We start from the raw sequence: 57,671 nt of genomic DNA, 5'->3' as shown, positions 1-57,671 counted from the left end.
GGCCGCCGAGATGGCGGCTCGAGCGGACGGCCCCTTCGCGGCCGTCCTCGACGCCGGGGCCGGCACGGGCGTGAGCACGCGCGTCTTCGCCGACCGGACCCAGCGGACGGTCGCGCTGGACATCAGTCGCGAGATGTTGCGCGAACTCGAGTCCGCGCCGCGCGTGGCGGCGGATTTCGACCACTTGCCGTTCGTCGACGACACGTTCGACGGGGTCGCGTTTACCGCGTCGCTCTTTCTCGTTCCCGATCCAGCGGTCGCGGCGCGGGAGGCCGCCCGCGTCCTTCGGCCAGAGGGGGTCGTCGGTGCCGTCGCGCCGCTCGGCTGGGTCGATGCCGACGGGGAGGACGTCTTCGCCACCCTCGAGCGGGAGTCGCGGTCGCCGGTGGGGGCCGACGAGGTCGAGGCGGCGCTCGACGACGCGTTCACCGTCACCGCGGGCACCTGGCGCTTCGCGACGACGGCTGCGGACGTCCGGCGCTTCCACGCCATCCCGGCGATGGCGGCGCGCCTCTACCCGAACCTCGCCGCCGAGGAGCGCGTCGCGAAGGCGGAGGAGTTGCTTGCGGATCTCGAGGGGACCGTCGAACAGCGGTGGCGATGGATCGTCGGCGTCGCCGAATGATGTCGCCCCGGCGTTCACGCCGTGGGGATGTCAGTCGTCGTGCTCGCGTTTCAGCGAGAGCGCCGTCCGGTCGAACTCACAGACCAGCGGTTCCTCGGGATGGTTCACTTTGAACACTTCGACGTGCATGGTGACGACCCCGCGCTCGCCGTCGCTGGTCTCGCGCTTGTCGGTGACCGTCGACTGGACCCGGATCGTGTCCCCGTGATAGACGGGATTCGGATGCTCGACGTTGTCGTAGGAGAGGTTCGCGACGATGGTTCCGTCGGTGGTGTCGGGGATCGCGATCCCGACGGCCAGGCTCATCGTATAGAGGCCATTGACGAGTCGCTCGCCGAACTCCGTGTCGCCGGCGAACGCGGCGTCGAGGTGCAACGGCTGCTGGTTCATCGTCATATCACAGAACTGTTGGTTGTCGCGCTCGCTGATCGTCCGTCGCTTCTCGTGTTCGATGGTCTCGCCGACCTCGAACTCCTCGTAGTAGCGGCCGGTCATCTGTGGAATGTAGGTAATTGTCGCGGGCGATCAGAGGATCGTCCCGTGTTTCTTGTCGGGCAGGTCCTTCTCGACGCTCTCGTAGAACGCGAAACGGTTGGTGAGCTCCGCCCGCAGACTGCTCGGCGGGACGATCTCGTCGATGACGACCTCGCTGGCCATTCGATGAACGTCGATGTCCTCGCGGTACTCCTCGCGGAGTTCCTGTTCCATCCGTTCGCGTTCGTCTGGATCGTTGATCTCGGAGAGCTTGCGCGCGTAGACGGCGTTGATCGCCGCTTCGGGCCCCATGATGGCGATCTCGCCGGAGGGGAGGCCGATGACGCTCTCCGGATCGTAGGCCGGGCCGGACATCGCGTAGATGCCCGCGCCGTAGGCCTTCCGAACGACGACCGACTGTTTGGGGACCGTCGCCGAGGAGGTGGCGTAGATCAGCTTCTTGCCCTGCTCGAGAATACCCTCTTGCTCGACCTGCGAGCCGGCCATGAAGCCGGGCGTATCACAGAGGTAGAGCAAGGGGACGTCGTAAGCGTCACAGGTCCAGACGAACTGGGCCGCCTTCTCGGCGGCGTCGGGGAAGATCGCCCCCGCGCGGTGAGCGGGCTGGTTGGCGACGATCCCGACCGGGCGGCCGTCGATCCGGGCGAAGGCGGTGATGATCTCCTTCCCGAACTGCGGCCGCAACTCGAGCGTCGACCCCGCGTCGACGACCCGGTCGATGACGTCAAACATGTCGTACCCCTTGTTGGGCGCTTGCGGGACGATCGCGTCTATCTCCGACGGGGAACCCGCGGGCTCCTGACCGTCCGTCCGCGGCGGCGTCTCGTCGCTGTTGTTGGGCAGGTAGCCGATGAGTTGCGCGACCAGTTCTCGGGCGTGCTCCTCGTCCTCGGCGATGAGGTCCGCGCTGCCGGAGTACTTGGCGTGCACGTCCGGACCGCCGAGTTCCTGCAGGTCGATCTGCTCGCCGGTGACCATCTCGACCATGCGCGGACTGGCGATGGCCATCGCGCTCACGTCCCGGACCATGACCGTGAAGTCCGCGAAGACAGGTGTGTAGGCCGCCCCGGCGATACAGGGCCCATAGAGGACGCAGATCTGGGGTACCCGTCCGGAGAGCATCGAGTGGTTGTAGTAGTACTTCCCGATGCCTTCGCGGTTCGCGAAGAAGCCGGTCTGTTGGTCGATCCGGCCGCCCGAGGAGTCCATCAGGTACAGCACCGGTTTCCCCGTCTTCAGGGCGCGTTGCTGCATCCGGAGGAACTTCTCGACGCCCTTCGCAGCCATGCTGCCGCGCTTGACCGTGTAATCGTTGGCCATGAAGTGGACGTCTCGGCCCTCGAACTCGGCGGCGCCCGTAAGCAGGCCGTCGGCCGGGAGCCGGTCGTCAGTGTCTCCGTCGGCGTTCGCGCCGTTCGGATGCCAGTCGTCGAACGCCGCGAACTTCCCGTCCTCGAAGAGGAAGTCGTCGCCGAACCAGAGGTCGAGCCGATCGCGGACGAACAGCTTCCCCTGCTCGGGGAGCTGGTCGCGGTACTTCTCCGGGCCGCCCTCGAGGATCTCGTCGATCTCCTCGAGGAGCGCCTCCTCGCGGGCCGTCGGTCCGAGGTCCGCGTCCGGTTCGGTCCCTGTCGCCGCGTCGGACCCACCGTCGTAGGACGCGCTCCCGAGTTCGTCGCCGCCGTCGGTGACGACGGTCACGTCGTCCCGGTACTGCGACGCCATCGCCTCGGCGATCGCCCGTGCCTGTGCGTCGGTCGCGTCGTCGGAAATTCTGACTCGCATCGTATCTACTCCAGCGTAACGAGGGTATCCCCCATGTCGACGGAGTCGCCGTCAGAGACCGGGACCGATTCGACCGTCCCGCCGCTGGCGGCGACCACGTCGTTCTCCATCTTCATCGCCTCGAGCACGCAGACGACGTCGCCCGCCGCGACCTCGTCGCCCGGTTCGACGGCGACCGAGAGGATGGTTCCCTGCATCTCGGCGGTGATGGCGTCGGCGGTGGTGGCTTCGGGAGTTGCGTCCGCGCCGGCCCCGCCGCCGGAACCGGTTTCAGCGTCGCCGCCGCCGGCTGCCGCCCGCGGGACGCCGTCCTCGATGACGACATCGAATCGACGGCCGTCGACTTCGACGGTGACTGCTGCGGTCTCCGCCTGCGTGCCGTCGCCGGCGGTCGCCTCCGTTGGCCCCCAGCGATCGACGGCCGCCTCGAGCACGTCGTCGTCCAGTTCTCGATCGAGATACGTCGTGGTGTGCTCCCCGGCGACGAAGGTCTCGTCGTCGAGCAGCAGCCGGTGGAACGGGATCGTCGTGTGGACGCCCTCGACGGCGAAGTGCTCGAGCGCGCGCTTCGAGCGCTCGAGGCAGTGGTCGCGGTCGTCGCCGCTGACGATTAGCTTCGCGATCATCGAGTCGTAGTCGCCGCCGATTTCGTCACCCTGCGCGACTGCGTGGTCGAGACGAACGCCGATGCTCGCTGGCGGCCTGTACGTCGTCAGCTGACCGGGTGTGGGTGCGAAGTCCGCGGCTGGGTTCTCGGCGTTGATGCGGTACTCGATCGCGTGGCCGTCGATTTCGACATCGTCTTGGTCGAATGCGAGCTTCTCGCCGGCGGCGACCCGCAGCTGCCACCGGACGATGTCGATGCCGGTCACTTCCTCGCTGACGGTGTGTTCGACCTGGATGCGCGTGTTCACCTCCATGAAGTAGAACTCGCCGTCGACGGCTTCGCCGTCTGCTCGTTGCGTCTTCGACGCAACGGTGTCTTCCACGAGGAACTCGACCGTCCCGGCGTTCGTGTAGCCGGCCTCGCTGACGCCCCGGCGGGCCGCTTCGCCGATCTCCGCGCGCAGGTCGTCGTCGAGCGCCGGGCTCGGGGCCTCCTCGATGACCTTCTGGTGTCGCCGCTGGAGCGAACAGTCGCGCTCGCCGAGGTGCCGGACGTTGCCGTGCCGATCGGCGAGGACCTGTACCTCGATGTGTTTGGGCGACTCGAGGTACTTCTCGACGTAGACCGAGTCGTTGCCGAAGTACGCCTCGCCCTCGCGTTTGGCGCTCTCGAGAGCGTCCGCTACTTCGGCCTCGCTGCGGACGATTTTCATGCCCCGGCCGCCGCCACCGCCTTCGGCTTTGATCGCGATGGGGTAGCCGTACTCCTCGCCCAGCGCCCGCACCTCGTCGGCGTCGGCGACCGGCTCGGTCGTCCCGGGGACGACCGGAACGCCGGCCGCCTGCATGACGGTTCGGGCGTTCGTCTTCTCGCCGAGCGTCTCCATGGCGTCGCTTGGCGGGCCGACCCACGCGACCCCGTCCGTCGATTCGACGTGACGAGCGAACTCGGCGTTCTCCGCGAGGAAGCCGTAGCCGGGGTGGATCGCGTCCGCGCCGGCTCGCTCGGCGACGTCGACGATCGCCTCCTGATCGAGGTACGACTCGCTGGCCGGTGCCGGGCCGACGTTGTACGCCTCGTCGGCGTACTCGACGTGGCCGGCGTCGCGGTCGGCGTCGCTGTAGACGGCGACCGTCCCGATACCGAGTTCTTCGCACGCTGCCATCACGCGGACCGCGATCTCGCCGCGATTGGCGACGAGGACTTTCTCGAACATGATCAGTAGGACTTGGGGAAGCCGAGCTGCTGGCTGATGTGGTTGTACGCCATCTGCTGGGAGACGGGGGCCAACCGCGTGAGGTTGATCTCGCGCCACCAGCGCTCGACGTCGTACTCCGTGGCGTACCCCCAGCCGCCGAAGGCCTGCATCGACTGTTTGACCGCTTCGATGCCGGCGCTGACGGCCGTCGCCTTCGCGACGTTGGTCTCGTAGCCACACTCCTCGTCGTGGTCGTAGAGCCAGGCGGCCTTCTCGCGCATCAGCGCGGCCGTCTCCATCCGCGCGTAGGCCTTCGTGATGGGGAACGAGACGGCCTGGTGGCTCCCGATCGGGGCACCGAAGACGTCGCGGTCGTTGGCGTACTCGATTGCGGTGTCGGCGGCCAGTTTCCCGATCCCCGTCCCGGCGGCGGCGAAGCCGATTCGCTCGGGGTTCAGCATGTCGACGAGCACCCACCAGCCCTCGTCTTCCGCGCCCAGCAGGTTCTCCTCGGGGACCCGAACGTCCTCGAGGAACACCTCGCAGGACTTCGAGTAGTTGATGCCGTGTTTGGGGATCGGCGAGACGTCGATCCCGGGATCGTCCATGTCGACGATGAAGAGACTGATGCCGTCGGTGCCGCGGTCGACCGCCTCCAGCGGGGTCGTGCGCGTGACGATGATCATGTTGTCCGCCCGGTCCGAGAACGTGATCCACGCCTTCTGGCCGTTGAGGACGTACTCCGCTCCATCCTTCTCGGCGCGCGTCGCGACGTTCAGCGTGTTCGTTCCCGCTTCGGGCTCGGTGATACCGATCGAGAAGTTCCGCTCGCCGGTCGCGATGTCGGGAAGGTAAGTTTCCTTCTGGGCCTCGGTCCCGTTCTCGCGAATGCCGACGGCGGCCATCCCCGCCGTGAGCACGAGATACCAGGTCCCGGCCATGCCACAGCCCTCGGCACAGAGCGTCTCCATCGCCAGCCCCATCTCCTGCATCCCCATGCCGGCGCCGTCGTACTCCTCGGGGACCAGCAGGCCGTGGAAACCGGCCTCCGCGAGCTCGTCCCAGAACCCCTGGGCGAACTCGCCGTTCTCCTCTTTCTCTCGCCAGTACTCCGGTCCGTATTCGGCCGCGACCGACTCCGCGGTCGACCGGATCATCGCACGTTCGTCCGTAGACTCGAAATTCATCGTGTGGTGTGTCGAATCGGTGTTCGTAGACGGTTCGTCTCGAGCGGCGGTCGCTTACGGCGACGCCCCGGTCTCCGCTTCCGCCTCGTCCTGGAGCTCCGTCCGGCGGATTTTCCCGGTGACCGTCTTCGGCAACTCGTCGCGGAACTCGATCTCGCGGGGGTACTCGTGGGCCGACAACTCGTCCCGGACGTGGTTCTTGACTTCTTCCGCGAGCTCCTCGGAGGGCGTCGCGCCCTCGCTGGGGACGATGTAGGCCTTCACGATGTTCCCCCGCTCCGAGTGGGGTTTGGGGACGACGGCGGCCTCGGCGACGGCCTCGTGCTCGCCCAGCGAACTCTCGACCTCGAACGGGCCGATCCGGTACCCCGACGAGAGGATGACGTCGTCGGCCCGACCCTCGAACCAGACGTAGCCGTCCTCGTCCTTGTGGGCGAGGTCGCCCGAGAGGTACCACTCGCCGTCGGGACCGTCGACGAAACAGGACGCGGTCTTCTCGGGCTTGTTCCAGTACTCGGCGAAGAAGCAGGGGTAGTCCCCTCGTTGGGCGATCTCGCCGGTCTCGCCGGGCTCGAGCACGTCGCCCGTTTCGGGGTCGACGATGTCGGCCTCGATGCCGGGGAGGGGCTTCCCCATCGAGCCGGGCCGGACCGCCATCGTCGGGTAGTTGTTGATGATCATGTTGCCCGTCTCCGTCTGTCCGTACGTGTCGAGGATCGTGACGCCGAGTTCGTCCTCGCCCCACTCCACGACGCCGGCGCTGAGCGGCTCGCCGATCGAGAGCGCGTGGCGAAGGTCGAGGTCGACGTCCGCCAGGACGTCCGCTTTCTCACGGAGCATCCGGTAGGCCGTCGGGACCGAGAACAGGACGTTGATCGGGTACTCGTCGAGCAGGTCGGCCCACTCCTCCGGATCGAACTCGCCCTCGTAGGTGAACAGCGAGGCACCCCAGAACCAGGCTCCGAGCGTGTTGATCGCGCCCGTCAACCAGCCCAGATCGCCGGTGCTCCAGTAGAGGTCGCCGGGCTGGAGGTCGACGGCGTACTTCTGGGTCGCGGCGACCCCGGCCACCCAGCGGTGTTTGTGCAAGACGCCTTTCGCCAGCCCCGTCGTCCCCGACGTGTAGTACAGCAAGGCGTCGTCTTCGCCGCCGGTTTCGGCGGCGTCGTACGACGTGCTCGCACCGTCGAGCGCCGGATCGAACACGACGTCGTCGGCCGGTGCGCCGCCGCCACGGTCGACGGTGATGACGTGTTCGACCGACGGCGCATCGTCGAGCGCGTCTTCGACGGTGTCACGGTTGTCGGTCGTGGTCACGACGACCGTCGCGTCGCAGTCGTCGAGTCGGTAGGAGATCCCGTCCGGTCCGAACCGCTCGTTGACGCTACCCCAGACGGCGCCCCGTTTGAGCGTCCCGATCAGGGCCACGTAGTGTTCCGGGATCCGCGGCATGTACGAGAACACCCGATCGCCCCGCTCGACGCCGAGGTCCTCGAGAACGTTCGCGAACTGGCTCGAGCGGTCGGCCAGTTCCCAGAAGGTCAGCTTCGTGAGTTCGCCGTCGGTGTCGACCTGATAGAGTGCGACCGACTCGCGCTCGGTCGCGTGTCGGTCGGCGACCTCGTGTGCGATGTTCAGGTCCGCCGGTGCGTCCCAGTCGGCTTCCGCGTAGATGTCGTCCCACGAGAACTGCTCCCGTTCGGTCTCGTAGTCGGACAGGTTGTGGCTGGACACCATACACGGCTCCGGATTCCGTTCCTCCATATAACGGTGCCGGTAAATTCTGCGCTGGAAAAAGACACATACTGAATACAACTATAGATAGATTGAGTATTGATCCTTTGCAGTCGTGCGTAAACGGAGACGTTTACGACCAGTAAGAGAGCAAATGTGTTCGAAACGAATGTGACGCCTCGGTCTCCACCCCTCAATTCCCGTCTCGGTCGTCGTCGCCAGCCACTGCGTCGTATCGTGCGTTCCACGTCTGCCGGGCGCTATCGCGGACGGACTTCGGGAACGACTGGTCGAACGAGACCCGCGGGGCGATGTAGGAGTCCTCCCAGCGAGGGTCCCAGGCCGCGTTCACGTACAGCCGAGCGCCGGTCGTCCCGTCCTGGCGATACCGGGGTCGTTTCGCGGCCGGCGCGGACGGTTCGCTGAAGACCCAGTCTCGAGACGGATGCGCCTTCACCCAGATATCGCCGAGGACGCGTCCGAGATCGCGCGGCGAGACGTCCTCGTCGACGATGACGACGGTATCGAACAGCGACGAGAACGTAAAGAGGAGGTTGGCGAGTTGCCACTCGAAGCCGGCGTAGAGGACGTCCGTGGCGACGAAGCAGATCCCGAGTTCGGCCTCCGCCGGCAACAGGACCCACTCGACGGGCGAGATCCCCCAGTAATCGTTGACGCGACGGTACAACGTCGCCGCCGTCGCCAGTCCCGCGAGTTGCAAATCGTCCGCGAGCGGCCGTCCGACGGGCGAGAACGGGATCACCGGATCGTCGGTTGCGATTATCCGCTCGACGGACAGGGCCAACGGCGTACTCGCGACGCCGTGTTCCCACGCCTCGCGCCGGTCGGACTGGAAGTCGGGGTGTCGGTCCTCGACCGTCGTCTCGACGACCAGTTCCGTCGCGCTCGGGACGAGGCCGCCGTTCGTCGGGACGAACGGGACATCGTCCGCGACGCCGCAGGCCTGTACGGGCACGTCGACACACCCCGTCACGGCGAGCAGGTAGGCGGTCGCGACGGCCGCCGGTGGCACACCGAGGGCAATGGAGAGCGTCCCGTCGTCGTCCAGCAGCGACGACAGTGCGTCGGGCGTCCGCACTCTGAGGGTATCGTCGCTGACGACGGAGCCGTGGATCGGTGCCCAGTGTGACCCCTCCGACGTCGATACCGACGCGACGCCCAGCGTCACCGAGGGCCAGACGTCGTCGGTTCCCCGCGGCAGGCTCAGGTCTCGGACGCTGTCGACCGTGCGCGACGCCGCCTGGCCGGCGTACGTCGGGTCAGCGTCGCCGCTGGACGGGCCGAGCCCCGTAATCGTCTCGAGTACGGCGACGAACGATGCGTCGGGATTCAGGCCGACACCCAGCGCCAGCCGCGACCACGGCTTCGATTCCCGACGTTGCATCTGATCCGGGCCGCTGAACGTCCCGCTTGCGAGATCGACGCCGTCGGCTCGTCGGTATCGGAGCGCCGGCCCGTTCGCGCGAAGCGCTTCCGCCGCGACGACGTCCGGAGGGACGCCGGCGGAGCCGTCGATGGGGACCAACTCACCGTCGCTCGCCAACCCTCGCAGGTACTGTGCGAACGGGATCATCGCGACCGATCACCTCCCCGCTCGAGGAGATCGAACGCCGCCGACGAGACGCCCGCATCGACGAGGAGTTCCTGCGCTCGCTGTCGTAGCTCTTCGTCTTCGGGTTCGTCTCCCGTCGAACGGTCGGTGGTCGCGTCGATATACGCTTTCGCGGTCTTGGCCTTCGAAGTGCCGACGTCGGCGCTGCCCTTCTCGTCGGGGGTCTGATAGATATTGAGCGGTACCTTCGGCATGCGCTCGACGCCGAACTGGTGGAAGTCGGCGTCCGGGTCGGCCTCGAGCGCGATCGCCGTCAGTACGGCCCGCGGATCGAGCGGGTCGACATCGGCGTCGACGAACACGAAGAAATCGATGTGGAGCATCCCCCAGGTCGTGAAGATGAAGTTCGCCAACTCGTGGAGGGAGCCGGGATAGGGGCGATCCGTCGCGATGACCCAGACGGTCCGGGAGGTAAACCGCCACGGGACGGCCAGCGCGACGTCGAAGCCGGCCGCCTGCAACCCGAGGGTCGCGTCGGGACCGGCCGCGGCCGTCTGGAGCGTGCTGCTCGAGTTCTGGCCGTAGCCGACGCCGGTGCCCTCGACGCAAAACGGTACCCGCGGTTCACTCCGGTGGGTTATCGCGTCGACCGCGAACACTGGCATGGACCGTCGCGGGCCGTTCATATAGCCGAAGTAATCGCCGAACGGCCCCTCGTCGAGGCGCTCGTCGGGAAGCACGCGGCCCTCGAGCACCAGCTCAGCCGTCGCCGGGACGTAAAGGTCGTTCGTCTCGCACGGGACGAGCTCGACCGGCCCGTCTTTCAGTCCGCCCGCGAAGGCAGCCTCGCTTCGGCCGGTCGGAATCCACATCTCCGTACTGCACTGGACGGCCGGTTCGGCACCGAGGACGACCGCGACCGGCATCGGCTCCTCGCGCGGTTCGTACTCGTAATAGTACAGGTTCGGCGCCTGCTCGCCCGCCAGAAAGAGGAGGCTCGCGAGGTCGTCGTCGTGGATCATCATTCGGTGGCTCGACCAGTGTCCCCACCGCGTCTCCGGGTCCGGTCCGACGACGGTATGGAGGTTCGAGTACCGCCCGCCGTCGCCCCGGTGGATGTACGGCCAGGGAATCGACAGGAGGTCGACGTCCGTCCCGGTATGGACGACGTCCTTGCAGGGGGCCCCGTCGCGGTCGACGATCCGGGGCTCGCGGGGCGACCGGAGCCGGTCGATGACCGCTTCGTAGTACGCCGCTCCGGACAGACCGGCCGGCAGTTCGAACGCCCGGGCGAGGCGTTCCCACGGTCGACGCCGCGGACCGCGGTACGGGTCGCCAACGAGCGCCGCGTCGATCGGAGTTTCCTCGACCGACTCGAAGATCGGGATCTCACCGTCGGTCCGGTTGGCGAGGGTCGTGATCGCGCTCGCCTCGAGGTCCCACGACACCGACTCGGCGAACGAAACGAGGGCGTCCTCGCCCTCGAGACGCCGGAGATACGCCCGAAACGAATCGGCCGACATGACTATTCCCCGTCCGTGAGGACACGACGGAGCGGGTCGGCCTCGAACTCGGTTCGGACGTCCGCGTACGCTTCCAGCAGTGCGGGTCGATTCTCAGCGAGGTGCTGAAACGAGAGCTCTCGGAGCGCCTCGGCCGTCGATTCGTACTGGCCCGATTCGACGAGATAGCGGAGCACCACTTTGAGGTCGTCCGATCGGGTGTTGACGATGTTCGAGGTCGTTTCCTGCTCGCGCGCGAGTCGACGGAGGCGGTCCTCGTTGATTCCCTCCGAGTCGATCTCGTCGATGAGTTCGACGTACCGTTCCTCGCTGACGTCCTCGTGCGGTCCGGTGACGACCCGTAACGGCCGCGGATCGGTGAGTTCGTCGGGGTCGCGGGCGATTCGAACCCGCGCCTCGAAGATCCGCTTCGTCTCGGCGTCGGTGATCTGGAGCGTCGTCTCCGTCTGGACCTCGTCGGGCAGATGTTCCTCTGCTGTGATGTAGTGGTTCGACATGGACTCCACCGGTTACGTAGCCTGTGTCTGGTGATCGCACACGCCGGTTGGACGGTTCTACTCTCCACCCGTCCTAAAGAGTAGGGTTCTCGAGGGGGTGTTCCGACCGCGACACGTCTCGACTCACCGGCACCGTTTCGACGAGACCCCTCGCGTATTCGGGCCCGGGAGGACGCACTCACCTCCCGACCGTGTCCGTCCCTCGAAAACACACGGGTGGCGATGACTCGGCTGCGGATAGGAGACGTTTGACCGTCCCACGGGACAGCCACGCCGTCCGAAACTCGCCCGACAATTTTCGGACCAATCAGAACTCCTCGAGGTCTGATGACGACGCTGCCACCCACCAAGAGGAACGACGCCGACGGATTTCCGAGCGATCTCTCATCGGCTCACGCTGTAAACCGATTCTCATCAGCGAGGGGTACTGTCGAATCTCGTGTGTCACGCTATGGGACCTTCGTAACTCTCTCCCCGACGCCGTCTTGCGTTCAACGAGGCGAGCGCACGTCTTCAGCAAGCAGACGCTCTCACTGAGCGGTTTTGTGAGGTATCGGTCTCCGTAACGGTCCCGTTGTGGATGCGAAGGTCAACCCGAACGGTGTTATCGCCAGTGCAAGCCTCGTCGACCGTGCCTTCCGCGTTCGTCGTGGCCCGAAGCGTGTACTTGCCGTCGGAGAGCGAGTCAATAACCAGATACTGACCCGGGAGAGACGAGTCATATATGTCTGCCCACCCGGCACTAATCCCTTGATAGTCACAATCGAACTGGGGACTACTGCTGGCGTTTGAGCGGGACGATATTCGGAAATTGTCCCGGAGACAGAACGTCTGTTTCTTCCCCACGTCCATCTTCTTTCCTGATTCATCGAATAGGGTATATTTATTGAATCCTTTCAAATGTGCGTGGCCATGGGAGTCCGAATATTCATACAGGTCATGACGGTCCAGCGGATTGCCCAATTCGGCATCCGTGTCCCCTACATTGTAGATGATCATGTCAAATCGAAGGAGTCGGTGCTCGCCTGGGGTTACGAAACCGTCTTCAACGTCAGGGCTGGACTCATCAAACGATTCTATTGAAATGTTGAAGTTCCTGACGCCCGGAACGAAGTTGACCCCAGGCTTGGCCGCGACGTGGTCGTCCGCGGGTTCGGGGCCTGGCTCTAGCGTGGGTGGCGATGTCGCCGAGTTCCCCTCGTCCGTTGGGGTGTCCCCCTCATTCACGGTGCCATCGCTTCCGGAGGGCGCGGGGGCTTCCGTGCTACTGTCGGACACGCTCACTGCAAACGGATTGTCAACCACAATGCCCGCGAGCGATATCATCCCTATCCCAGCCACTGCGACGAGGAGAACCCCTCCCAGTAGTGCCACACGCTTCCTTCCGTTTGTCCATTGTATCTTCATACTTTCTTAGCAGACTGTGCTGGACCTAAACGAGAAGAAATGTAGTAAGAAACCTACTAACTGATCGTAGACAACATATACTCGTTCTAAACCGTTGTTAACCAGGGAACCACCCCTCTGGGCACTGTCTAGTTGCGTCAGTTCGAGACGTGAGTGGGTCGTTGCGTCTCTTGGTTCAAATGTTCGCAGACCTGCTCAGCGAGAGATATGCGCCGGATGTGGAAGAATCGTTGGTGAATGAGTAGACACGACCCGCTGGTGACATCCCCGTTGCGTGTCGCAGTTGACGAAACCGCTGTCAAGGTCAACGGCGGACGGTCTTGGTTGTATGCTGCGATAGACACCGAGGCAGGATTTTCGTTGCCCAATTCAGCTATCGGATCGCCCTTGCTCGAGTAGGATTGTGTGGTCGGGTCAACTAGACCGATCGAAACCCCATCGGAAAATGGTCTCACACGCTCAACGTGCGGATCGACCGCTTCCACAACCCGTGGGTGGGCAGGCAGTCGAACGGCCGTGAGTAGCTTGAATGATTTATGTATTACTGTAACCACCGTATCAAACTCTCGATAGAAAAGTACCAGTGGGGGTATTCAAAATTAGCTGGTGCCGCAGTAGTGGATATCCATAAGAAACCTCATGAATTTTCCAACATTGATTGGAAATCTCCAACTAAATTTATTAATAAATATATTGGAGATATATAAACTATAGCTATAGAGATTATGGCAATCATGTCAGGAGTATGCTGATCACCAACCACCTGTATTATTGATGCTAATAGAAAGATTATTACTACAAGATGATATTCTTTTCGATCCATATATATATATATATATATATTTAAAATCCCTGTATTATGTTAAATACATTGGTTCTAACGGCACTGTCTAGTTCTACACCTCCTCGATTGGTGTCTTTCCACCGAGGGCTTGGTGCGGTCTCTGACGGTTATGGTGAGTGCTCTTGACAGCAGTATTAGGAGTGAGCGATCAACTCGAGTACCTTGATCGAACCGGATCGAACAGTGTTTTCACACGCTCAAAATGATCGTTTCGCGTTCATGATTCATGGGTGGGCAGTCGGGCAAGCGTCAGAGAGTTACTTGAACAGTTTGTACACTACTCGGTTAGACGTGACGGCTACGTTCTGCTGGTGTCCCACCTCGTATTCCTCGAACACGGACTCGAATCACTCATCGACGACCTGCTGGACGAGCGCTGCGGACGAGTTACGATTTCTCGGATCCCAACCGAGCGACCGAAACGAGCCCGTAAAGGGCAAGATATGTCGACCAGAACGAAGCACTTGGTTCCGAACCTTCTCGTTCGGTGAAGTCATCACGCGAGTTAGGAGTCTTGCTGGGAAGTGGCGCAGATTTCCCCTCACGAGATCGACTGCCCCTCCCTCCGTGATGAACCGGCCGAGAAGAGGTCCGTGAATCAAACGACGTGATAGGATAACAAGAACTGTTTTTGAACTCTACGAAGAATGCACGGACGTGCCCTCCACCGACCAACGTCGTCTGCTGTCTCGCCGCCAACTGCTGGTGGCCGGTGGCTCCTGCGTGGGAGTCGGTGCACTCAGTGGATTCGCGTACGGGTCGAATTTCTGGCGCGATGACGACTGCAATCCCACACCGTTGGACGTCTCGCCAACCGACTGGCCCCTCCCCAATTACGACGGAGCGAACACTCGTACAGTGCCGTCCGAAAGCGCACCGCTGTCCGGCCTGACCGAACGATGGAGCGTCGACGTCCAACACCCTGGCCAACCCATCGTACTCAACGGGTCCGTTCTCGTCGGGGGAATACGATCGCCGGATTTCATCAGGTCGTACGGTCTGTACACTGGCGAAGAGCAATGGATGAAACGGATCACCTCGGGATACCGACTCTCGCTCGTGGCGGGTGGCGATTCCCTCTTTCTGAGGGACGCTCGCGAAGACGGAGAGCGCGTGTCGAGAGCAGTGGCCACGGCTGACGGGAGCGACCGGTGGACTAGTTCGGTAAGCGGAGACCACGTCGTACCGCTACTCGAGGCTGGACTGCTCGCGTTCTACGATTCGCCGGACCTGATCGGTGTCGACGCTCACACCGGCGAAACGGACTGGGTGACGCCGGAGACTCACCCGGAGATTGTCGGAAATACCGCCCCGCCGGAGCTCGAGCCGATCGCCGTCTCGAACGACTCGTTGTTGGTCATCGAATCCGATGGAACGGATCGCTCGGATAGCCTGCGCGCGGTCGATCCGACGACGGGAAGCGAGCAGTGGGTGTTCGACCCCGAAGAGGCAGTCGACTTCCGCATCCACTCGGCGGCAGTAGCCGGAGAAACGGTGTTCCTTCCCGTCGTGGACGAACTCATCCTCATTGACCTCGCGAGTGGGGCCGTCCTCGAACGTCACGACTGTGACGACCGTGTCCAATCAGTAACCCTCGCTGGTGGCATCTGTCTCGTCGCCACCGCCGAGGGAATCGTCGCTTTCGAAGCGGCATAACCAATTATCTATCGTATCTCTCACCAGTAACTGGGAGCACGGTTTCAATACGATCCCCCGAGACCAGCGAGATGATGCCGTAGTCGACGGGTTGCCGACGATGCGGAGCGAACGACGGACACGATCGTTGTTGATACCGAATCGCTTTGGCTCGACGTCTATAGTAGCAACTGAAAGTCATTGCACACCTGATCGCACGGCAGCGTTGCGATCAGTGTGTAAATCGTTTCAGTTGCTACTATAGTGCAGTATGTACCGACAACCACCCACCGTTGGTCTCGACGGATTGTCTGATCATCTAACACGCTCTGCATCGCGTCTCGACTTCGAGAGCGCCTGATAGCCAGCTACTCACGTCCCACGTCGATGGCAGCGTCGATGTGGGCTTGGAGCTCCGTACTGGTACGCTGGACTACGCCGGGGTGGGACAGCTTGATCGACTGTAATCCCTCGGCGATCGACGACCGTACGGACAGATATTCGTCGTCACGCTCGAGACGGGATCGAAGCGCGTCGGTGGCGAGCGGAGCCCGCTCACGATGAGCGGCTCCGACCACTCCGAGCGCGTTGGCTGCTGACGAACGCACTTTCGGATCGACATCGTGGAGGCCGGCCTGCAGATCGTCGAAGACGAGCGACGCCGTATCCGGATCCGAGACCCCGGTCTTCCCGAGCGCTTCGAGCGCTGCCGACCGGACGTCGTGATGGTCGTCGTTCGCGAGCGGCTGAATGTCGTCGCTGACGCGTGACGCCACGTCCGAATCCGCCGTAGCGATCGTTCCGAGTGCCTCGGCAGCCGCCGCTCGCCCATAGTGCCGATCGTCGTCGAGAAGCGTCTGCAGGTCGTCGACGACGAGTGACGCCACGTCGGGATCGACGGCCCCGATCTTCCCGAGTGCGACGGCGGCCGATTTCCGATTTGTGCAGTTATCGTCGGCAAGCAACGCATGGAGGTCCGCGACGGCGGAGCGTACGGCGTCGGGACGGACGGCACCGATCTCACCGAGCGCCTCGGCGGCGTTCGAAGCGAGTCCGTCCTCGGCGAGAAAGCCCCGCAGATCGTCCACGACCGGCTCGAGTACGTCGGGATGGCTCGCACCGATTCGTCCGAACGCGTCGATGATCGACCACCGCATAGTGTACTCGAAATCGTCGCGGTATCTGTTCACCACCTCGACGCGGTCAAACCACTCGTCCAACGCCTCGACGACGAGCGGCGCGACCTCGGAGTCTGCAGCTGCGATCTTCCCGAGTGCCCGTACGAGCGAGAACTGTACGGTTTCGGCTTTGTCTTCGAGCATCGCCACCAGGTTCTCGACACAGGGTCGGACTGCAGCGGGCCGAACGGTGGCGATGTGCCCGAGCGCGTCTACGGCGGACGAGCGGACTTGTTCGTTCTCGTCGTCGAGTTTCGCTACGAGACGGTCCAGTTCTGGAACGACTGCGTCGGGATGCTCGGTCCCGATGCGTCCGAGCGACCGGACCGCTGTGCTTCGCGCGAGATCGAGATGCCGAGTTTCGGGGTCCTCCTCGGCAAGCGTAAGCAAGTCCTCGACCACGTGCGGGAGTTCGTCGGGATACGCGATAGCGATAGTGGCGAGTGAGGTCGCAGCGGCGATCCGAAGATGGACCACCTCGTCGGTGAGCATGTCCCGCACGTCCTCGACGACGGGACGGACGATATCGGGGCGGACCAACGCGATCCGGTTGAGTGGCCCGGGAAGAGCGCTCACGTCCTCACTCTCGTCCCGAGAAATCGTTAGCAGTTCGTCGCTGGCCGGAGCGATCGCTTCCGGGTAGACGTCCGAGATGGCCGCCAGCAGTCCGATGGCCTCGCGACGCAGCCAGACATCGTCGTGGTCGAGATAGCCGATGATCTCGTCCACGTGCGAGTGAACCAATACGGGCTTGACCTCGGCGAGTTCGACGAGGACGGACCAGGCGGTTTCGCGCCGGTGGTCGTCGTCGGCGTCGAGGGTTTCCACGAGGAAGTCGATAGTGGCCTCCAGCGCGTCTGGATCGTCCAGTGCGAGCCCTACGAGGATCTCGGTCGCGTTCTCCCACACTCGTTTGTTTTCGTGAACGACGTAGGGTTGGATGGCCGCTGCGACCCGCCGTCCATCCCGATGGACGGCGGAGATTTCACGGAGCGCATCGAAAGCCGGCGAGCGTGCATCGCGTTCGGCGAGCAGTTCACACCACGCGTCGATGTCGTCGTCGGTCGCCGTGGCGGGATCAACTGTTTCTCGAAGGTATTCGACTCGTCGTTCTGGATCGTCTGGTGCGTCTGCGTGATCGGTCATGCTGTCTCCCGAATCCGGACTCGTATCGGTTGTCTATCGTTCGGTTCCGACGACCGTCGAGCGGTCGTTTACACGATACATCGAACCAGCGTGCTCACCGATCCTCCCGTTGTGGTGGGTTGCTGCCGAGCCCTCCGTCGGGATTCGAGCCCGTCTCGCCGCCGGGACCATCGGGTTCGTCGCCCCCCTCGAGTTCGAAGAGGTCGTTTGCGAGGGCCTCGTGTCCTGTTCTCCGAAGACCGTGGTCGATGCGGATCACGTAATCGCCGGGGTTTTCGACGTTAGCCGACGACAGCGTGTCGTCGGCTCGCGAAACCGTTCGTTCCAGGGCACCATCGGAGCGGAGCAGATCCGCGTCGCTCGCGGCCTGGAGCGACTCGCTGACGGCGTCGATGCACGCTTCGATTCGTATTCTGGGGCCGTGGTTCGTTACGCCCATCACGACCACGTCGGCGTAGAGGCCTTCGAGGAACGCCGCCGGATCGTCAACGTACGGCCCCGTCGCGTACTCCCGGAGCTCCGCACTGAGTCGTCGACGCCACTCGTCGGCACCGTGCTGAGCCGCGTCGAAGATCGCTCGAACGTACACGGCGGCGACGAACTCGGCCGGGCGCTCCGGCGCTTCCCTCGTGGCGGTCGCTTCGATTCTGCTGGTGACAATCTCGAGCCACTCCGCCGTCTCCGAGACGTCGGTGTGGGTTCGGCCGGCCTTCGCGAGCGCCTCGGCGTATATCCGCTCGAAGACGTCTGCTCGCTCGAGTTCGATCCAGTCGAGCGGGAACGATTCCTCGAGGACTGTCAGGACCTCGGTCACTCCGAATCGGCGTTCCGCAGGCTCGGTGTCGGCAATGAGTGCGAGTGCACCACCGAACACGGAGGCCACGTACGTGACCGGGTGCGGTGGATTGTCCGGAGCCGTCGCAGCCGCCTGGATCTGGGACAGCACCGCCTCGACCAACCGTTCGTGTGTCCGTTCACCGACGTCCGTCCGAGTCACCACTGCCGCCAGGATCTCGGCGTCAGTCGACGCGAACGCCTCGAACCAGTCCATCTCGTCAGGCCCGTCGATAGACTCGCGACTGGTCCGTAGCGACTGGACGAGTACCGTGATCCACTCCTGCGTCCGACTCGAGTCCCCGTCAGCAGCCCACCTGACGGCTGCACCGCCGTACACGTCTGCGAGGAACTGCATCGGATCGTCGACGGAATCAGTCGCCGTCGCCCGTGCCTGGATTCGCTCCGTGAGGCCGGCGTACCAGGTATGTTCCTCGCGTGGCGTCACTCCATCGTCCGAATCGGCGTCGAAGCCCTGGACGTGTGTCGAGAGCGCCTCGCGGTAGATCTCAGTCAGATATTGCGTTCTCTCCTCGGTGGGTGCGTCCACCGTGATTCCCCGCGTCACTGCGGCATCGTATAGCTCCATCCAATCCTCGAAGCCGAGGGAGTCGTCGAACGGAATCGTCCCTATCCCGTACGGGTAACTGCTGACCGCATCGGGATCGTCCTGCTCGACGTCGCCAAAGGAGGCGAGCGCTTTCGCGTGCAGGGCTGCTTGGAGTTGCTGTTCTGTCTCGAACTGTCCGGACTCCGCGATCGCATCGACGAGCCGGTGACACGTCGAAAACATCAGTTCCGCTCGGTCGAGCTCGCCCATTTGGACGATCGTCCGAACGGCGTGCCCGTACCCGTCGAGGACGAACGTTTCAGGATCGTGGTCGAGGTCGACCGCTGTCGCTGTGTGGCACATGCTCCGGCCGACGGCGTCGAGGAAGGGGCCGAGGTCCTCGTCCGGACAGTCGTGCTCGAACAGCCACAGACCGATCCCTTCGACGTAGAACTCCGTGAGCATCAGACGTTGAGTCTCCCGATCGAGGATGATCTGGACTGCCTCCCTGGCACGGGACTCGATATCGGCTACCCAGGCCGACAGTTCCTCGGGTGAACACTCGACACCTGCGACTGCCCCGAGCATAGACGCGAAACTGCTCCCGAGGACGCCCATCGTGTAGCGATCGTTGGGGCTCATTGCATGCTGGCGAACACGGGAGACGATGGTGGTGATGCCGCCGTTCGCCGCCATCGGATCGTCAGCCCGTCGGACGATTCGGCCGACCGCGCCCCCGTAAACGACGTGGAGCGGAAACTGCCACCCGTCATCCGAGACCATATCGTGGAGTGCCTGGTCGACACACTCGATCGCACCGTGGTTCATCCTCGAGCCGTCCGGCGGCTGTGCGAGCCGCGCCAGTGCGCCCGTGAAAGCGGTAGCAAACGGTTCCACGTCGCCACCGACCGACTCCCGTCCGTGCGGGGTGGCGGTTTCGTTCGTGACCTCGAGCACGCCGCGTGCGACCGCGTGGACCCATTCGTCGGTCCTCGGGTTCGCTCGGGCGACGGCTGCGATTGCCGTCTCGTAGACCTCTCCCCGGTACAGGAGGGACTCGTCGGAGTCGGCGGTTCGATTTCGCCCGACATCCGCCACGAGGTCGTCGATGAACGAGAGCCACTGCTCGGCCGCGGCTGGCCCGTGCGTCGTCGAAATGATGTCGACGGCCTCGGCAACGACCGTCCCGACGAACTCGCCATCGAGGGCGTGATCCGAAACACCTGCAATCACTGCCAGTGTGCTCTGGTCCGTGACGGACTCGACGTCGACTAACCGGCGAGACGGCGACTGGATCTCGTTCCAGCCGATCGCATCGAGCAGGTCGCGAGCGACGGTCGCCGGCTCTCGATCGATATTGGTGGTCGGATCGTCGAGCGAGAACTCGACGCGGTCGGCCCAGGCGTCGAGTTCGTCACAGCCAGTCCGTTCGGCGACGTCCTCGAGCCGCTCACGGTTGCTGTCGTCACAGATGAGCAGTGCGCCCGCACAGCTCCCGTCGTCGACCCACTCGGGGACTGCTCGAACGCCGTCGTCGCTGTCGACACTCGCAGGCTCGGCACCGTACGTTGCGACGACGACCGCGTTCGGCGTTGCCTCGATCCCCGTCCGAACGTGGTCGGGGTGTGTGAGAGCGGGCAGTCGAACGGTCGTTCCCCAGTCGGAGAGTTCCGATGCGAGGGACGCGGCCAGCCGTCGCTTCCCGCTCCCTTTGGGACCGGAGAGAACCACTAGGCCCCCGTCGAGCGCGTCGAGAAATTCCGCTTCGTCGACGAACGTCCGCCAGTCCGAGTCCGTCTCGTCGTCGGTTCCGTCCGACTTCCGGATCAGTTCGGGAATCTCACGCTCGGCTGCGGAATCGCACAACGCTTGCGGTCCGTCCCAGTGCCAGGCACCGACGAGTGGCGACGAGCCGTACGTCTCAGGCCCCATCGACATCGTTTCGAGCGCTGGGGCCACCGCTTGGAGCGCGTCCACCGCTTCTCCGATCACGTCACGTGCCACGTCGACGACTGAGTCCTCGTCGGCGTCGTCAGCGAGACGATCGCGGATCAGTGCTCGCGCGGGATCGGCGGCGAACACGTGGAGGTGCTCGATCGTTCCGGGCGGAAGATCCAGGGCGATTTCCAGTGCCTCGGCGGTTGTGGGGAGTGCTCGAGACCGAGCGAGGGTTCCGAACCAGTCTGCATCCTCGGCGAGTCCGACGGCGACCAGCGCTACCGCAGCGAGGGCCGCTGGCGAACGTTCGTTAGGGGTTCGACTGGGGAGGCCACCAGTCGGGACGAGTCGCGAAACAACGTCCGCGACCTCCCCGCTGAACGCTCCGACCGAGACGTCACGGTCCCCGAACGCTCGCCTGGCGTCGCCAGGCAGGAGTAGCTCCGCAGCGTCGTATTTCGAGCGGGAGAGAAACGCTGCGGGCGTAACTGTCGCATCGTACCATCCCAGTCTCTCCTGCAGTTCGGGGGTGTCGAAGTAGTATGGCGGATACCTGGCCCACTCCAGCACTGCCCCTCGCGTGTCGTCTCGCAGTCCGCCCAGGCTCCGTTTGTTGAGACGCTGCCGAACATCGTCGATCGCGGCTGTGGCACCAGTCGGCGGTGTTCGGACCAGCAGAACGGTGTCGACCGTCTCGATGAATCTTCCGGAGACGCCACGATCGCTCCGGCAAAGCCAGTCGAAGCCCCGTGGACGGGTGACGAGCACTGCACCACCCGATCTGGAAAACAGCGATTTCTCGCCGTACTCGGCACTGTAGGTCCCCACAGCTTCGTCGTCGAGGTCGAACACCGCGGACACGAAGTCCTCGACGATCACGCGTTCCTGGTCATCGACGGCGGTAGTTTCGGACAGTTGGGTGACCATCTCGCCGAGTGACCGCAGGTGCTGTGACTGTCCGACGCCGGGAGCACCGAGAACGAGGGCCACATCACCCGGCTCGAGGACATCTATCAGTTCGTCGGGTTTGACTTCCTGTATCGAAGATACCATGCGTTCACTACAACCGACCCGGGTGACGACCCATCTGGGAGAACGACAACGCCAGGCGGATATATTTACGTTTCGAGAGCGTCAATATAACTTCTTCCATTACGTGCTATTAACTGGTTCACACCCCGAATCTTGCTGATCACGGACGCAGCCACAAACGGACCGCCCAATCTAAGACCAGGGAACTGAGACACAATTAATGGAGTGCAGGACGTGTCCCATAGTACGCTGACCACCCCCAATACTGCTCACACTGACAGTCATCACAGCGTTCGACAGGCAGGTACCGGAAGCGACAGCAACGGCGACGTTCGGGCTCGGCTGTTTCTGAGCCCCGATGCTACGTTCGGTGCGTTAGACGGCGTCGTGCGGACGCGGGTCGGGTACGCCGGTGGGAGGAAACCCGACCCATCGTACGAGGTCATCGGGGATCACACGGAAGTCGTCCAGTTCGAGTACGACCCCGAACAACTCTCGTTCGACGAGTTGCTCGATCGGACGTTCGACGAACACAACCCCTCCCAGCAATCCGGGAAACGCCAGTACCAGAACATACTTTTCACCGAGACGGCTGAGCAACACGAACAGCTGCGATCGTATCTAGATGCGAGTGAGTGCAGTCGAGAGCAACTCAATACGCGCCTCGAGGACCTCGACCGATTTCACGTCGCAGAAGACTCCCACCAGACGTTCCACCTTCGCGGAAAACGGTGGATCACCGATGCGTTCGCGAAGGCAGATTACGATGACGGAGCGATCAGAGAGCCTCCAGCAGCGGCGAAACTGAACGCCAACGCCGCAGGCCACGATGTGAACGTTCCGTTCGTCGAATCGACGTCCGAGCCGCGGTCAGAGTAGTACATCCTCGAGATGCGTTTCGGTAATTGTGCCGAATCGAGGACGTGTGTGCAGCACGGACACTCCCCTCGCAGACATCGACCCGACTCGCTCGATACAGGCGGTAACCCTCGGTCTACGGTAGATTTATCACGTCCACCGTAATAGTTAGCCACACGTCATGTTTGCGTTCTATCTCGAGGGTCTGGTCGGGAGACGAGTAGTCGAACCCGTCCTCGCCGTCCTCGCACTCCTCTTGGCAGACGGGGTAGTCAACGACTCCACGATTCTTTTCGAGACCGTCCCTGGACCGCTTTGGGTCCCAGTAATCATACTCGTTCCTGGTCTCCTCGCCCTTTCCGTTCTGGTCGGTGTACTGGCACACGGAATCCGACTTGGGTCGGCAGTGCTCGGTTCCGGCGGTCGACTCCAGCCCAGTGACACGTCGGTGACTCGGATCCTCGCCTCGCTCGTGCTCGGACCCTTCGCCGTGTTCACCCTGTGGTGGGCCCTTGCAACCCTGATCGTCCATTATCTGGCGGAAACGGGCGGTGTTTCCCCATCGATCTGGGCGCTGTTGTTTGGAGGGGGACTCGGTGCCCTCGTCTCGTCACGGGCCGTGTTCTTCCAGTTGTTCCCGGCGGGGCCACTGTCCCGACTGCGTGACCGTTCCGTCGAGTAATCCGGCTTCCGGCACGCGATTCGATGACCGGCAGCAGTGTTTCAAACGGTTCTGGCGTTCAGGTCGTGACTGTCGCCGACATTGGAGAGACAGACGATCTGGTACTCGAGTTCGCGGTCGCGCGTGAATTCCATATCAGTGGTTGCTGGGTCGGCGTTTCTAGAACAATTTTCAGACTGTCAGATACGACTTTTTATCTTTTGGAATAGACGTCCGACAGCGTTCCGGCTTTCCACGCGTGTCGGCTCGAAATCGGAGCCCGAGATGACGGAGTGCAGCGGTAGCCCGCGGCTGAATCGGTGAGAAGTACGGCGTTTTCGAGCGTTTCTCGAGAAGTTCGCGTGAAAACTCGGTAAGTGGGGTTGTACGTGTCGAATAGAGCTTGTCATGGAGAAATTCGTTCGTCACAGGATCGACAGCAGCGTACAGCCAGTCGCGTTGCTCGTCGAGTTGGATCACGGTTCTCGAGCGAACGGGAGCCGGCTGATTTCCGCTGTCACCCGCAGGTTGGCTTTCTACACCCACTTATGAACTATCGATCTCGCCTGTTCGATACCGAACGTCTCCAATGTTAATACAGTAAATAAAAGTGATATTTCGAGCAGACCGATCCGGATACTCAATCGTATCGGCTCGCGCGGTATCGTCTCACGCTCCGTGAAATGGATAGTCACCACTGCAAATCAATACACACCAGACTGCGGTGCGGTCAGTGTGTCATTCGTTTTGGTGGCTACGGGAGAATTCTGACCGCCTCGCTTTGCACAGCTTCACCGAACGGGCCAGTTTGTCATATACAAACCTATATGGCGCGATGGAAACCATGAATAACATGGCCGCCGACGATTCGACCGGTTCACCCCGCCGCATCAAATCCATTCAGACAGCGAGTGCCATCTTGGAAGCGATACAGTATCTCGATACGCCGACGTTTACCGATCTCTGTGACGAAGTAGAGATTTCGAAGGGGACAGTCCATACCTATCTCGAGACGCTGGAGAACGAGGGGTTCATCACGAAATCAGGGAAAGACTATCAGCTCGGCGTACGGCTGGTAACGATGGGTGAGAGCGTCCGAAATCAGACCGACATCTACCGTGCAGGGCAGGACGAGGTGGAAAAACTCGCGGAGAAGACGGGCGAGTGGGTCCATCTCACGGTCGAGTGTCAAGGGCAGGAAGTAACGCTCTACGAAAGGTGCGGCGACAGGGCGGTCGCGATGGATTACCACCTTCGAATGCGGGAGTCACCGCAGTACCTGTACCACACGGCGGCTGGAAAGGCGATACTGGCGTGTTTCGATCGAGAACGGGTTCGGGAGATCGTCAATCGACAGGGATTCGTCCAACGAACCGAAAAGACGATCACTGATCTCGAAACGCTGTTCGAGGAACTCGACCGAATCCAAACCCAGGGGTACGCGGTCAACGACGAAGAGGAGGTACGAGGAATGCGTTCCGTCGGAACTGCAATCACGGGAACCGACGCCGCCGTCTGTGGGGCGATAAGCGTAACAGCACCAACCAGTCGGCTCTCCGGGGACTACTTCGAATCCGAGATCCCCGAGCTAGTAATGGAGACAGCCAATATTATCGAGGTGAACCTCGAGACGGCCGGTGTCCAGAAGCCACGCTAAGTTCGGGACCCGAGTCGAAAACGGGGTTTCTTACGAACTGACGAACCGTCGTCAGCAATCACACCGCGAGACGACGTATTCGGGAGCTCTCGACCGACTTATGGCCAGAGTCCTCGGGCCTCCTTCGCCTCGCCGATGCGGTTGAGCGCCACGACGTACGCCGCGTCTCGCCAACTCATACCCCGGGCATCGACTTCCGCTTTCACGTCGGACCACGCGTCGAGCATCGCCGACTCGAGTTCGTCGTTGACCCGCTCTTTGGACCACGTTCGTCGGTTGATATCCTGGAGCCATTCGAAGTAGGAGACGGTTACACCGCCGGCATTAGCGAGGATGTCAGGAATGACGTGTTTGCCACGCTCGTGAAGTATCGAATCCGCGCTCGAGGTCGTCGGACCGTTTGCGCCCTCGACGACGATGTCGGCCTGGATCCGATCCGCGTTGTCGGCCGTGATGACGTTCCCGATGGCGGCCGGGATGAGAACGTCCACGTCCAGTTCGAGGAGTTCCTCGTTGGAAACCGTGTTCGAACTGTCGTAACGCATCACGCCTTCCGGTTCCTCCTTGTGGGACGGAACGTCCTGTGTCTGCAGTCCGTCCGGGTCGTACAGACCGCCGTTGACGTCGCTGACGGCGACGATGTCGGCACCCCACTCGTCGAGCAGGCGAGCAGCGTTCGCACCGACGCTCCCGTACCCTTGGACCGCGATCGACACGTCGTCGAGGCTCTCGTCGTAGTACTCGATCGCTTCCCGCGCGACGATGGCGACGCTCCGCCCGGGGGCTTCCTCTCGACCGTAACTCCCGCCAATGACGGGCGGTTTGCCGGTGACGACGCCGGGGATCGTTTCCCCTTCTTGCATGCTGTACGCGTCCATGAACCAGGCCATCGTCTGTGCGTCGGTACCCATATCCGGTGCGGGAATATCCCTGCTGGGACCGACCTCGTCTCGGATTTCTTCCGCGAACCGTCGGGTGAGGCGTTCTTTCTCGTCGTCGCTGAGTTCCTTCGGATCGACGACGATACCCCCTTTCCCGCCGCCGAACGGGATATCCATAACGGCACATTTCCATGTCATCCACATCGCGAGGCCGACGCACTCATCGGCGTTCACGTCGGGGTGATAGCGGAGTCCGCCCTTGTAAGGGCCGCGAACGTCATCGTGCTGTGCGCGATAGCCCGTAAAGACGTCGACGGTTCCGTCGTCCCGCTCGAGCGGAATGGAGACCTCGACGACTCTGGTCGGGTGTTTGAGGCGTTCGATGACGCCGGCGTCGACATCGGTCCGGCTCGCAGCGGTACGGAGCTGCCGGCGAGCCGTTTCGAGGGGTGATTCGGTCGTCGATTCGCTGTCAGATTCGGAGCGGGGTGTCTGCTTCTGTGTCATTATTGAAGTCGATTGGTGGTGTCGATAGTCGTGATCGTCCGGCGACGGGCGTCGTGAACGCGTGGGCACGTGCCTGCATCGTGCCGACAACGCCGTGATCATCAACTGGTAATCGATTACGATTCCACGTGGTCGATCGCGTCGTCGAGTAGGTCGACGGCGATGTCGAGTTCGCGCTCGTGAACGTCGAGCGGCGGGAGCAAGCGAAGCGTCTTCTGCCCGCAGCCCAGCGTCAGTAACCCGCGCTGGAGGGCAGCGTCGACGACCGCCTCTCGACGGTCTTTCGTATCGAACTCGATCGCGGTCATCAGACCGAGTCCGCGAACGTCGACGACCGACTCGGGGTGACTGGCCTGAAGCTCCTCGAGTTGCCCCACGAACCGCTCGCCGGCCTGCGTCGCGTGGCTGAGGAGGTCGTGTTCGCGTATGGCCGCGACCGTGAGCGTTCCCTGAATCGAGGAGAGGATATCACCGGCACCCCACGTCGAGGAGAGGCGACTCTTTTCCGCCGGAAAGATATCCGTGGACGAGATCGTTGCGCCGACACGAAGCGCTTTGGCGCTCGTGATGACGTCCGGTTCGAAGTCGTAGTGGTCCGAGGCCCACATCTCACCGGTCCGGCCGACCCCGGACTGGATTTCGTCGGCGATGATCGGAATGTCGTGTTCGGTACAGAGGTCGTTGACGGCGCGCATGAACTCGGGCTCCGGAATCTGATATCCCCCTTCGCCCTGGACCGGTTCGAGGATGAGGAAGGCGACCTGTTCCGGCGGGATGTGGCCGTGTTCGGGGTCCAGTTTCTCGCGGAGGCGGTCGACGCCGGCCATACTGTGGGGAACGTCGTGGATGCCACTGAGTTCGGGGAAGTCGCGGCGGTGGACGGACTTCGACCGGTTCAGCGAGAGCGTCCCGAGCGTGCGCCCGTGGAACGCCCCCTCGAACGTGAGCCCGTATTTGGGTTGCTCGCAGTTATCGTAACAGATCTTCATCGCGTTCTCGACCGCCTCGGCCCCGGAGTTCGACAGGAAGACGGTGTCCATTCCGTACTGATCGGTGATCTCCGTCAGCGTGTTCATTAGATGGGCGGGGCCGGGGAGTTCCGTGTCTTCCGGCGTTCCACCGGTGCTGACGTAGAAGTCCTGACCCGCGATTTTCAGCGGGTCGACGAGGTCGAACTCCCGCAGCTTGTCCATCAGTTTCGGATTGTTGTAGCCAAGCGGTGCAGCGGCGACGTGACTCGTAAAGTCGAGCAGAACGTTGCCGTCGGGATCGGTACAGAACGGCCCAGCCGCGTCTTCGGTGATGTCCCAGACGAAATCGTAGACGTACGTGCTTGTTGCCGCCGCCTCGTGATGAAACTCGACCCATTCTCGAGCCTTTGGTCCCGGTAATTGTTGGACTGTCGGCTCAGCTTTTTGTCGCTGCATACATCGACACCATCCACTGCCACGATATAAACATTTCGTACGATGACTGTGTGGCGGTGCTATAGGACCGGCAATGCCTGGTTTGATTTTATCGAACTACTTTGAGCGCGTCCTCGTCGGTCGCCGATCACCGTGAGCCGAATTACGGCAATCAATTACGACCGTATGCCTGTAATACATTGCGCAGACGATCCCATCGTCTCATCCCGTAAACGGAACCGAGCGAGAACGCCGGAGCTCACCGGGTATGATGTTTTGACAGTTACGAACGGGCACGTTCTCGGGTTGCCGCCAACGGATAATCGGGCGACGGCTGGATTCCGTTCGCCCCGTATTCGGTCGCCGTGGTCTAGTGCCGGCCATTGAATCGATCGCTTGGCCGTCGATCGCCACACGGTTTAGTTGCTGACTGCACCCGTTTCGAACCGGCCCATTACACCGCGACGGATCCGTCTCGTGTTCGACCTCAACACACGACGATCCGCGGCGTGGGTACTCAGAAGTCCTCACTACCGGAACGTGGGTTGGAACGTGGACGCAGGCGGGCAGTCCCGGACTCGAGTTCGTGTACCTCAAACAAGCGGCTCGAATCTACTGGCCGGTCTCCCGACGGATTCGACCGCGAATCGGGCAGCTAACTATATCGCCATACTAGCGGCGTGTAAATGAGCTGGGTCGTCCCGTTTCGGAGCGGGACTAGCAATAGCGCCAACTAGGCGTCTACTGATCCCGGGGGCCCCAGCGATGCGATGGAGTCGAAGGCGATCTTCGCCGGGGTCGTCTCGAGAACCGCTGCAATCGAAACTCGAATCGGAGCGGTGGCGAAACGCTGTGGTCCGCTCGCGCAGGTACCGGTCCGGGTCACGTCCGACTCCCATCGGAACGACCGGGAGGCATCAATCCCGGCGATCGCGTTCTGTGACCGCTACGTGGACCGCCACCACTCCTCCATTTCGGAATAGTCAAACTATCTCCTGCCGTTTTGTGGTCAATTATCCCACATATATAAACACTCGACCGGCTCCAAGAGCATAAGATACATAAATGATCATCGTAATCGTTGAACCGACATGCATTGTCAAACCTACCCTTACGGAGCGAACATACCGGCGACTGGGTCTCGAGACATGGTTGTCTGGACCGCGGAAGCGTCCGAATCTCGCTTGGGCTGTAGCGACTGAAAACGATGGAATACGATATTCAACTCTTCGACGACCTCGATCCGGACACCCGCCCCTCGTTGGGTGAGGCGTTGGTGCCGGTCGCGGGAATGCTGTCGTTCCTCGGTATCGGAATCGGCATCTATGGGCTCGACCCGCAGTTCCCCCTCTTCTGGGGAATTACGTTTACCGGGTTGTTTAGTTACTACTGGCTCGGTATCTCGTGGGACACGTTGTACGATGGGATCACCCAAAGCCTCCTCATGGGGATTCAGGTGGTGTTCATTCTCTTTATCGTGTATGCCCTCATCTCCACGTGGATCCACGCGGGAACGATACCCGCGATGATGTACTACGGGCTTAGTCTACTGACTCCCACAGTGTTCCTCCCGATGACCGCGGTGATCACTGCCGTTATCACGTTCGCCATCGGGTCCTCGTGGACGGCGGCAGGGACGCTCGGCGTCGCCTTTATCGGCATCGGTTCCGGGCTCGGCATCCCCGCACCGATGACGGCCGGAGCAATTCTCACGGGGGCGTACACGGGTGACAAGCAGTCACCGCTGTCGGACACGACGAACCTCGCAGCAGCCGTCACCAACACCGATCTCTACGACCACATCAACGCGATGCGGAACGGAACGACGCTCGCGTTCGGGATCAGCGTCATGTTGTTCGCGGCCCTCGGCCTCCGTGCCTCCGGGTCCATTCCGGCCGATCGGGTCGCCGAGATACAGACGGCACTCGCCGGTACGTACACGATTTCCCCGCTTGCGTTCGTCCCGATCGTCGTAACGTTTGCGCTCGCGATATACGGTATTTCCGCGATACCGGCCCTCGGGACGGGTATCTTTGCCGGGGCAGCGACCGCGCTCGCACTGCAGGGAACGGGCTTCGAGCAGATCTGGACTGCGGCCCAGAGCGGTACGAACCCCGAAACCGGACTCGAGGTCGTCAACGATCTTCTGGCAAGCGGCGGCATGGTTGGCGGATCGTGGGCCGTTACGATCGCCATCTCCGCTCTCGCGCTCGGCGGGATGCTCGAATGCACCGGTATCATCGCCGTCCTCGCACACCATCTCGGCCGACTGAGCCGTAGCGTCGCGAGCCTGACCGGCGTGACTGCGTTCTCGGCCGTGTCGATGAACGTTCTCGCCGCGGAGCAATACGTCAGTATCGTCGTTCCGGGGATCACGCTCCGAAACCTCTACGAAGAAAAAGGACTCAAGAGCGAAAACCTGTCGCGAGCCATCGAATCCTCCGGGACGGTGACGAGCGCGCTCGTCCCGTGGAACAGTGGTGCCGTCTTCATGGCAGGAACGCTCGGCGTCAGTACGTTCGAATACGCGCCGTACTATTTCCTCGGCTTCCTCTCGCCCCTGATACTCATCCTGATGGGTATCACTGGCTGGAACATCACGCACAAGGAAGGAGCACACGCGGAGGGTCCCGCAGTCGAACACGCCGAGGCTGTCCCGGCCGGGGACGAGTAAGGCTCACTCCGTCGTTCGACGCGCTTCGATATTCCGCTATCGCAGCCGGACATGACCGCCCGTGATGCAACCGGAGAATTCGGTCGGCGATCGTCGCTCGACTGTCCCCCCACTACGGGTGGCACCCGGACGGGCAGTGTGTAGCAGTTACTCCCCTCGCGACCGAGAACGAGTGCTGCAACTCGTTTCCGATCGGACTCAGCCAAAACGGGAAGGCGTATTCGTCGTCGGCGTCTCACGGTCACGTCTCTCCGACCATCGCGGCCCGACTTCTCCCGCCGTTGTCGGACACGCCTACCGAGACATCGCTCAGTAGGTCGTGGGGCGACCGGAGCTAGGTCGTGGATGCCTCGCGCGAATCCGGCGTTCGAGGACGAATACAGTCACTCGTGTGTGGTCCGCTGTCGGACCTAGGGGCACCAATCAGGCGGTCACGGCTCGACTGACGCTCGCGATCGCCTCGTCGAGGAGGTCCACGGCGATGTCGAGTTCGCGGTCGCGAACGTCCAGCGGCGGGAGCAATCGGAGCGTCTTCCGCCCACAGCCAAGCGTCAACAGGCCGCGCTCGAGCGCGGCTTCCATGACCGCTTCACGCTGATCGGCGGTCTCGAACTCGACGGCGGCCATGAGTCCGAGGCCGCGTACGTCGTCGATGGCCTGGTACTCGTCCTGCAGGGATGCGAGACGGTCGAGGAGCCCCGTGCCCTGTCGGTCGGCGTGATCGAGCAAGTCGTGTTCGTCGATCGCAGCGAGGGTAAGCGACCCCTGAATCGAGGCGAGGATGTCGCCGGCCCCCCACGTCGAGGAGATGCGCGCTTTCTCGTCGGGGAACAGCTCCGACCGCGAGATCGTCGCGCCGACACGTAGCGCTTTGGCGCTCGTGATGACATCCGGTTCGAAATCGTAGTGGTCGGAGGCCCACATTTTCCCGGTTCGGCCGACGCCCGACTGAATCTCGTCGGCGATGAGCGGGATGTCGTGTTCGGCACAGAGGTCGTTGACCGCACGCATGAACTCGGCGTCGGGGACCCGGTAGCCGCCTTCGCCCTGGACCGCCTCGAGGATGAGGAAGGCGACCTGCTCCGGCGGGATGTGACCGTGTTTGGGGTCCAGTTTCTCGCGGAGGCGTTCGACGCCGGCCATGCTGTGAGGCACGTCGTGGATGCCGCTGAGTTCGGGGAAGTCGCGGCGGTGGACGGACTTCGACCGGTTCAGCGAGAGTGCACCGAGCGTGCGTCCGTGGAACGCGCCCTCGAACGTGAGTCCGTATTTGGGCTGCTCGCAGTTGTCGTAACAGATCTTCATCGCGTTCTCGACCGCCTCGGCCCCGGATTCGACAGGAAGACCGTGTCCATGTCGTATTTGGCGGTGATCTCGGTCAGCTTGTTCATCAGGTGGTTCTGTGCCGGGAGTTCGGCGTCGTCGGGCGTGCCACCGGTGCTAACGTAGAAATCCTGCCCGGCGATCTTCAGCGGGTCCACGAGGTCGAACTCGCGGAGGTCGTCCATGATCTTCGGGTTGTTGTAGCCGAGCGGGGCGGCGGCGACGTGGCTCGTGAAATCCAGGAGCACGTTCCCGTCCGCGTCCGTACAGAACGGCCCCACGGCGTCTTCGGTGATGTCCCAGACGAAATCGTAGACGTACGTGCTCGTGGCCGCCGACTGATGATGGAGATCGACCCATTCCGTCGCGGTTGGACCTGGCAGTTGCTGTACGGCTGGCTCCGCTGTTTCACGTTGCATACTCACACGCACAGAGACGAGTGTCTTAAAACTCGGGGTGTCAACAAAATAATGGTTCGTGAGTGATGCCGTGTAACCGGCAGGTGGGCCGCTCCGAGGGGGATTCGCTACGCTGTGCCGGTCATCTCTAGCAGCAACAGGTGCACCAGTCGAACGGCTACCGAAGCGTTACGCGATTTGTTTCCCGAGGAGACTGGCGGCGAGTTCAGCCGCGACTTCCGCGGTGCGGTTATCCCGGTCGAGAATCGGGTTTACTTCGACGATATCGGCCGAGCGAAGCAGCCCTGTGTCGCGGTCTCGATTGGCAATGCACTCGAGTGCAGCGTGGGCCTCCCTGTAGTCGACGCCGCCGCGTACGGGGGTCCCAACGCCCGGTGCAACCGTCGGGTCGAGCCAGTCGAGATCGAGACTGACGTGAATCCCGTCCACGTCGTCGGTTGCGATATCGAGGGCGTCCTCGACGACGGCCGTGATGCCCCGTTGGTCGATATCGTGCATCGTGAACACGGTAACGTCGCTTTCCTCGAGGGCGAGCCGTTCGGCGTCGTCGAGGCGTCGTGCGCCGACGATAACAGTATTCGACGGATCGACGGTCGGGGTCGCCGTCCAGTCGAGACCGTCGAACTCGCCGTAGCCAGTGAGGGCTGCGAGGGGCATGCCGTGGACGTTACCACTGGGGGAGGTGTCGGGTGTGTTGTAGTCCCCGTGGGCGTCGAACCAGAGAACCCCGATATCCGCCGCTCGTGCTGCGCCGCGGATGGGTCCCATTGCAGTCGCGTGATCGCCGCCGAGAGCGATCGGCACGTCGCCGTCCGCGATCGTATCGGCAACCTCGTCCGCGAGTTCGGCGGTTACACCGGCGATCTCGTCGAGATACTTCGCATCGTCCGCCACATCCGGGGTATCGCACTGCTCGAGTCGGGGGACACGCAGATCCCCGAAATCGGTGCAATCAACGCCGGCTGTTTCGAGTTCGCCAGCGATGTCCGCATACCGGATGGCTCGCGGTCCGATGTCGACGCCGCGCCGATCCGCTCCGAGATCGAGCGGCGTGCCGAGCAGGCGAACGGTTCGAGTCGTCGATCGATTCGGCTGGTCGATTCTGGAATCGGTTGGTGTCGTCATGTTGGTGGAAAGACTCGTCGATAGTTTCGTCTCGTCGGCGGCCGTCAGCTCTCGTGTCCCACGCGTCGCTACGTCGCAGCCACTGGGTGACACGGACAGCAGTTCGCCACGGGGCGTCTCGCTTTTCGATCGCCGTCCGGATCGTCTGTTAGGGGTCGAACGAAAGTGCCCCGCGTTCGTCGCGGACGCGCTCGAGCGATCGGCTCCGACTGATAAGCTGCCGAGCAACTCGCCGTCGCTCACTGTCACGCCACCCGCGTTCGCGAACGTGTCGGAGTCGGCCGGCGAGGATGGGTCGCGACTCTCGCGGCGGCGACGAGCGGTGCAGCTGCCGAAGACACGCGTCAGTCACTCGGTTGTTTCGTGCCGTTGCTCCAGTAGCAGTTCCCGCATCTCGGTTCCGGTTCGTGGGTGTCAATAACAGTACCACACGCTGGACACCGTCGTTTGGTAGTTACAGGCATCGTTCCGTCTATCGTCACGGTAACTCTACGGGAGTATATATACTCTTTGCAACTCCTGGCTCGACGTCGAGACGGATCAGCCGTCACGCTGTGCGGTCTCGAGGTTGACCTCGATGAGATTGGCGGTCTCCATGACGAGTTCGGGGACCTTCGACCGAAACCGCTCGCCTTTCAGCCGACTGGCGGGGGCGCTCATACTCACTGCACCGAAGATGGAGCCGTCGGGAACGCGGAGCGGTACACCGACGGCACGCATACCACGGATTTCTTCTTCGTCGTTGATCGCATACCCGTTCTCCCGCACCGTCTCGAGCGTTTCCCGAAGTTCGGCCTCGTCCGTGATCGTGTTTTCCGTCTGTGCCTCGAGTTCTTGGGCTTCGAGTATCCTATCTCGACGGTCCGCATCGAAGTGTGCGAGCATCGCTTTGCCGGCGGCGTTGTGGTGGAGGTGCTGTGGCGTCTCGCGTAGACGGAGGTGGTAGTCGGTCGCGATCGCGTATTCGCCGCGACTCTCGTAGAGGGTGACCTCACGACCGCGTTCTTCAGCGACGAGGTGTACGTACTCCCCGGTCCGCTCGGCGAGTTCGTCGATTTCGTCATGGCCCGCCATGTACAGGCTGGTTTCGTTTCGGACATGTTCCGCGACCGTGATAAACTGTAAGCTGAGTCTGTAGACGCCGTCTTCCTCCGTAAGGTAGCCACAGTTGTGAAGCGTCCGGAGATACGTATGGACCGTCCCCTTCGTCAGATCGACCTCCTCGGTGATCTCCGTGATCGTCCCCTCGTTGAGCCGTTTAACGGCGGCTAGTATTTCATTGATCCTGTGGACTGATTTGATCTCCCGCCGACCGTTCGTTTCCTTTGCGGTTCCGAACATAGCCCTTTGTCTATAGCGCTGTTTCTTAAACATTCGCATATATCAAACGAGTTTATTCGAGCGCGGCACTGGGTCCGATCTCGAGACAGGACCGCGAAAGGAAAACCGTCGCCGGTTCGCAGCCGAGTCGACTCGCGAGCCCAGTTATTCGTCGGTCGTGATGTCGGCCGACAGTCCCTGGGCCATCTCGATCTCCTTGGAGTTGTTCATCGTCCAGGCAGTGCGTTCGGTCACGGCCTCGATGGCCTCGCGGGCGCTTGGATAACCGTTGCCCGATTTCTTGACGCCACCGAACGGTAGCTGGACTTCCGCGCCGATACACGGTAGGTTCGCGTACGCAAGCCCGATGTCGGCGTGGTCGCGGAAGTAGTTGATCTGTCGGTAATCCTCCGAGATGATCGCCCCGGCGAGTCCGTACGGCGTATCGTTGTGAATCTCGACCGCGTCCTCGATATCACCCGAGTACTCGAGGAGAGCGACGTGGGGACCGAAACACTCCTCGTTGAGACAGCGCAGGTCGGACTCGTAGTCGATCTCGTAGACGAAGGGGCCGACCCAGTGGCCGTCCTCGTGATCGTCCGGAATCTCCTCGGCCTCGAGTTCGAACCGGTCGACCAGCACGTTCGCGCCCTCCTCGCGCGCGAGTTGGTTGTGCCGGCTGATCTTCTCGACGTGGTCGGCCTCGATCGCCGGCCCCATGAACGTGTCCTCCTCGAGGGGGTCGCCGACGGCGACGTCCTGAGCGATGTCGACGAACCGCTCTTTGAACTCGTCGTAGACGTCCTCGTGGACGATCAGGCGCTCGCTCGAGACGCACCGTTGGCCGGTCGTCTTGAACGAACTCATGACGGCCGCGTGGACGGCGATATCGAGGTCCGCCTCCTCGGTCACGACGATCCCGTTCTTGCCGCCCATCTCACAGGCCGCGAGCTTCCCGGGCTCGCCGCCGACTTTGCCGGCGATCTCGTGGCCGACTTCGGCCGATCCCGTAAACAGGACCGTATCGACGCGCTCGTCGTCGGTGATCGCCGCGCCGGCGTCGCCGAACCCTTGGACCATGTTGAAGACGCCGTCCGGAATCCCGGCGTCCTCGAACATCTCGGCGATGATCTGGGCACACCACGGCGTCTGTTCGGCGGGCTTCCAGACGACGGTGTTGCCCTCGACCAGCGCGATGGCCATGTGCCAGAACGGGATCGCGACCGGGAAGTTCCACGGCGTGATACAGCCGATGACGCCCCGCGGTTTCCGACGCATGTACGCGTCCTTGCTCGGAATCTCGGAGGGAACCACGTCGCCGTGGGGATGGCGCGCGTTGCCCGCCGCCCACTCGACCATGTGCCAGGCTTCGGTGACGTCGGCTTTCCCTTCCGAAATCTCCTTGCCACACTCCCTCGAGACAATCTCGCCGAGTTCCTCGTGGCGGTCCCGCAGCTCGTGGTAAATTTCCCAGAGGTACTCCGCGCGATCGATCGCGGACAGCTCGCGCCACTCCTCGAAGGCGTCGTCCGCCGCCTCGAGGGCTGCGTCGACATCTGCCTCGGTTCCGCGCTGGAACGTCGCGAGCGACTCGCCCGTCGCGGGGCTTTCGCTCTCGAAGGTTTCGGAGCCGGTACCGCTCGTCCATTCGCCGTTGATATAGTGGAGATTAACTCCACTCGCTGTTGATCGACTCACGCTTGCCCCTTCTCCGATGGCGCATATAATTGTTCATCTTTGAGTGAGCGAGCCGTGACGCGACTCTCCGAAAAAATAGTTCGTATATATCGAACCCATATTCGAGAGAGCACAGCGGCTGCAAGAACGACTTACGCAAACGATAGAGCGTGGTAAGCGGTTACTCTACGGACGTTACACGATCACATGACCCTGTTAGAATTTACAGACATATGCTCGTAATACGAAACGATAGGTGCGGTTTGATATTCTGAAATAGAACGGTAGCGAGGCGGGAATTCACGGACCCGTCGACTCTCCAAACACACAGAGTCAACCGCCTCGAGTCGGGGGAGCGCGTCTTTCGGCGACAGTCGCCTACCCGGTCGCACACTCGAGACGGCAGTGGAAACCGTTCTATTCGGCATCCATCGAGTTTGTGTCAGAGCATCCCATCCATGGAAAGACTTAACAACTGGTATGGTAGTATTCGTTCCATGGGTGAATTCGGGATACTATCCCTGGTACCGCCGCTTTTGGCAATCGTGTTAGCAATCACCACGAGGCGCATAATCCTCTCACTGTTCGTTAGCATCTGGGTCGGTGGAGTCATCTATACCGGCGGACTCGGCGTTGGACAGACGTTTAACTGGATCGTGGAAGCCATCATCGCCGATGAAGGGTTTCACGCGGAGATCCTGGTTTTTACACTTCTCCTCGGATCGGGCGTTGCACTGATCTGGCGGTTGGGCGGTGCGATCGCCATTCAGGAGGTGACGAGTAAGCGCCTCGAAACCAGACGGAAAGTCGGGGTCGTCGCCTGGCTGTTGGGTATCGCGCTGTTCTTCGACGACTATGCAAACACTGCGATCATCGGGAACACGATGCGTGAAACGTCCGATCGAGTCAACATCTCGCGCGAGAAGCTCTCCTATATCGTCGACTCGACGGCCGCTCCCGTCGCGACGATCGGGATTTCGGGATGGGTCGCGTTCCAGTTGTCGATGATCGACGAGGCCTTCAGCAACATCGAAGCCGAAGCGGGCGTACAGACACCGGACGTCTTCACCGTCTACCTCGAGTCGATACCGTACAACACCTATGCGATTCTCGCGATCGTCATGGTCGGGATCATCGTCGTTACACAGCGGGATTACGGTGAAATGCTCACGGCGGAGCGCCGTGCCTGGCAAACGGGAAAGGTCAACGACGACGATGCGGATCCACTACAGGAAGTCGAAGGAAATCTCAGTGACCCGATCACTGACCGACCCATGCTCCGGACGTTCCTGCTCCCGATCGTAGTCCTGATCGCCGTTACGATCGGCAGCGCGCTCCGGACCGGCTACGACGGCCAACCGGTAATCGAGTCACTGCTCGCAGGCGAGTTCGCGACGTTCGTCGAAACGACGACGACCATCGCCGGCAACGGGTCCTGGACGACTGCACTCGTCTGGGGATCGTTCGCAATGGTCACAACGGCGTTCACGATCGGCATCGTATACGACCTGTGTACCGCCGACGAAGGCGTCGATGCGGTCCTCGAGGGGTTCGAACTCATGCTAACTGCGGTGACGATTCTGATCCTCGCGTGGTCGATCAGTACCGTCGCCGATGCGCTGGGGACGGGGGCGTTCGTCGCGACGCTGGTCGAAGGCACGATTCCAGTCACCGTGTTCCCCGTTGCCGTCTTCATCACCGCGACGTTCATCTCGTTCACGATGGGGTCGTCGTGGGCGACCATGAGCCTGCTGACACCCGTGGCACTCTCCGTCGCGTTCGATCTCACTGGCGGGTTCGGACTCGCTCCCGCCATCGTGGGTGCGGTGTTTTCCGGCGCGATCTTCGGGGACCACACGTCACCGATCTCCGATACGACCGTTCTCTCATCGACCTTTACCGGCGCTGACCTCGTCGACCACGTCCGGACGCAAGCGTACTACGCGACAACCGTTGCGACCGTGGCCATCGTCTGTTACCTACTGTACGGGTTCTTCGGCGCGTCACCGCTGCTTTTCTTGCCGGTAGGGATCATCCTGCTTGTCGGACTCGTATACGGCCTGTCGGAACTCGACGCGAATCGAAGAGGGATCGACACGGAGTCAGTACGGCGCGACGTTGACCTCGTCGACCAGGACGCCGACTCCGATCATGGAAAATCGCCGGACAGGACCGACTAACGCCCGCGACGATCGTCCTGATCTCCCGCCGCATCTCGGTATCGCTCCACTCGCGTTGGGAGACGAATCCGGCGCTCCCCTCCGCATTATTTCTGAGGGTGAATGGATAGGAGCAGCCCGGGGAAAGCCATCTCCGCTGGCGAACGGTATAGCCGGAATGGGAGATCATAAATACCTGGTTTCCGATGACGAAATATGGATGTCAACCGGGCAGTGATAGAACGATTGACGAGCAACGGGATCGACACGATGTTCGGTATTCCGGGCAAACAGACGCTCCCGTTGAACGAAGCGATCGGTGCACGCGACGACATCCGGTTCGTGGTTGCACGCCACGAAACCGCAGTGTCCCATCAAGCGTGGGGATACGCGGAGACGAGTGGGACGCCGGCGGCGACGGCTGTCGTCCCCGGGCCAGGTGATATGAACGCGATGAACGGTCTGAAGAACGCACTCAACGACTGCACGCCGCTCATCCACATCGCTGTCGAGACCGATCCCGAGATTCGCGGGGGTGGCGGAATCCACGAGACGCCACCGAACACCTACGATACCGTGGTGAAGGAAAACCTCCTCGTCGAGCAGCCGGAAAGTACGGCCGCGGTCATCGAGGAAGCCGTCGCGATCGCCGAGACCCCGCCGAAGGGGCCGGTCCGGATCGGAATCCCGAAAAACTTCTTGAGGATGGACGTCCCTCTGGCGACACCCGGGGAGTACAGCCGAGAGTACATCGAGAGCGTCGCCGAATCGGATATCGAGGCAGCCGCGACGCTTCTGGCCGAGGCTACGAAGCCGGTAATCGTCGCCGGGGGTGGCGTCCGTGCCGCGAACGCGAGCGGTTCGCTTCGACGGATGGCCGACCGACTCGAGGCACCCGTCGTGACGACGTACAAGGGCAAAGGCGTTCTCCCCGACGACCCCGACGGGTACGTGGCTGGAACGCTCTCCGGCAGTGCGTCTCCCGAACTCCTCGACTGTCTCGCCACTGCCGACGCCGCACTGGCGGTCGGGACGGATTTCGACGCGGTTGCGACCCGGACCTGGAGCGTCGATCTGCCCGAGGATCTCGTCCACGTGACGCTCGACGCCGACGATCTCGGGAACGGCTACGATCCGACGGTCGGCATCATCGCCGATGCCGGGGTGGCGCTGTCGGAACTCGAGGCTACACTTGCGGATCGGGAGATCCGCGCCCGCGACGGGGCAGAGCGTGCAAAGGAGGTCCGGGAAGCCACGAGCGACCGTCTCGACGCGCTCCGGGACTCGTCGCCACCGCTGACGTCGGTAAGCGCACTCGAGAGCGTCCGGGAAGCCGTTCCACGGGACGCAGTCGTCTCCGCCGACGCCGGTGGGTTTCGCGTCTGGGCGCTCAACGTCTTTACGACCGCCGGTCCACGGTCGTATGTTAACCCGGGTTCGTGGGCGACGATGGGAACCGGTCTGCCGGCAGGGATCGGCGCACAGTTCGCCAATCCCAACGACGATGTCGTCGTGCTCACCGGCGACGGCGGGCTCATGATGTGCATCCACGAGCTCCACACGGCCGTCGCCGAGAACGTTCCGATTACGGTCGTCGTGTTCACGAACGAGGACTACGCGATTATCAGCGATCAGGCGGGGCGAGACTATGCCCTCTCCGATGGCGAGTACAACTGGAGCGACGCGCCGATTTCGTTCGTATCGCTCGCGGAGAGTATGGGGATGCGGGGTGAGTACGCCGAAGACCCGACCGAGATACGGTCGACGATCGAGTCCGCAACCGCGGCAGACGAACCGGTTCTCGTTCAGATCCCCACCGATCCATCGGAACCGCAGGCGAGCGACTGGATGAGCACGGAGTGACGACCCCGAGGAGAAGGGGAGAGTGCGTTCTCGTCGATCGCTCACACGCCGAGGACGGTGCGAACCGCGAACAACGCGTTCCCTCTTCGTTCGCCGACCCGTCGATACAAATACTGCACCCACTTGTGGCATCGTTCAGAGTAGCTGGTTCCAGTATGCGTCGCTCTGCAGTCATGTTTCGACGGATGCCGGATCGGCGTTGCTAAATAGTATCGAAATCGGTAGATTCGTCGTTATATATTTTGAAAGAGACGTTCGACGGCGTTCCGGTTTCCATGTGTTTCGTCTCGAGAGTGGTGCCCGAGATGTGGAGTGCAGCGGTGAGCCTCGGAGCTGAATCGACGAGAAACACGGCGTATTCGATAACGTGTTTCTCGACGAATTCGCGTAAAACCATCTCAGTAAGTGCAGTTGTACGTGTTGTATAGAGCTTGAAATGGAGAAATTCGTTCGTTTCAGGATCGATAACAGCGTACAGCCAGTCGCGTTGCTCGTCGAGTGGAATGACGGTTTCGTCGAGCGCAACGAGATCCGACTGATTCCCCGCTGTCGGCTGTAGATCAGCTTTCTGCACCCACTAATAGACTGTCGATCTCGCTCGTTCGACACCAAACCCATATAATTTACAAACTATATCCGAGATAGATAGTTGAGCAAAAGAAATCGAAGACCAGGCGCCGTCAGCCGGCGCAGTGTCCGCTCTCGGACCACATAACTCAAATCGATTCAGTCACGGTACCCACTGAGGCGGCCAGTTTTTGCCATAGAACTCGATAAAATCGTGCCGCTCACTGTTCATGCTTGCCGAAACACCACCAGCTCTACGGCTCGAACAGTTCAATCGCGGGTGTAATCACGTATCGTGTTCAGCGAACGCATCGCCGGCGTCTTTGGCCATCTCTTTCGCTTCGATATGTGAGTAGGACTGCCGAACCACCGCTTCGCTGTTATCGAGGAGGCGAGCGGCAGCAGTGAAACCGCGCTGGCGGACTAGTACCTCGCCGGCACCGCGACGGCCTCCATGCGGTGCCAGATAGCCGTGTTTGTCATCGAGTTCGATCTCGGCGTCCGCACAGAGCCGTCGCATGATTCGCCGAGCACCGTCGGTATTGATCGAAGGCGGGGCAACCTCGTACTCTCGGAGCGCCTCGAAAACCTCCGGTTGGCCAGTGAGTCCGTCGACGAACCCCTCGATCTCGTCCGACGACCAGTCGTACTCGTCCCGTAATCCCGTTCGAAGCGTCTCGTAAAGCGTTGGAAGGTGAAACGTCGGAAACACGGGCCAGTCGTCTCCGGCGGGATCGAGAATCCTTCTGTATCGCGACATGGGATTTATCGCTTGTTTCGTCAGCGATCGATCGGACCAATCCTGCTTTTTCGCGAGGACGGTCATCTTCCGGTCCTCGAGCGAGACGTCGCCCCACGTGAGGCCGTTCCGTCGATCGTCTTTCGGATCCGCGAAGATCTCGCCGCCGCGGACGCCGGAGTAACAGAGGACGTAGACGAGCGCTCGATCGCGGAACTCGTGAATAGCACCGACCCCCTTCTCGTCGGCAGCGTCGTGCGCTCGTTCGTCGACGAAGCGCGTAATCAGCGATCGGTGGGCGTCGGTCCAGGCCTGCTGATCACCGGACCGTCGCCCGTCGTTCTCGGGGAGCGGTTCCTTCGCGACGTTGCGCTGTGCGTAGTTCGCCTCGAGGAGTCCCTCGCGAACGCACCAGCCGACATAGGCGCTGACCTGGGCGTAGTAGGTCCGAATCGTGCCCGGTGCGAGCTCTCGTCCGGTGAGTTCGCGCGCGTACCGTCGGAACGCTCGTTCGTCTACGTCGTCGAACGTTCCATCCGAATGGGGGTCCGCCTCGAGCCACGCGAGGAAGTCCTCGACACTGCGCTCGAGGTTTCGTCGGTAGTTCCCGCTTCCCTGGCCGCCTTTCGATTTCGATCGAAGGAACGCCTCGAGGGGCTCGTCGACCGCTGTCGATTCGGAATTCACGCGCGATCAGCCTCGAGAGCCGCGAACCTGCTTGATTCCATCGTTCGTGATTCACAGAGGGAGGGGACCCACATAAAATCACGCTTGATTATTGAGCAAGTCAAGTGTGTATACCACATCGGCCGATTCGTCGGAATTCGATGGGGAGACGCTGTGAATGGAGCAGATCGCGATGTTATAAATTATATTTCGCTATACGAAATGCCAGGGCGTGTGAAGTTGAGACTACAGCGGGCATAGCGGGTCTACAATGCGTGGTTTCGGCCGATTCAGTGAGCGGAAACCGACTCAGGTTACTCTCCAGATGGGTGGTTATATTGACTTTCCAACCATATGCGCGAATTTCGACGACTTTCGACAGCGTAGCCACTCAGACGCCCCGCTCTCGCGGAGAGAGTCTCGTTACTATCCGATTCCGGTTTCCTTCTTCACCAGCGTCAGCGTATTGTCGGCTGTTACGATCGGCGAGTGTTCGTATTCACCGGTCAACTGTACCTGCACGAGTAGATCGACCGCTCGCCAGATCGAGTACAGGAGACAGGCGAACGCGAAATAGAAGAATCGCAGTCCAAAATCCTTCGAGGTTGTCGCACCCATGAACCGCTTGATCGATTTGTAGCCACTCTCAATCTCCCACCGGTAGCCGTACTCAGTAAGGAGCCCGCTCTTCCGATTCGTCATGAACACCGAATACTGCTGATGATCGGTGTGTTCGGAGTCCTCTTTCCGCCGGTAGATCAACGTCGTTGAGTGCCACTCATTGTCGCCGAGATGCAATTTTCGATCGGTCTCGTAGCGATCTTTTCCCTTCTTGAGCAGCCGTTTCGCTTGCGCTTTCTCACTGGTCTGCATCCGCTTGGGCACGACGTAGGAGAGGCCGCGCTGGCTGAGCATCTCGAGGATGTGCTGGCTGTCGAACTCTCTATCCATCAGTACGTTATCGACATGAACAGCCGCCTCTGCCGAATCCAAGAGGTCCTTGACGATCTCCTTGCGTGTGTCCCCTTTGCGTACTGGCCGTGCGTCTAGCACGATTGGAACAGCATTCCCAACCAGTTGGACGGTCGCCCACTGGTAGGCGTATTCATCGGTTTTCTCCTTTGTCCCGATAATCTCGTCTTCGTGGCCGGCTCGATCGCCCGTGAAGGGATCGCCCTCGGTGATGTCGATCGCGACGATGCCAGCTCGGAAGAACTCCTCCGTCTCTGCGACTCGATCCAAGAGGCGACTCACGGCTTGGCGGTACATCTTCCGAATCTGTTCGATCGAGAGGTTGCGTACATGCTCGCGATGGGCGTGGCCGAGCGGCGTCCGCTTCCGATTGGACTCGTGAATGAAGCTGCGAGCGCCTTCGTTAACGGCGAGATTTTCACGGAGGCCAAGATACGTCTGAAGGTCCCAGTAGGCGTTCTCGTGGATCTCACAGCCCTCGCCTCGGTCCAGTGAGAACGCAGGGAACGCAACATCACTGACCCGCTCAGTAACTGTCTCTGCCTGGTTCAGGATGATCTGGTTATCGGGGTCAGATTCCGTATGCTCGTCACCGTGTCTGGGGGTCTGTCGGTCTGGCTCACGTGGAACAGAGACACCCGCGTTTTGAGCTTTGATGAGGATCGTTCGCGCTACTGTCTGGACGGTGTCTTGGAGCTCAGCCGTGAAGCGGTGGTGCCAGCTGCGCCACAGCGTCGACTGATTCGGCACCGACTCTAGGCCAAGTTGATCACAGAGATCGGGATGCTGGGTGAGGTATTCAACGAGCGCGGTTTCGTGGTCCCAGCCATGGCATTCTTTCAGCAGGAACAGGCGAAACAGTGTCTCCATCTGGTAGCTTGTTGATCCTGCGTACCGGTCGTGGGCATCAAACTGAACGTATGCGAGCGGCACTGCGCGGACGAACGGTTTGACTGTCTCGTGATCGTCATGCTGGAACCAGGTTTCCGCAACAAGGCGAACATCCGATTCCAGTGCTGAGAGGGATGAGCGATCGAACAGCGGGCTGGACTCGTACGTGGGCCAGTCAACGGAGGATAGCTGGGCGATCTGACGGAAGACAGTGCGGCGAGACTCACGTGATGGGGCCACAGAAGGACGGTACCAACGACACGCTCAAGTCCTCTAAAACACACGTTCTGTCTATAGAAGCGGAGTCGCAATCAGAAATGAAAGGGCACGCATCAAATCCATCCTCTGGGGTGTGATTGTTGATACGAGTTATGACTCATAAAGCAGTCATAATCTCTCAAGGAGTTCAATATATCCAATATCCCCCAATTTCGAGACTATTAAGTCCGATATGCATTAGATAATCAACCACTGATGCCCTCCACCTCAGTCACCCGTACTGAATGTCGCCGTTATCTTCGCGGCAAGACACCGTGGATAGTAGGACTCTGTTTCATCCTGTTTAGCCGTCTTGCAGTTCAACCAGGACTTTCAGAACTCCAAATTCTCGGCGGAGCAGCCCCCCTGGTCAGCGCACAAATCGCAACCACGGTCGTTGTCCCGTTTGCCGTAGCAGTAATCGGCTTCCGTGCAATCACTCGAGAACGCGAATCCGGAACCGCCCGACTCATCCTCGGCACCAAAACCACGCGTCCGCAACTCGTCCTAAGTGTTGTCCTCGGACGCGGAACGGCTCTCCTTGCCCCAATCATAGGCGGGACACTCCTGGCCGTCAGTTACGATGCCCTCCAGTATGGGCAATTCGCACCACTATTGTTACTCGGCTTTCTCGCCCTCGTGACGATATACGTCTATGCGTGGATGGGGGTTATCGTCGGTCTTTCCGCGGCGAGTTCGTCGACGACCCGCGCAGTGATTCTCGGGACGATCGTCACACTCGCACTAACGCTTTGGAACGATGTGACACTGGCGGTCCTCTGGCAACTTATCACAGGCACAACACCTGGGCCGCAGATGGACCATCAAACAGCATTCCAGATTGCAGGTTGGCTGTCGCCCCTCAGTGCGTTTCAGGTCCTCACAAACTGGCTGCTCGGCGTTCCAGTCGGCCCCGGTAATGCCATCGCCCAGATATCTAACTTCCTCACTGAAACAGGCGAACTCGCGACGACATCGCCACCAGTCTCAGCGTGGTGGGGATTTGGCTTCCTGCTCAGCTGGCCGATGCTCTCCCTCCTCGGTGGCATCACAGTCTTCCAGCGAAGCGATCTCGCGGCCCGTAGCCAACTCAAGATACTCCGAACGCTTCAACGGGTTTCTCCGTCACTTCCTCGAGTTGAGAGTCGATTGTTTACCCGTCTCACCGGGAACGGTGGGCTGATTGATGCGCTTCCTGGGTCGTGGCAACCGCTCGCGCGCCGTGAATTTCAGCGGCTCATTCGTACCCCACTCGTCTGGGGTGTCGGCATACTCGTGTTCGTCGCTGGTATCCTCAGTCTCTCACCAGCAATATACGTGCAGGACGCACTAGGGTCTCGTGTGCCGCTTGCTGCCCTGCAACGACCGCTCACGTTCATCGGCGGTATCGGAGTGCTGTTCGGTACGTTCCGTTCGGTAAATCACGAACGTGATACGGGCGCAATTCGGTTCACCGCAGGCACTGCTATCTCACGAATGGGGACACTCATCGGGTTTACGCTCGGTCGAGCAGGTGCCTTCGCCGTTCCGATCGTCGGTGGGATCGTCCTGACATGCCTGCTAGCAGTACCCCAGCATGGCATTGTTCCGCTTGGTATACTCGTCGGCTTTCTGGTGTTCGCAGTCTTCTTTGTGACCGTGATCGCTGGGATTGGCGTCTCAATCTCGACGATTTTCCAAAGCCAAGCCATTGCCGGATTCACGATTCTCGTCTTTGTGGGCGTTCAAATCGCCTGGTTCACAGTTTCAAACACTATCTACAGCTTAATTACGGGAGTGAGTGTAAATGGACTCAATCCGCCGGGTGACCCGCTATATCTATTCCTCCGATGGATACCTCCGCTACGACTCCCAAACGTCGTGACAAATGCTATTATTGAGGTTCCGAACTCCGCAGCGCCGGCCTCGTCTGTGATTCAGGAGCTGCAACCCAATCAGTTCTCAAATATCGTCGTACCACGATTACCCTATGGATCTGACGTTCCAGCCTGGTTCCTCCATCCGTCAGTCGCACTCGGACAACTCCTCCTGTGGCTCCTGATTCCACTAGGAGTCGCACTTTGGGTTTATCGCACGCGAAACATCGATTAACCGAGTTAACTATCGCTAGCGAGTTCGACGAAAGCGTCCTCGATTGTCCCTTGTTCGATATCGAACGACTGGATATTCACACCAGCACCATCCAGTGTTTCGAGGACACGATAACAGACTGTCCGCGGACACGTCACTACTACCCGACCAGAATCATAGAAGACGTCCTCGACGTCAGCAAGCTCACTGATTACCTGTATCGGCGGGTCATTGCTGTTGGTCTCAATGCGGAGTTGCGTTCGGACACCAGCCATGTCGCGGAGTTCTTTCGGCGTTCCTTCTGCAATCAGGTGGCCGTCAGAAAGTAACCCAACGCGATCACAGACTCGTTCTACTTGGTCGAGGACGTGGCTGGAGAAGAAGACAGTAGCTCCACGGTCACGTTCGGCAGCGACAACTTCACGAACCAACCGCACTCCGTAGGGGTCGAGCCCGGAGAACGGTTCGTCGAGGATGAGTAGTTCCGGTTCGCCGGCGATAGCCATCGCCAGTCCGAGGCGTTGTTCCATTCCTTTCGAGTACCCGCCGGCACGTTGGTCGACAGCGTCAGCGAGGCCAACGCGCTTGAGGATTGCTTCGGGGTCGCCGATCGCATCGTTCGCGTCGAGGATGTAGCTGACGTGTTCGCGTCCGGTGAGGGTACTGTAGACGCCGAACTGGTCGGGGAGGATGCCAGTCCGAGCGTGAATTTCACTCCCATCCTGCTGGGCGTCACGTCCGAGAACAGTGAGTGTGCCTGTTGATGGACGGGTATAGTTCATCAGCATATCGATCGTCGTGGATTTCCCTGCACCGTTCGGACCGAGGAATCCATACACTTCACCGTCTTCGACTTCGAGATTGAGGTCTGAAACAGCTGGATTACCACCATACAGCTTGGTAAGTCCGGTTGTCTTAATCACGGACATGAAGAGTCACCTGGGTTTGATTGGAACCGCCTGCTGGTCAAGAATGTTCTTTTGGAGGGCCACACGGGCCATAGAAGCAAGACTGTTAAAATATTTCTCTTAGCTATCGGAGAGGTACCGGATTAACGCTGAAAGCCCGAGGTAGCTCTATGCTGTCTGTAGTCCTAATTGTGATTGCCAAACAGTTTCTTTATTCAGATTCGTAAATGAAGTATCCGGTTAATACGCAGATACACTGAGCAGGCGATTCATTCAGAGACGGTTGAAAACAAACTACTGGTGAGAGCTCATCAGGGGATTACAGCTGTGACATTGTCCATGGAGCCGATCGATTATCGATAGTCTGTGATGTTTCGATATGGAACGTAGTATCCGATTTCATCAATCCACGTTGAGAGCCATTCATTCGCAGTTTCCTCACTAACCCTCCCGGTATCGATGGCAGCCAACAGAACGCCAACCGACCCGACAACGGTTACACCCTGGTCTTTCGCAAACGACCGGGCGTCTCCGTCGTCTGTCAGTAGTCGACCGTCGTGTGCGTCGGCGAGGGCGAATGCCTGTGCTTCCCCTGGATCGAGATGCTCACCGACAACGGTTTCTCTGTTTGCGACGGTATCCGAGATTGTCACAACTGGGATTTCGTCGTCAAGCGTATCGAGTGCTGACTGGAGATATGGGTGGTTATCAACGCCGCGTTTGAGTTCCTCACGAACGACTGGTACCGTACAGATTCCAGAGAGGTCAGCAACTACCCAGAGCTGATCGATGTACGCAAAATTCGAGAGAACAGTCGTGTTCAAGACGCTCGGGTTCGCTGGGAGATCGTTACCTGTCATTTAGCACGTGACTCCTCATCAGACGAGTCCTCATCATCGAATTCGAGTTCCGTCGCCGCCTCCGCTTCGTAGGCCGCATCCTCCTCATCCACGAGCCCGAGCCGGAGTTCCACACCATGCTCACGGAGAATATCCCGCATCGTCCAGCGGTCGACATCAGCGAGTCTCGCAGCGTCACCGAGCGTAATTCGTTCGCGTTCGTAGAGGGCGACTGCAGCAGCGATGCGTTCGTTTTCGTGGTCCTCGAAGTACTCACGCACGAACTCTCGCAACGCATCGCTCTTGCCTCCAAACACGCCAGCCTCAACCGCACCCTCGATGAGGAGATCGAGATCGTCTGGATAGGAGCCGGTGATTCGTGCCATCGTTCTATGCCAAACTACGTCTTCATACTATTTATGAACTGCGCCAGAAGGCCATATGCATTGAGACGGCCGGTCTCAACTACACCCAGGGCTCGGAAGGAACACAACCTCGGAGGATGCTTTTGATGTGTGCCTTTATTTCGACCAATATTGGAAGGTGATAATTTGGGTCTAATCGAGGCCCTTTGAGTTGGATCGTACTGCCGACACCCGCCGGTTCGAAGATCGCTGGAAGACGCTCGGTGAGTTGGACGCCGCCCACGCCGCTGCTACGCGACAGTAATGACGACCTTCCCTCGGGTACGTCCGGACACGAGGTAGGCCAGTGCCTCGGGAATGGACTTGAGCGGGTAGGTCCGGTCGACGACCGGCTTCAAGTTCCCCGATTCGAGCAAGTCAGTCAACACGGCCATCGTCTCGCGTTTGTGAACTGACGCTGTTCACCGACGGCAACAGTGACACCACAGCAGAATCTTCCTGTGATCATCTCCACTCAAGCCTGGTCTCCGCGATGTTCTGTCCGGCCGACGGTGTACCCGGACTCAACCAGTGCGTCGGAGAGCGGTGCGCTACTGAACAGCTCCTGAATGTGGTGGACACCCGCAGGGGAAGACGAATCCAAGGCCTCGGTGACACGTGCAGTCACGATCGCAGTGGCTCGGGCCTGGTCGGGTCCGCGAACCCACCGCTCGATTCGCTTTGCTCGGTCGTCGAGTCGACCGAGAATCTCCACTTTGATCACCGACTCGTTGGAGCCGAACGGGACGGAGTCGGCCAATTTAACGATTCTATCGACCCCTAGTAATGAAACGACCGGCTGGTACACTCCGGTTCGGCGTAACATCGCGAGGTAGCGGGTGACGATGCGAGAATCGTAACACAGTCTGCTTTCGATCGTCGGGATGTTCGTCGCTCGGGCAAGGACGTGTTGATCAGCGAGGTTTGCACGATAGGCTCGGCGTCGTCCCCACCCAGGGATATTGACGACCCGAGGGTCGGTGAGACCGACTACAGAGCGAGTCTCACCGTCACTTCGAACCGAAAAGGATCCGAGGGCATCCTCGACAGTCCATTTGACCGTGTCTGGACCGAACGCCTCTCCGATACCTAGCAAGAGGGTGATATCCGCCCGGTCGACACTGTCGAGTTCATCAGTCGCTTCGGTAACGAAGAGGTTCGTCATTCCGGGCGACAGACCAACACTGAGGACGGCAGTCGCCGCTCGTTCGCGAGCGAGATCGTCGAACGATTCGATTTCCTGGAGAAGTGCGTCCGTCGGCGAGATGTCGACGTAGTCGATTCCGTGCTCGAGACAGGTTTTCGCGAACCGTGGCGTGTCTTGATCTAGACACATGACTACCGACCCTATATCGTCGAGAGCATCCGCGTAGCCCACCCTGTCGCTCACATCAAGGGTCCGGGGTTCAACGCCGGTGACTGAACGTGCGAAGTCCCGTGCCTTCTCTGGAGATCGGCCTGCGGCAATAATCTCTCTCTGGGTACGTTCGGCGAGCTCAATACAGACAGTCCGGCCGATAGTGCCGTAGCCACCGACGACGAGAACAGAGGCGTCAGTCCGGGACATACTGAGATTCCGTGAGGGTTAATAATAGAAGTGACCCCGAGTATACTCGGATCACATATATCCAAACTCCGCTTCGAGATAGCGAGGCAGCAGATTGGCTTCGATACGCTGAAGCTGCTCCGAAACCGTCGCTGGAGCTCGTTCGACCGCCGCCGCGATTTCTTCATGTGTCGCTTCTCGCGGCACCTCGTAGTAGCCTAGCCTGACGGCGGTCTCGAACACGTCTTGTTGTCGGTCGGTGAGCAAGTCCTCGAGGTGGCCACGCTTGGGTACATACTCACCAACGCGCTCCGGATAGAGGGCAATTTCGGGTGGCAGGTCCGCAGTGATCCGTGTTATTGCGGATTCCGTACCGACGACTGTGAGGCGAACGCCACGCCCCTCGTATTCATCGGTGTATTCGACCGGTGGGACGAGGATGAGCGAATACGCCATGAGAATGGCGAACAGCTGCGTCATCGACGAGGATTGCTCGTACTCCAGATACGCAAGGCCGGTTTCGCGTGTCACTGCAAAGTCGTGAACTGAAGGTTCGGCTGTAAGAAGTCGTTCGAGCGTCGCCATGTCTCCTGAAAATTCACTCAGCTCAACGAACTGCTCGCCAACTCTATTGATCTGATGTGTCGTCTCTATCGTCACGGCAGGAGAGCCTTCGATAGCAGTCTCGAGCGGATGGAGTTCCGCATCGTTCCAGACGAGAACCCCGAAGGCATAGCGCATGCTGTTTCATGGGTATCCCGAACATAAGAAACCCCCGAGTATACTCGGAGATAGTGACAATCTCACTGGTCCTAGACTGACAGTACATGATCGAAGCAAGCGCAGCGATCAGGATTGATGCATCACCGGCGACAGTCTGGTCGTATCTGGAGGAATTTGAAACACTCTGGGAAGAGTCGAATCCAGATCACGACGGGACGTGGGTCGTCATGGACCCGAAGAAACCGCTCCGGGATGGGATCCGATTCTATCAGCGGGAATTTGTCGGACCAGTCAAAGGCATGATCAAGGCAGATCTCCGTGATGTCGTTACTGAAGATCGATTCAGCTGGATTGGTACCTGCACGTATACACTGCCGCCACTCCCCCTCGCGTTTACCGTCGAAGAGGGCGGAACGATGAAACTCGAACAGGCAGACGGGCAGACTCGCCTCTCTCACCGCGTCTGGGCCCGGATACCACCGACTGTACCGGGGAAGGTGGCTGAAAAGGGTCTGGCTCTCTTTGGGGACATTGAACGGGAAGCCTACGAACACACCCTCGTCGAGTTGGAATATTTCAAGGAGATAATTGAGGACGAGGCCGAGAGCTAATCAGCTTCGGAACAGGTAGATTCCGGTTATAGTATTCAGACAATATTATGATTGATACGACTGCTCATAGTGAATCCCGGATGCAGTCTCTCTGTGAGGCGTATCAGTTCGGCATCGACATCCGAAACGACCTCCATGAGGGCTATCTCGTCACTGCATTCGAAAATTTGGAACGCTCAATTGACACACTCGAAGATGGGTATCCAGCGTGGCACCCCGCTCCACTCTCCTTTCGTGCGATGGTGCTCTCGTTCATCTTTCTGGAGATTACGGGGGATTCGTACGCCTCCTTCACGCGACGACTCACCCGGAACCCGGAGGTTGCCGCAATTCTTGGGTTTCGCCGTATCCCCGACGAATCGGCGTTCTCGCGGGCGTGGCGGAATCGATTCGATGACGCTGTCCAGGAGTACGTGCAGACCGCAGCCCACTTCGTCGTGAAAGAGGTCCACGATTTCGACATTCCTGCGCCCGAGGTTCGGCCCAAAGCAGAGATCGTTGAGGAGCCTCCAGTAAAGGAGGACACACCAGAGGATGAATCGTTCTCACAGGATGAGATTTTTCAGACGACGCGGCTCGCACGTGATCATGCGTTCGGCTACTTCGAGTCTGGCCGTGCTTCGAACGCGTCGTACGAAGATACGCGATTCTTCGAGTTGCAGACGTTCATGGGGATGGTCGGCTGTGGCACCGCCCAGGGAGCGTCCCGGTTCCAGTATCGGCGTGGCGAAGAGTACGGCCCTCACGGTGATACGCATCTCCGCGCTGTCAAACAGTTCGATCCCGAAGACCTCGTGAATGGATTCAATGAGACGACTGATCGCTTGCTCTCGGTCATCGCCTCGGAAGCCTCGTTCCGCCGGCCCGTAACTGCCGCCATCGACATCACGACCATTCCGTACTACGGGGATGTCGAGGAGATGCCAATGGTGAGCGGGACGAAAGACGGCGAGGGGCGGGCGTTCAAATTCGCCACACTCTCGATTGTCGGATGGAATATCCCGCTCGTCCTGGCTGTCGAGCCCGTGCGTGAGAGTTCAGCGTGGGACGAGAACCCGCCGAATCAAATTCATCGTACTGTGCGACGACTCGTTCAACGCGCGAAAGAACAGGTCCCCATCGAAACAGTGCTCTGTGATCGGGAGTTCGATTCCATGCGGGTGTTTCAGACACTCTCGAACCTCGATGTCAACTACCTCATTCCAAAGTGCATCACCAGTTCAGAACGCGAGGCGATCGAGCAGATGGAAGAGGACGATCAGGAGGTCGCCGTCGAACCGGCGTCCGTGCACGTCGAGGCGGGGTCACACCCGATGCGGTTTCTGTACGTCCCGTCGACGAGCGGTGAGGGAACGACGGTGTTCGCGACGAATCTCCGAGTTGGGCCGGAGGAAGCCGAAACGTTCTGCCGCCGGTATAGTCGTCGCTGGCAGATTGAAAACGAGTACAAGTCGATCAAACACGACTTCCTCGCGAAGACGTCCTCGAAGGACTACCGCGTGCGGTTATTCTACTTCGTGTTTGCCGTGCTGCTGTACAATATCTGGCGACTCACGAACTTCTTGTTGAAAGTGGGTGTCGACGGCGAGATGGACTACGCACCCGTGCTGACCGCAGGTGAGTGTGTCGAGATTGTTGCCTCGGCATTGATCCCGCCTGACTGACCGACTGCCTCCTGCTGGATCCGCCGCTTGGGAGTGGTGACGCTCTCTAGGAGCACCCAAATCCACACAATTTCCCACACTCGTCCGATTGTTATGTGTCGGATGAGCAGGAATCGAGCAAATAGTTGGCAGAAGTACTCTGAATTAGCGGATATTTGACCCGGAACTGACCCATCCTCCGAAACTGTGAAGGAAAGGCGACAGGGGTTTGGATCCGATTCGTGGTTTCGAGCGACGCAGCGACAGAAACGCGTGAGATCAACCCTCGAGTGTACGCTCGCTCCGAACCACGAGCGCAGTCGTTCCGGACGAGCCGCCGCTGGACGGTGCGCCGGTGACGAGAAGCGAGGGAATCGACGGCGCCGGTCACGGTCGAGAACCTCGGCGACCGACCGCGGCGGGTTCGCGGCTGCCGTCGCCGACACGACCAATACCGGGTCGACACCGGGCCACTACCCGGCCGTTTTGTAGGGTTGTTACCGCGGTGCGTGATTTCTCGTAACGCGGGCCCACTCACTCGAGACCGACGAGGCGAGCCCCGGAAACGGAGCGATCGCCGTCCCGAAGGACCTCCACCGCTCCGAACTGCACGGTATCGCCGGCCGCACTGTCGTCTCCGAGCTGGGCGACGATCGTCACGTCGTGTTCGAACCGTACCATCCCGATCCGATTCGGCGAGCGAACGCCGGGGGGCGTCGCGTGGACGGTCGTCGCGGTAACGACCTCTCCCTGCTGGAGCCGGTAGGCGTCGGCCGTCGTCGATCGACACTCCGGGCATCGCTCGCGCGTGTAATACCAGCGATTGTCGCACGATTCACAGACGAACGCGTGATCGGTCGGAACGTTTCGGGTCATGGCACCTGGAGGATCGTACAGACTGCGTTGTTTCCGAACCCGGCGACGTTGAGGGCGAGTCCCGTCCGCGGATCGTCGACGCGTCGCTCTTCGGGGACGTCACCGCGTAACTGCCAGGTCAGTTCGATTATCTGGGCGACGCCGGTCGCGCCGAGGGGATGCCCGCGGGCCTTGAGTCCGCCACCGGGATTGACCGGCAGCCGTCCATCGAGGGCCGTTTCGCCCGCTACCGTCGCCCGCCAGGCGTCGCCGCGGTCGTAAAATCCCAGCTCCTCTAGCTCGAGCAACTCGAGGATGGTGAACGCATCGTGAATGCAAGCGACGTCGACGTCGCCCCGTGTAACGTTCGCGTCGGTCAGCGCCCGGTGACCAGCCCGCTCGACGCTCTCGATCTCGAGCGGATCGGGCCGTTCGGCGACCGCGTGCGTGCCGGTCGCGCCGGCGACGCTCGCGACTCGGATCCCGTCGGCCGCCGCGGTCGTCTCGAGGACGACCGCGGCGGCACCGTCGCTCGTCGGACAGCAGTCGTACAGCCGAAGGGGTTCCGCGACGGGGGGCGACGTTCGCGCCTCCTCAAGGGTGATCGGCTCCTGAAACTGCGCGTACGGATTCCCGGCGGCATTACGGTGGTTCTTGACGGCAACCGCTGCGAGCGCCGACGGGTCGACGTCGTACGTTCGCAGGTAGTGATCGGCCGCGAGTCCCGCAAAGGACGGCAGGGTGACCCCCTGCGCGTACTCCCGGTCGTGGACGAGGCGGCTGATGAGTTCCGTCGCCGCTTCCGTCTCGGCTGACGTCATCGTCTCGACACCGACGACGAGGGCACGCGACGACGCGCCCGCCTCGAGCGCGTGGACGGCGCGAAGGACGGCGCTCGCGCCGCTCGCGCTGGTGTTCTCGATCCGGTCCGCGATCGCACCCTCGATGCCGAGGGTACCACAGAGCGCGTTCTCGAGTCCCGTTCGCCCCTCGAAGGCCTCGGCCGCCATGTTGCCGACGTGGACGGACGTCACGTCCGCCGGCTCGACGGCGGCGTCGGTGAGGGCTCGCCACGCCGCCCGTTCGGCCAGTTCAAGCGCGGATCCCGACTGCTCGGATGCGAACTCCGTCATTCCGACGCCGGTAACGAACGCGTCGGTCATTTCGATCGACCTCCCATCACTCCGTTCCGAACGCGCCGCGGTCGGTGAGCTCGTCCAGTTCCGCCTCGTCGTAGCCGAGATCCCGGAAGACGCTCCGGGTATCTTCCCCCAGTTTCGGGGGCGGCGACTCGAAGCCGCTGCTCGAGCGATCGTACTTCAGCGGGTGCTCGATCACGGGAATCTCGCCGTGTTCGGGGTGTTCGATCGACGTGACCGACTCGCGGGCCTCGGTCTGCTCGTTGTACAGCGCGTCCTCGACGTCGTGTACCGGGCCTGCCGGAAGCCCCGCCTCGTCGACGAGCAGGGTCATCCACTCGTCGGTCGTCAACTCCTGGAACGTCCGTTCGAGTTCGGCCTCGAGTTCGTCCATGTGTTCGACGCGGTCGGCGTTCGTCTCGAAGCGCTCGTCGTCGGCCAGTTCGGGGCGGTCGATCGCCTCGCACAGCCCCTTCCAGAGCTTCTGATTGAGACAGGCGACGTTGAGGTAGCCGTCGGCGGTCTCAAACGTCTGGTAGGGTGCGAGTACCGGGTCCTTGGTTCCCATGCGCGAGGGAGACTCGCCCGCGAACACCTTGCCGGCCTGTTTCGACAGCCACGGAAGCGCGGCGTCGAGCATTCCGAGATCGATATACTCGCCGTCGCCGGTCCGTTCGCGGCGGTAGAGGGCGTTCGAGATGCCGAAGGCGGCCCACATCGCGGTGATGAGGTCCGTCATCGGGAGCCCGACTTTGACCGGCCGGCCGTCCGCTTCGCCGGTGACGCTCATGATTCCGCTCATCCCCTGGACCATCAGATCGTAGCCGGGCCGTTCGCGCCAGGGCCCCGTCTGCCCGAACGCCGAAATCGCACAGTAGACGATGTCGTCGTTGTGCGAACGGATCGTCTCCTCGTCGACGTCGAGGCGCTCGGCCGTCCCCGGGCGGTAGTTCTGGAGGAACACGTCGGCCTCACCGACGAGGTCGTACAGCGCCTCCCGTCCGGCGTCGTTCTTGAGGTCGAGTTCGATACTCTTCTTGCCGTAGTTGATCGTCCAGAAGTACGGCGACTCGCCGTCGATAAACGGCGGCCCCGAGTGTCGATTGTCGTCGCCGACGCCGGGCCGTTCGACTTTGATTACCTCCGCCCCCTGATTGGCGAGCATCAGTGAGCAAAAGCCGCCGGTCACGAACGTAGTCAGATCGACGACTGTCACGCCATCGAGAATTCGGTCACCGGTAGTCATGTGGTACCACGACTGATTAGTGCAGTCGACAAAAAACCTTCCTATCGGAAGCCACGGTCCCGGCTCATTCGAAGCTACTCGTCGGAATCACGTCCACCCGCGCTCCCGCCTCGAGGGGGGCCGTGGTGAGGACGAAGCCGTCGGCGGCCGCCGCGCGCGTACTCGAGGAGAGAACGCTCGGATCGAACGTCTCCTCGTACACCGCGAGTGGCGACTCCACGTGCCCGAGCGGCGTGGCGTCGTCCCCCTCGAGGGTGACCGGAATGGCGTACGTAAATCCCTCGGGCCCGAGTCCGACATCGTGGGTGGTCGTTCGCTCGAGCGTGGCCGTCGGTCGATCGCCCGTGAACAACGGCCGGGCGACGAGGGCGGCGATAACGTAGGCACCGATCGGTTTCCCGGGAATGGCGACGGCGAGGGCGTCGTGATCGGGTAGCCGTGCGAGGGCGATCGGTTTCCCCGGCCGCACGCGAACGCGGTGGAAGCGGACCTCGCCGAGGGCGTCCAGTGCATCGAGAACGTAATCTTTCGCTCCGACGCTCGTTCCACCGGTCGTGACGACCACGTCGTGTCGCTTCGCGAGTTCGTCGATTCGCTCCTCGACTCGTCGCCCCTCGTCGGGGACCGAGCCCTCGTACGTCGGCTCGTGGCCCCACGACCGGAGCAGACTACAGAGCATCGGCGAGTCGAGATCGGTGTGTCGTCCCTCGTGGATTTCCGTCCCGGTCGCGAGGACGCCGACGGAGAACGGGTCGTACGTTTCGACGGTTTCACGACCCAGGTCTCGGAGCAAAATCGCGTCGAGTGCAGACAGACGCTCCCCAGCCTCGTACAGCCGCTCACCCGCCGTGACGTTCGATCCGCGCTCGTAGACGTAGGTCCCCGTCTCGAGAGTCGGTCGCATCAGGTGGCCGTCCTCGATCGTCGCGTCTTCGCGCTTACAGACGGTATCCGCTCGCTCGGGCAACGGCGCTCCCGTCGCGATCGCGACCGCCTGACCGGATTCGAGCGTCGGCGGCGTCGACTCCGGGAAGACGCGCTCGTCGACGATCTTGAGGGGGCCCTCGTCCGTAGCGGTGAAGGCGTAGCCGTCCATCGTGGCGCGATCGCTCGAGGGTTGATCGACCTCGGCGATCACGTCCTCGGCGAGTATCTCGCCGGAGAGGGCATCGAGGGGAGCGGTCGTCTTCGGTCTGTCCTCGAAAAACGCGTTGCGACAGGCGATCGTCCGGTCGACCGCGTCCTCGAGCGGGATGAGATCGTCGTGATCGGACAT

General features: G+C 61.3%; 39 protein-coding genes and 5 pseudogenes (1 of these 44 running past the window's edge). 14 read left to right on the top strand and 30 right to left on the bottom strand.

Annotated features, from left to right (window positions below; translation table 11 throughout):
• Window positions 1-625, top strand: the 3' portion of a protein-coding gene (locus tag CP557_RS19800) for a class I SAM-dependent DNA methyltransferase (protein WP_097381763.1). It extends 98 nt beyond the left edge of the window; only the last 625 of its 723 coding nucleotides appear in the window; the start codon falls outside the window, past its left edge; it ends in the stop codon at window positions 623-625.
• Window positions 626-655: 30 nt separating this feature from the next.
• Here the strand turns inward: CP557_RS19800 and CP557_RS19795 are convergent, their stop codons facing one another.
• The 9 genes from CP557_RS19795 to CP557_RS19755 all read right to left on the bottom strand — a co-directional run bounded on the left by CP557_RS19795 (window position 656) and on the right by CP557_RS19755 (window position 12,631).
• Complete coding sequence (locus CP557_RS19795; protein ID WP_097381762.1) at window positions 656-1,120, bottom strand: MaoC family dehydratase; 465 nt, start codon at window positions 1,118-1,120, stop codon at window positions 656-658.
• A gap of 30 nt (window positions 1,121-1,150) precedes the next feature.
• Complete coding sequence (locus CP557_RS19790; protein WP_097381761.1) at window positions 1,151-2,905, bottom strand: acyl-CoA carboxylase subunit beta; 1,755 nt, start codon at window positions 2,903-2,905, stop codon at window positions 1,151-1,153.
• A 5-nt stretch (window positions 2,906-2,910) separates the two neighbouring features.
• A complete protein-coding gene (locus CP557_RS19785) occupies window positions 2,911-4,728 on the bottom strand; it encodes an acetyl-CoA carboxylase biotin carboxylase subunit (protein ID WP_097381760.1) in 1,818 nt (605 codons plus the stop codon).
• Between the two features lie 2 nt (window positions 4,729-4,730).
• Window positions 4,731-5,897, bottom strand: a complete 1,167-nt coding sequence (locus CP557_RS19780) for an acyl-CoA dehydrogenase family protein (protein ID WP_097381759.1) — start codon at window positions 5,895-5,897, stop codon at window positions 4,731-4,733.
• Window positions 5,898-5,951: 54 nt separating this feature from the next.
• On the bottom strand, window positions 5,952-7,634 hold the full coding sequence (locus CP557_RS19775) for an acyl-CoA synthetase (protein WP_097382055.1): 1,683 nt from the start codon (window positions 7,632-7,634) through the stop codon (window positions 5,952-5,954).
• Between the two features lie 190 nt (window positions 7,635-7,824).
• Window positions 7,825-9,225, bottom strand: a complete 1,401-nt coding sequence (locus CP557_RS19770) for a UbiD family decarboxylase (RefSeq protein ID WP_097381758.1) — start codon at window positions 9,223-9,225, stop codon at window positions 7,825-7,827.
• Window positions 9,222-10,727: a UbiD family decarboxylase gene (locus CP557_RS19765; protein ID WP_097381757.1), complete on the bottom strand. Its 1,506-nt coding sequence runs from the start codon at window positions 10,725-10,727 to the stop codon at window positions 9,222-9,224. Before CP557_RS19765 ends, CP557_RS19770 begins: the two co-directional genes overlap by 4 nt.
• Window positions 10,728-10,729: 2 nt before the next feature.
• Window positions 10,730-11,224 carry a ubiD operon protein gene (locus tag CP557_RS19760; RefSeq protein WP_097381756.1) on the bottom strand — a complete coding sequence of 165 codons (495 nt, stop codon included), beginning with the start codon at window positions 11,222-11,224 and terminating at the stop codon, window positions 10,730-10,732.
• A 513-nt stretch (window positions 11,225-11,737) separates the two neighbouring features.
• Complete coding sequence (locus tag CP557_RS19755) at window positions 11,738-12,631, bottom strand: lysyl oxidase family protein (protein WP_097381755.1); 894 nt, start codon at window positions 12,629-12,631, stop codon at window positions 11,738-11,740.
• Window positions 12,632-12,880: 249 nt separating this feature from the next.
• Here CP557_RS19755 and CP557_RS19750 point away from each other — a divergent pair.
• The 3 genes and pseudogenes from CP557_RS19750 to CP557_RS19740 form a co-directional block, all read left to right on the top strand.
• A pseudogene (locus CP557_RS19750) lies at window positions 12,881-13,152 on the top strand (IS6 family transposase); the annotation flags it as partial.
• Window positions 13,153-13,597: 445 nt separating this feature from the next.
• Window positions 13,598-13,756, top strand: a pseudogene (locus CP557_RS23145) (IS6 family transposase); the annotation flags it as partial.
• Between the two features lie 652 nt (window positions 13,757-14,408).
• Window positions 14,409-15,131 (top strand): outer membrane protein assembly factor BamB family protein, encoded by a 723-nt coding sequence (locus tag CP557_RS19740; RefSeq protein ID WP_281255587.1) that lies wholly within the window; start codon window positions 14,409-14,411, stop codon window positions 15,129-15,131.
• Window positions 15,132-15,478: 347 nt separating this feature from the next.
• On the opposite strand, the gene CP557_RS19735 is transcribed toward CP557_RS19740, so the two are convergent.
• Together CP557_RS19735 and CP557_RS19730 are read right to left on the bottom strand one after the other, a co-directional pair.
• A complete protein-coding gene (locus CP557_RS19735) occupies window positions 15,479-17,434 on the bottom strand; it encodes a HEAT repeat domain-containing protein (protein WP_097381754.1) in 1,956 nt (651 codons plus the stop codon).
• A 94-nt stretch (window positions 17,435-17,528) separates the two neighbouring features.
• A complete protein-coding gene (locus CP557_RS19730) occupies window positions 17,529-21,809 on the bottom strand; it encodes a hypothetical protein (protein ID WP_097381753.1) in 4,281 nt (1,426 codons plus the stop codon).
• Window positions 21,810-22,022: 213 nt separating this feature from the next.
• Between CP557_RS19730 and CP557_RS19725 the strand changes: the two genes are divergently transcribed.
• The 3 genes from CP557_RS19725 to CP557_RS19715 all read left to right on the top strand — a co-directional run bounded on the left by CP557_RS19725 (window position 22,023) and on the right by CP557_RS19715 (window position 24,964).
• Window positions 22,023-22,667, top strand: coding sequence for a peptide-methionine (S)-S-oxide reductase (locus CP557_RS19725; RefSeq protein ID WP_245853118.1), 645 nt, complete (start codon window positions 22,023-22,025; stop codon window positions 22,665-22,667).
• A gap of 160 nt (window positions 22,668-22,827) precedes the next feature.
• A complete protein-coding gene (locus tag CP557_RS19720) occupies window positions 22,828-23,328 on the top strand; it encodes a hypothetical protein (RefSeq protein ID WP_097381752.1) in 501 nt (166 codons plus the stop codon).
• A gap of 832 nt (window positions 23,329-24,160) precedes the next feature.
• A complete protein-coding gene (locus tag CP557_RS19715) occupies window positions 24,161-24,964 on the top strand; it encodes an IclR family transcriptional regulator (RefSeq protein ID WP_097381751.1) in 804 nt (267 codons plus the stop codon).
• A gap of 98 nt (window positions 24,965-25,062) precedes the next feature.
• Here CP557_RS19715 and gdhB read toward each other — a convergent pair whose 3' ends face one another.
• Window positions 25,063-26,352: a glutamate dehydrogenase GdhB gene (gdhB, locus tag CP557_RS19710; protein ID WP_097381750.1), complete on the bottom strand. Its 1,290-nt coding sequence runs from the start codon at window positions 26,350-26,352 to the stop codon at window positions 25,063-25,065.
• A gap of 116 nt (window positions 26,353-26,468) precedes the next feature.
• The gene (locus CP557_RS19705) at window positions 26,469-27,779 is read right to left on the bottom strand and encodes a class-III pyridoxal-phosphate-dependent aminotransferase (RefSeq protein WP_097381749.1); all 1,311 of its coding nucleotides are present in this window, start codon (window positions 27,777-27,779) and stop codon (window positions 26,469-26,471) included.
• Window positions 27,780-28,528: 749 nt separating this feature from the next.
• Here CP557_RS19705 and CP557_RS19700 point away from each other — a divergent pair.
• A complete protein-coding gene (locus CP557_RS19700) occupies window positions 28,529-28,741 on the top strand; it encodes a hypothetical protein (protein ID WP_097381748.1) in 213 nt (70 codons plus the stop codon).
• Window positions 28,742-28,965: 224 nt separating this feature from the next.
• Complete coding sequence (arcD, locus tag CP557_RS19695) at window positions 28,966-30,432, top strand: arginine/ornithine antiporter ArcD (protein WP_097381747.1); 1,467 nt, start codon at window positions 28,966-28,968, stop codon at window positions 30,430-30,432.
• Window positions 30,433-30,855: 423 nt separating this feature from the next.
• Here arcD and CP557_RS19690 read toward each other — a convergent pair.
• The 4 genes and pseudogenes from CP557_RS19690 to CP557_RS19675 form a co-directional block, all read right to left on the bottom strand.
• A pseudogene (locus CP557_RS19690) lies at window positions 30,856-32,174 on the bottom strand (class-III pyridoxal-phosphate-dependent aminotransferase).
• Between the two features lie 168 nt (window positions 32,175-32,342).
• On the bottom strand, window positions 32,343-33,299 hold the full coding sequence (gene rocF / locus CP557_RS19685; protein WP_097382053.1) for an arginase: 957 nt from the start codon (window positions 33,297-33,299) through the stop codon (window positions 32,343-32,345).
• 540 nt (window positions 33,300-33,839) lie between these two features.
• Window positions 33,840-34,640, bottom strand: coding sequence for an IclR family transcriptional regulator (locus CP557_RS19680; protein ID WP_097381746.1), 801 nt, complete (start codon window positions 34,638-34,640; stop codon window positions 33,840-33,842).
• A gap of 144 nt (window positions 34,641-34,784) precedes the next feature.
• Window positions 34,785-36,317 carry an aldehyde dehydrogenase family protein gene (locus CP557_RS19675; protein ID WP_097381745.1) on the bottom strand — a complete coding sequence of 511 codons (1,533 nt, stop codon included), beginning with the start codon at window positions 36,315-36,317 and terminating at the stop codon, window positions 34,785-34,787.
• Window positions 36,318-36,793: 476 nt separating this feature from the next.
• On the opposite strand from CP557_RS19675, the gene CP557_RS19670 reads away from it, so the two are divergent.
• Window positions 36,794-38,476 (top strand): Na+/H+ antiporter NhaC family protein, encoded by a 1,683-nt coding sequence (locus CP557_RS19670; protein WP_097381744.1) that lies wholly within the window; start codon window positions 36,794-36,796, stop codon window positions 38,474-38,476.
• 195 nt (window positions 38,477-38,671) lie between these two features.
• Window positions 38,672-40,318, top strand: coding sequence for a thiamine pyrophosphate-binding protein (locus CP557_RS19665; protein ID WP_097381743.1), 1,647 nt, complete (start codon window positions 38,672-38,674; stop codon window positions 40,316-40,318).
• Window positions 40,319-40,489: 171 nt separating this feature from the next.
• Here CP557_RS19665 and CP557_RS19660 read toward each other — a convergent pair.
• The 3 genes and pseudogenes from CP557_RS19660 to CP557_RS19650 all read right to left on the bottom strand — a co-directional run bounded on the left by CP557_RS19660 (window position 40,490) and on the right by CP557_RS19650 (window position 44,393).
• Window positions 40,490-41,044 (bottom strand): annotated as a pseudogene (locus CP557_RS19660) (IS6 family transposase).
• Window positions 41,045-41,171: 127 nt separating this feature from the next.
• Window positions 41,172-42,311: a tyrosine-type recombinase/integrase gene (locus CP557_RS19655; protein ID WP_097381742.1), complete on the bottom strand. Its 1,140-nt coding sequence runs from the start codon at window positions 42,309-42,311 to the stop codon at window positions 41,172-41,174.
• A 405-nt stretch (window positions 42,312-42,716) separates the two neighbouring features.
• Window positions 42,717-44,393 (bottom strand): transposase, encoded by a 1,677-nt coding sequence (locus CP557_RS19650; protein ID WP_097381741.1) that lies wholly within the window; start codon window positions 44,391-44,393, stop codon window positions 42,717-42,719.
• Between the two features lie 234 nt (window positions 44,394-44,627).
• Between CP557_RS19650 and CP557_RS19645 the strand changes: the two genes are divergently transcribed.
• Window positions 44,628-46,502, top strand: coding sequence for an ABC transporter permease (locus CP557_RS19645; RefSeq protein ID WP_097381740.1), 1,875 nt, complete (start codon window positions 44,628-44,630; stop codon window positions 46,500-46,502).
• A 5-nt stretch (window positions 46,503-46,507) separates the two neighbouring features.
• Here CP557_RS19645 and CP557_RS19640 read toward each other — a convergent pair whose 3' ends face one another.
• From CP557_RS19640 to CP557_RS19615, 6 genes and pseudogenes are all read right to left on the bottom strand, one after another.
• Window positions 46,508-47,410 carry an ABC transporter ATP-binding protein gene (locus tag CP557_RS19640; protein WP_097381739.1) on the bottom strand — a complete coding sequence of 301 codons (903 nt, stop codon included), beginning with the start codon at window positions 47,408-47,410 and terminating at the stop codon, window positions 46,508-46,510.
• A 332-nt stretch (window positions 47,411-47,742) separates the two neighbouring features.
• Window positions 47,743-48,249 (bottom strand): twitching motility protein PilT, encoded by a 507-nt coding sequence (locus CP557_RS19635; RefSeq protein WP_097381738.1) that lies wholly within the window; start codon window positions 48,247-48,249, stop codon window positions 47,743-47,745.
• On the bottom strand, window positions 48,246-48,614 hold the full coding sequence (locus CP557_RS19630) for a UPF0175 family protein (protein ID WP_097381737.1): 369 nt from the start codon (window positions 48,612-48,614) through the stop codon (window positions 48,246-48,248). Before CP557_RS19630 ends, CP557_RS19635 begins: the two co-directional genes overlap by 4 nt.
• Before the next feature lie 269 nt (window positions 48,615-48,883).
• Window positions 48,884-49,030 (bottom strand): annotated as a pseudogene (locus CP557_RS19625) (zinc-binding dehydrogenase); the annotation flags it as partial.
• Window positions 49,031-49,107: 77 nt separating this feature from the next.
• On the bottom strand, window positions 49,108-50,199 hold the full coding sequence (locus CP557_RS19620; RefSeq protein ID WP_097381735.1) for a saccharopine dehydrogenase family protein: 1,092 nt from the start codon (window positions 50,197-50,199) through the stop codon (window positions 49,108-49,110).
• 51 nt (window positions 50,200-50,250) lie between these two features.
• Window positions 50,251-50,919 (bottom strand): helix-turn-helix domain-containing protein, encoded by a 669-nt coding sequence (locus tag CP557_RS19615; RefSeq protein WP_097381734.1) that lies wholly within the window; start codon window positions 50,917-50,919, stop codon window positions 50,251-50,253.
• An 86-nt stretch (window positions 50,920-51,005) separates the two neighbouring features.
• Between CP557_RS19615 and CP557_RS19610 the strand changes: the two genes are divergently transcribed.
• Entirely contained in the window at window positions 51,006-51,512 is a 507-nt protein-coding gene (locus CP557_RS19610; RefSeq protein ID WP_097381733.1) for an SRPBCC family protein, read from the top strand.
• 80 nt (window positions 51,513-51,592) lie between these two features.
• Entirely contained in the window at window positions 51,593-53,176 is a 1,584-nt protein-coding gene (locus tag CP557_RS19605) for a transposase (RefSeq protein ID WP_097381732.1), read from the top strand.
• A 513-nt stretch (window positions 53,177-53,689) separates the two neighbouring features.
• Here CP557_RS19605 and CP557_RS19600 read toward each other — a convergent pair.
• The 4 genes from CP557_RS19600 to CP557_RS19585 form a co-directional block, all read right to left on the bottom strand.
• Window positions 53,690-54,031, bottom strand: coding sequence for a Zn-ribbon domain-containing OB-fold protein (locus tag CP557_RS19600; protein WP_097381731.1), 342 nt, complete (start codon window positions 54,029-54,031; stop codon window positions 53,690-53,692).
• Window positions 54,028-55,173, bottom strand: a complete 1,146-nt coding sequence (locus tag CP557_RS19595; protein WP_097381730.1) for a thiolase family protein — start codon at window positions 55,171-55,173, stop codon at window positions 54,028-54,030. The genes CP557_RS19600 and CP557_RS19595 overlap by 4 nt, the downstream gene beginning before the upstream one ends.
• Before the next feature lie 16 nt (window positions 55,174-55,189).
• Window positions 55,190-56,395: a CaiB/BaiF CoA transferase family protein gene (locus tag CP557_RS19590; RefSeq protein ID WP_097381729.1), complete on the bottom strand. Its 1,206-nt coding sequence runs from the start codon at window positions 56,393-56,395 to the stop codon at window positions 55,190-55,192.
• A 64-nt stretch (window positions 56,396-56,459) separates the two neighbouring features.
• Entirely contained in the window at window positions 56,460-57,671 is a 1,212-nt protein-coding gene (locus tag CP557_RS19585) for a molybdopterin molybdotransferase MoeA (RefSeq protein WP_097381728.1), read from the bottom strand.

This window comes from Natrinema ejinorense, from assembly GCF_002494345.1.
Lineage (GTDB): Archaea > Halobacteriota > Halobacteria > Halobacteriales > Natrialbaceae > Natrinema > Natrinema longum.
Note: the sequence above shows the minus strand (reverse complement) of the source record. Positions and strands in the feature narration are given on the sequence as shown.

Excerpts from the sequence above, each read along its gene's own strand:
- CP557_RS19795 (WP_097381762.1), bottom strand. The coding sequence starts at position 1,120 with ATGACCGGCCGCTACTACGAGGAGTTCGAGGTCGGCGAGACCATCGAA.
- CP557_RS19790 (WP_097381761.1), bottom strand. The coding sequence starts at position 2,905 with ATGCGAGTCAGAATTTCCGACGACGCGACCGACGCACAGGCACGGGCG.
- CP557_RS19785 (WP_097381760.1), bottom strand. The coding sequence starts at position 4,728 with ATGTTCGAGAAAGTCCTCGTCGCCAATCGCGGCGAGATCGCGGTCCGC.
- CP557_RS19780 (WP_097381759.1), bottom strand. The coding sequence starts at position 5,897 with ATGAATTTCGAGTCTACGGACGAACGTGCGATGATCCGGTCGACCGCG.
- CP557_RS19775 (WP_097382055.1), bottom strand. The coding sequence starts at position 7,634 with ATGGTGTCCAGCCACAACCTGTCCGACTACGAGACCGAACGGGAGCAG.
- CP557_RS19770 (WP_097381758.1), bottom strand. The coding sequence starts at position 9,225 with ATGATCCCGTTCGCACAGTACCTGCGAGGGTTGGCGAGCGACGGTGAG.
- CP557_RS19765 (WP_097381757.1), bottom strand. The coding sequence starts at position 10,727 with ATGTCGGCCGATTCGTTTCGGGCGTATCTCCGGCGTCTCGAGGGCGAG.
- CP557_RS19760 (WP_097381756.1), bottom strand. The coding sequence starts at position 11,224 with ATGTCGAACCACTACATCACAGCAGAGGAACATCTGCCCGACGAGGTC.
- CP557_RS19755 (WP_097381755.1), bottom strand. The coding sequence starts at position 12,631 with ATGAAGATACAATGGACAAACGGAAGGAAGCGTGTGGCACTACTGGGA.
- CP557_RS19735 (WP_097381754.1), bottom strand. The coding sequence starts at position 17,434 with ATGACCGATCACGCAGACGCACCAGACGATCCAGAACGACGAGTCGAA.
- CP557_RS19730 (WP_097381753.1), bottom strand. The coding sequence starts at position 21,809 with ATGGTATCTTCGATACAGGAAGTCAAACCCGACGAACTGATAGATGTC.
- CP557_RS19720 (WP_097381752.1), top strand. The coding sequence starts at position 22,828 with ATGTTTGCGTTCTATCTCGAGGGTCTGGTCGGGAGACGAGTAGTCGAA.
- CP557_RS19715 (WP_097381751.1), top strand. The coding sequence starts at position 24,161 with ATGGCCGCCGACGATTCGACCGGTTCACCCCGCCGCATCAAATCCATT.
- gdhB (WP_097381750.1), bottom strand. The coding sequence starts at position 26,352 with ATGACACAGAAGCAGACACCCCGCTCCGAATCTGACAGCGAATCGACG.
- CP557_RS19705 (WP_097381749.1), bottom strand. The coding sequence starts at position 27,779 with ATGCAGCGACAAAAAGCTGAGCCGACAGTCCAACAATTACCGGGACCA.
- CP557_RS19700 (WP_097381748.1), top strand. The coding sequence starts at position 28,529 with ATGGAGTCGAAGGCGATCTTCGCCGGGGTCGTCTCGAGAACCGCTGCA.
- arcD (WP_097381747.1), top strand. The coding sequence starts at position 28,966 with ATGGAATACGATATTCAACTCTTCGACGACCTCGATCCGGACACCCGC.
- rocF (WP_097382053.1), bottom strand. The coding sequence starts at position 33,299 with ATGACGACACCAACCGATTCCAGAATCGACCAGCCGAATCGATCGACG.
- CP557_RS19680 (WP_097381746.1), bottom strand. The coding sequence starts at position 34,640 with ATGTTCGGAACCGCAAAGGAAACGAACGGTCGGCGGGAGATCAAATCA.
- CP557_RS19670 (WP_097381744.1), top strand. The coding sequence starts at position 36,794 with ATGGGTGAATTCGGGATACTATCCCTGGTACCGCCGCTTTTGGCAATC.
- CP557_RS19665 (WP_097381743.1), top strand. The coding sequence starts at position 38,672 with ATGGATGTCAACCGGGCAGTGATAGAACGATTGACGAGCAACGGGATC.
- CP557_RS19645 (WP_097381740.1), top strand. The coding sequence starts at position 44,628 with ATGCCCTCCACCTCAGTCACCCGTACTGAATGTCGCCGTTATCTTCGC.
- CP557_RS19640 (WP_097381739.1), bottom strand. The coding sequence starts at position 47,410 with ATGTCCGTGATTAAGACAACCGGACTTACCAAGCTGTATGGTGGTAAT.
- CP557_RS19635 (WP_097381738.1), bottom strand. The coding sequence starts at position 48,249 with ATGACAGGTAACGATCTCCCAGCGAACCCGAGCGTCTTGAACACGACT.
- CP557_RS19630 (WP_097381737.1), bottom strand. The coding sequence starts at position 48,614 with ATGGCACGAATCACCGGCTCCTATCCAGACGATCTCGATCTCCTCATC.
- CP557_RS19620 (WP_097381735.1), bottom strand. The coding sequence starts at position 50,199 with ATGTCCCGGACTGACGCCTCTGTTCTCGTCGTCGGTGGCTACGGCACT.
- CP557_RS19615 (WP_097381734.1), bottom strand. The coding sequence starts at position 50,919 with ATGCGCTATGCCTTCGGGGTTCTCGTCTGGAACGATGCGGAACTCCAT.
- CP557_RS19610 (WP_097381733.1), top strand. The coding sequence starts at position 51,006 with ATGATCGAAGCAAGCGCAGCGATCAGGATTGATGCATCACCGGCGACA.
- CP557_RS19605 (WP_097381732.1), top strand. The coding sequence starts at position 51,593 with ATGCAGTCTCTCTGTGAGGCGTATCAGTTCGGCATCGACATCCGAAAC.
- CP557_RS19600 (WP_097381731.1), bottom strand. The coding sequence starts at position 54,031 with ATGACCCGAAACGTTCCGACCGATCACGCGTTCGTCTGTGAATCGTGC.
- CP557_RS19595 (WP_097381730.1), bottom strand. The coding sequence starts at position 55,173 with ATGACCGACGCGTTCGTTACCGGCGTCGGAATGACGGAGTTCGCATCC.
- CP557_RS19590 (WP_097381729.1), bottom strand. The coding sequence starts at position 56,395 with ATGACTACCGGTGACCGAATTCTCGATGGCGTGACAGTCGTCGATCTG.
- CP557_RS19585 (WP_097381728.1), bottom strand. The coding sequence starts at position 57,671 with ATGTCCGATCACGACGATCTCATCCCGCTCGAGGACGCGGTCGACCGG.